This is a genomic window from Enterococcus sp. AZ009 (genome assembly GCF_050548785.1).
GTDB lineage: Bacteria > Bacillota > Bacilli > Lactobacillales > Enterococcaceae > Enterococcus_D > Enterococcus_D entomosocium.
The window spans coordinates 2,306,213-2,362,411 of sequence record NZ_CP172960.1; the positions used below are offsets into that span (position 1 = coordinate 2,306,213).

Below are 56,199 nucleotides of genomic sequence, written 5' to 3' on the forward strand. Positions count from 1 at the left end.
ACAACGGTGACCAATACACCAATCAAAACTTTTGTTCTTTTTCTCATCATATCCTCCTGCAAAAAAGAAGATCAGGAAAGGATGGCAGACGAAACTTGCTGGTCCATCATCTCCTGAATCTTTCTACGAATGTTTCCCAATTTTTATCGGTGTGCAAGTGCCAATAGTTCTCGTGCATGTTCGATCGTTAAATCGGTGATTTCTGCACCTGAGAGCATACGGGCGATCTCTGCCACCCGTTCTTCTTTAGATAGTTTACGGACGTGGGTTTCTGTCCGTCCTTCTTGAATTGCTTTTTCAATAAAATATTGATTATCCGCTACAGCAGCTACTTGCGGCAAGTGAGTGATACACAAAACTTGCGAATTGGCTGCGATCTTGGCGATTTTTTCAGCAATTGCTTGGGCTACTCGGCCACTGACCCCAGTATCAACTTCGTCAAAAACAATACTGGTGATTCCTTGTTTCCGAGAGAAAATTGATTTGAGGGCCAGTAAGATCCGTGAAAGTTCTCCCCCAGAAGCAACCCGCACCAACGGCTTCATGCCTTCACCAGGATTTGTGGTCAAATAAAATTCTACGGTGTCAAATCCGCTGCTACTCAATTGTTTTGAGCCAGGTGCAAACCGTACTTCAAATTGTGCGTGCTCCATATACAGCTCTTTTAACTCTTGAACGATTTCTTTTTCTAAACGATGAGCCAGTTCACGTCGTTTGACGTGCAAGGCTTCCGCCAGCTGCCAAACTGCTTCAGCTTTTTGGGCAAGCTCTTCTTCTAATTGCTCCAACTGACCTTCTGTATAGGCAGACTCGCTGATTTCTTTACTGATCTCATCATAGTAAGCAAGAATCACAGGAATCGACTCCCCGTATTTGCGCTTCAATTGACGAATCGTTTCCAGCCGCGAAATGACTTCTTCCAGTCGGCCTTCATCTAATTCAAGATTGTCGACTTGCCGCGAAATATCAGTAGCTGCATCTTGCAACAAGTAATACGCACTTTGGATCACTTCACTGATTTTTTCGTAAGCCGGATCAAGATGGGCGATTGACTGGATCTCGGATAAAGCTACACTGACCCCATCTAGGCTATTGACTTCTTCGGCAGATAAGGCACCATAGCTTTGCCCTAGAGCATCCACGATTTTTTGATAATTGGTCAGTTTTTCTCGTTCATCGATCAGCAGTTCTTCTTCATTTTCCATCAATTCTGCTTGGGCGATTTCTTCTTGTTGAAAACGCAACATGTCCATTCGCTGGACATATAGCTGTTCATTTTCTTGAATGGTCCTGACGTGTTTTTCTAAAGAGCGATAGCTTTGATAGGCTTGACGGTAATCCGCAAGCTCCGCTTTAAAGCTATCATCCCCAAACCCATCCATCAAGGTCAAATGTTTTTCTGGCTGCAGCAGCTCTTGATGCTCATTTTGTCCTTGGATATCGACCAAGAATAAACCGATTTGACGCAAAACCGACAAGGTAACGGTTCGACCATTGACACGACAAATATTTTTCCCCGATTGAGAGATATCTCGTTGTACGATCAAAACTTCTTCTTCATCAATACCTAAATCTGCGGTCAAGTCTTTGAACTCCTGCTGATTCGGCCATTCGAAGATCCCTTCTAAACGGCATTTCTCTGCTCCTTGACGCAAATAGTCGCTGGAACCTCTACCGCCTGCTAGCAAACCCATCGCATCGATAATAATTGATTTCCCGGCACCTGTCTCACCTGTCAGTGCCGTCATTCCCTCATGGAAAGATAAGTGCAAGTTGGAAATAATCGCAAAATTTTGGATCGACAATTCTAAAAGCATCCCTTGCCTCCTCTTCTAAACGTAACGTTGGAAATCCCTGAATAGGTTCTCGGTATCTGCTTCTGTTCTAGTGATCATCAAGACGTTGTCATCATCGTTTAACGTGCCAAATAATTCCTTGGCATAACGTTTATCGATTAAATTCGCCAAAGCCGAGGCATTGCCGGGCAGTGTGCGCAGGATCACAAATTTGTCCATTCGATCGACAGAAACAAAAGCCGTTTTTAGGATTTTATCTAGTTTACCACTCACGTCTTCCGTTGTCTCTTGCGGGATACTGTAGCGATAGCCACCTTTTTGGGAAGGAACTTTCACTAACTTCAATTCCTTGATATCTCTTGATATGGTTGCTTGTGTGACTGAGACGCCGCGATCTTTTAACAACTCGACAAAATCTTCTTGTTTCTGAATATCTTGTTCACTTAACAATCGTGTAATCAAGCGATGCCGTTCTTTTTTTCTCATCTCTTGTTCCTCCTGAATGAATTCCTACTAATTTTATCCTATTTTGCGCAAGAAAGAAAGAGAGCCGACAAGTAAAATGTCCACTCTCTTCCATTCTTTATTTTGGTTGATGAAAGGTCTCATGTGCTGATGCAACAACTTTCGGGATATCGATCCCTGCTGCGGTACCTTCTTGCAGGCTTTTCTTTAAATGTACGATAAACTCGATATTCCCTTCGCCACCAGTGATTGGTGAAAAACTTAGGTTTAAGACATCGAAGTTTGTTTTCTTAGCAAATGCTAGTACTTCCTCCAAAACTCGTTCATGGGTTTTGGGATCACGAACGATCCCATTTTTCCCGACTGCTTCTTTGCCCGCTTCAAATTGCGGTTTAATCAGCGCCATCACTTCGCCATCCGCTACCAAAATATCATATAGCGGGGGTAAAATCAGTTTAAGTGAAATAAAAGAAACATCGATCGTAGCGGCATCTGGAAGACCGTCTAAAAAATCAGTTGGTTTTGCATAACGGAAGTTGACCCGCTCCATTACGATCACTCGCTCATCTTGCCGCAGCTTCCAGGCTAACTGATTGTAACCGACATCCAATGCATAGCTTTTTTTGGCACCATTTTGCAATGCCGCATCAGTAAAACCACCGGTGGATGCGCCGATGTCTAACATGATTTTATCGGTTACGTCAAAATCAAAGACTTTGAGTGCTTTTTCTAACTTGAGACCACCACGAGAAACATAAGGCAGCTTTTTGCCTTTGATCTGCAGCAGCGTATCTGCGGCAATTTTTTCTCCCGGCTTATCTAGGCGCTCATTATTTTTTTCTTTGTACACCAATCCAGCCATCACTCCCCGTTTGGCTTGCTCTCGGGTCTCAAACAGGCCTTGCTGGACAGCTAAAACATCTACTCGTTCTTTCTTCATGCGTTCCCTCGAATCTCAAATCGTTCCACAAATGCCAATAAAACATCCGGCGTAAATTGACCGTATTGACTTAATTGCGCCAGAATTTCTTTGGCCTTGCCTAATTCTTCTGTCAAGGCTTGCTGCGCGCCTGCTAAGCCAAGTAAAGCAGGATAGGTACTTTTCGCCAATTCGTCATCTCGACGGACAACTTTGCCTAGCTCTTCGGTCGTACTAGTGGCATCCAGCAGATCGTCGCGAATTTGAAAGGCTAACCCAATATGCTGGGCAAAGCGATCCAATTCATGCAGAACTTCTTCCGTCTGGTCGGCTAAGACACCTCCAGCAATCACCGCAAAGCGGATCAATTCTCCAGTTTTCCGTTCATGAATGGACATCAGTTCCTCAAGACTAAGGGCTTGGTTTTCTCCTTGAATATCAGCTGCTTGGCCGGCGACCATGCCTTGTGTTCCCGCCGCTTTACTCAATTGCTGCAGCAGCAAGACTTTTTGATTGGCTTCGATCTCCGCCATAGCGACTAATTGAAATGCAGCCGTCAAAAGACCATCTCCAGCTAAAATCGCTAAAGCTTCACCAAAAACCTTATGGTTGGTAGGTTTGCCTCGACGCAGATCATCGTTGTCCATTGCTGGCAGATCATCATGGATCAGCGAATACGTATGCACCATTTCTAGGGCTGCCGCACACTGGTACACCGCGGTATTGACGGGTTTGTGAAAAGCGGCGACTGTTGCTGCCAATAAAAGCGGGCGAATACGTTTGCCGCCAGCTTGGATCGAATACTGCATGCTTTTAAACAATCGTTGATCAGAGGTGTGTTCTTTGACAAAGCGCTCCATGACTTCTTCAATCAATGGGGCGTGTTCTTTTGTGAATTCTGTTAAAGCACTCATTGGTTTTCCTCTTCAAAAGGCACTTCTTCGTTAGATTCTGTCATCATTTTTGTTAAGGACTTTTCTGCTTTACTCAAAGTGTCCTTGCATAGCTTACTCAAAACCATCCCTTTTTGAAAAGCATCTAGTGCCTCTTCTAAGGGAACATCCCCTTGTTCCAAACGGGTTACAATTTGTTCTAATTCTTGTAATGATTCTTCAAATGTTGGATTTGCCATGATTAACTCCTTCTGTACTAATAACTTCGACAAGCGCTTGGCCATCTTGGTAATGGATCGTCAGCTGATCTTCTGGCTCGATCGCATCAATCGATTTGATCACCTGCTCATTTTTCGTGGTATAGCTGTAGCCGCGTCCCATGATTTTTAGTGGGCTTAACAAATCAAGGGATTGGACTGCATTTGCAAATTGATTTTCTTTTGCCGCATAAATATCTTTCATGGCTTTCGTTAAGCGTTGAGAAAGATAGCTGACCTCTTGATTGCTGGCTTGTAATCGCGCTTTTGGTTGTTGTTGGACCAACCGTGAAATCAATTGCTGTGCCTGGCGATCCTTGTCATAAAGCAAGGTTTGCAAGCCTTGCTGCATCCGCTGCTGCAACTGATCGAGTTTGATCGACTGTGCCTCATACAAGCGCTCTGGTTGTCGAAAAACATACGATCCAATCACTCGCTGATAGCGTTCTTGTTTGTACTGGATCTGGTGCATAAATGCTTGCTCTAATCGGGCTTGTCTTTCTTCGATCCGCAAAATCTCCTCCGACAGCACTGGCACCGCTAATTCGGCAGCGGCGGTCGGAGTTGCCGCCCGTACATCCGCCACTAAATCGGCAATCGTCGTATCGGTTTCATGCCCCACTGAAGAAATAATGGGGGTTTTTGCATCAAAAATGGCTCTTGCCACTCGTTCTTCATTGAAAGGCCAGAGGTCCTCGATCGATCCACCCCCACGTCCGATGATCATAGTATCAAAGGTCCCATCGGCTTCGACTCGTTGGATATTTTTCACCACATCATCCGCAGCTTTATTGCCTTGTACCACGGTTGGATACAAAACGATTTGAGCAATGGGGTAACGCCGCTGTGTCGTCGTGATGATATCTCTGATCACCGCCCCACTAGGACTGGTCAAAACTGCGATGCGTTTCGGGTATTTCGGCAAGGACTGCTTCGGTGCAGAAAATAAACCTTCTGCTGCCAATTTCTGCTTTAATTGTTCATAGGCTTGATAAAGAGCGCCGACACCGTCTGGTTCCATATGATCGATCACCATCTGGTAATTTCCGCTTGCCTCATACAGAGTGATACGCCCAACCGCCATGACTTTCATGCCCTCTTCTGGTTGAAAGCGCAACTTGTCAAAAGCGCCTTTGAACATGACGGTCGAAATTTTTGCACCATCATCCTTCAAACTAAAGTATTGGTGATTGGGGCGACGACGAAAATTGGAGATCTCCCCCGTCAAATAAACCCGCTCTAGATACGGATCGACGTCAAACTTACGCTTGATATATTTTGTTAATGCGGTCACCGTTAAATATTCTTGCGCCATTTAGTTTTTCATTGTCTCCTTTGCTGCCTCGATCGTTTGGGCCATCAACATCGTGATCGTCATTGGTCCTACACCTCTAGGTACCGGGGTGATATAGCTAGCGATCGGTTCGACTTCATCAAATTTCACATCGCCGATCAACTTGCCATTGGCATCCCGATTCATTCCTACATCGATCACCACGGCCCCTTCTTTTACGAAGTCTTTTGTGACAAAATGACCGCGGCCGATCGCCACGACTAAAATGTCCGCTTGCTTCGCTAACTCAGGCAGATTTTTGGTTTTTGAATGAGCAATAGTCACGGTGGCATTTGCCCCTAAGAGCAAGTGCGCCATCGGTTTTCCGACAATGTTGCTGCGGCCGATAACTAAAGCATTTTTCCCTTCCAATTCGATCCCATATGCAGCAAACATTTTCATGATGCCATAAGGGGTACAAGGAATTCGGTCAGGTACACCGGCAAATAATTTTCCTAAATTGATTGGATGAAAACCGTCGACATCTTTTTCCGGTTTGATGGCTAACAGCACTTTTTCTTCATTGATATGTTTTGGCAAAGGAAGTTGAACCAAAATGCCGTGAAAGGCATCATCGTTATTGAACTGTTCGATTTCTGCTAATAATTCTGCCTCAGTAATGGATTCAGGATAGCGGGCAACACGGGAATTGATGCCGATTTTCGCCGCAGCTAGTTCTTTATTTTTCACATAAGTCTGGCTTGCTTTGTCTTCTCCAACAAGTAAAACAACTAATCCCGGTGTCACACCCTGCTCTTTTAGTGTTGCTGTCTCTGAAAGAAACGCCGCTTGCATTTTTTCAGCCAATTCTTTTCCATTGATCAATGTACCCATTCTGACAACTCCTCCAACCTGATTATACTGACTTATTTTGTAAAAAGAAACGCACCAATCGTTTGTCGATCTGCTTCTTCATGTTTTCTATCATAGCATTTTCTGAAAAGAAAAACACCGTCTAAGGCTCCCTTTTTTCGGAAAAAACGAGGTCAAACCGACAAAGTGTATGCAAAAAAACCGAACGATCAAGCAGGACCGTCAAAACAAGGCGGTTGCTCATAAATCGTTCGGTTTCTGCCTCGATCGAATAAAGGCTGTTTTCTTTTGTTCGATAGTGTTAAGGCTGAAAATTACTCACTTACTTGGTTGTTTTTTGTTTCTAGCTCTTGATTGACTGTCGATAAAATACCGTTGACAAACTTTCTTGACTGATCGTCACTAAAGGTTTTCGCTAATTCGATCGCTTCATTCAAAGCCACACGATTCGGCACATTATCCACATAGATCATTTCAAACAAAGCGATTCGTAAAATCGTCACGTCCATTTTTGATAAACGCTGGATTTTCCAACCGGCTTTTAGATGACTTTGAATGACTTCATCCAAGGCTTCTTTGTAATGACAGACACCTGCCACTAATTGATCTAAATAAACAGGGACAAAATGCTCTTGTTCTTCATCAATCAATTCATGGTGTTCCAACTCGATGGCATGCATGATGGCATCTTGTTTCGTTAAATCTTTGTTAAAGTCTAGTGGAAATAAAGCTTGTAACGCCATTTTCCGTATTTCATGCCGTGATAATTCTTTACTCATTTTCTTCCTCGTCGTTTCCAAATAATTCTTCGATGTCTGGTAAATCTACTTTTTCTGGCACGACTGCCACAACATGAACATTTACTTCAGCCAGTTGCACATCTGTCATAAATAAGACTTGCTGTTTGACCCGTTCTTGGATCTCCATTGCCACTTTAGGCACTGACATCCCATAAGTGATATAGCAGTAGATATCCACTTTGATCCCTGTTTCATCGATCGTTAAGTAGACTCCTTTGCCATGAGCTGCGCGGCCTAGTAATTCAGTGACACTGTTTGCCAGTGTTCCTCGCATCCCATAGACACCTTCCACTTTAGAAGCAGCGATCCCAATAATGATCTCGATCACTTCTGGCGCGATGACGATTTCGCCTAATTCAGGACTTGCATTTAATACAAGGTTTTTATCTTCATTCATACGTTTTTGCCTCCATTCTAAACAGCTGTACCGTATTGTTTGTAAAAAAATCGCTCGTTTTTTCCGTTTGAAGCAAGCCAGCGCTTGATTCAATCAATAACATCCATGGCACAGTGTTTCTTCTCGCTCTAAGTTTATCATTTTCTGCACTGAGAATCTATAATAACCCACTATTCTCAATGAATTTTCTGAAAAACAAGGTCGATGAATCAGAGAATGATCAATTCTTTCGGTGAATGTGTCAACACTTTATTACCAGTTTCAGTGATCAAAAGATCATCCTCGATACGAACGCCGCCAATTCCTGGAAGATAGATGCCTGGTTCATCTGTAATGACGTTTCCGACAACAAATGCTTTATCAGCACGGAAGGAGACATTTGGTCCTTCGTGGATTTCTAAACCAATCCCATGGCCTGTTGAATGACCAAAAGCATCCCCGTAGCCAAAGGAAGCTATGTGATCCCGGGCGATCGCATCTAGTTCAATTCCGGTCATTCCAGGTTTTGCTGCTGCCAAGACTTTTTCTTGTGCTTCTAGCACGATTTGATAGATTTCTTTCAATTTATCGCCAGGATCCCCCACAGCAAAAGTTCTGGTCATATCAGACACATAGCCTTGATAGTAACAGCCAAAGTCTAACGTGATCAGATCGCCTTGTTCAATCACTTTTTCACTGGCAACCCCATGGGGCATTGCTGAACGAAGACCACTGGCCACGATCGTTTCAAAAGATACGCTTGTGGCACCTAATGAACGCATAAAGAAATCTAACTGATTCGCCACTTCGATTTCGGTCATCCCTGGGCGGATCATTTTCAAAATATGTTCGAACCCTTGATCGGCGATATGGCAGGCTTGTTGGATCAATGCGATCTCTTCCTCATCTTTGACTTCCCGCAATGCCTCGATCATACCAGATACAGGAGCTAATGAGGATTCCTCAATCAAGTCTTCTAAGACGGAGTATTCAGCAAAGCTGACGAAACTTTCTTCAAATGCTAAGACATTGATTTCTTCCTTTTGGCAGATAGTTGCAACTTCTTCAAAAATCGGTCCACTATTTTTTACGATCTCAAATCCTTGGGCTTGGGCAGCTGCTTGCTCTGTATATCGGAAATCTGTTACAAAAAAAGCTTTGTCCAACGTAATGACTGCTAAACCAGTTGTACCAGTAAAGTTTGTCAAGTAACGCAAATTGTATGGGCTGGTGATCAAGAACCCATCAATCGAATCTTTTCTCATTGCTTCACGTAATTTTTCAACTCTTAACATGTATCGTTCCCTACTTTCTTGTTCTATACGATAGTATTATAACAAACTTCCAGAAAAAGCGGAAAGTAAGCGAAAAGTTTTCTAAAAAATCAAACAATACGAACCTAAAGAATGGTGTTTTAAAAAGACTCTAGTTGGCTCTCTCGTTGTTCTTTTCTAGATAACTTTAATCCACAAAAAAAGCAACCCAATCAACGGATTGCTTCTTTGATAATTATCTTTTACGTCCCAAAAAGAATGATACGACAGCCACGAAAATGACTGCCCCAATGATTGCTGGCACGATTGCCATTCCTGCCACTTGCGGTCCCCAAGTGCCGAATAAACCTTGTCCGATTGATGCGCCCACAAGTCCTGCCACGATATCAAAAATGCAACCGCGTTTTTCTCCTGCGATGGCGCCACCGATTGAACCGATGACCGCTCCCACGATCAATGTCCATAAAAAGTGCATAATAACCCCTCCTAAACTTTCTTATAAAAAGGGTAACATATTGAGAATCAATTGGAAAAACATATGCTCTCTTGTTATTTTCTACGGGTAATTGCCCGTTTCAAGATATCGAAAAAGCCAAGAGAATGGACCATATGATCTGGGTCAACGTATTCGCGAATTGCCCGCAGAACTTTTTTTGGTTCTTTTGATGAGAAGGTATATGTCCCATTCTTTTTGGTCCGAATCGCATACCGTGGGATCCAGCGTCCTTTGAACAAGACCGAAGCGATCACATAGTCGACATCTTCCCAAGGAATTTGAATAAACTTGCGTTTGTCACGATCATTATAAAACTCAAAGGCATTATCGCCGATCATTATTTTGCCGTATTCATTGATACCTAAAAAAGACGTAGCATCGATCGTCAAATCAACTTTTGTATTAAGGGATTGTACCATTTGCGCTTACTCCATTCTATATCGTCTTATCGTTACCTATTATACGTGTTTGCGGCATGTTTGGCGAATAAATAAAAAGATGCTTGGGTCTCCCCAAGCACCTATCATTGAAAAGATTATAACAATCCGATCAAGTGTCCACCGATACCGACTAAGAATAGACCGATAATAATGACGATTGGAGAAACTTTTTTCTTCAATAACCACATACATAACAAAGTAAGCAATAGTGCAGCTAAACCAGGAATCAATTGATCCAAGTTGTTTTGCAATGTTGTTACTTTTGTATCAGTCAATGCACGGCCTTCAGCTACTTGTTGGAAGGCTTGTTGCAAACCAGCTGAACCAGAAGGCAAGTTCGCCCAGTCGACATAAGCACCTTCATCAAGCGGTACGCTTGAGACAACTGGTGCAAAGGAAATCGATACCCAACGTTGAACAAGTGACCCTAATACGAACATCCCTAAAATAGAAGCACCTTTTGTTACATCTTGTAGCAAACCACCTGAAAGGTCATCTGTGATTTTAGAACCAGCACGGTAGCCGAATTCTTGTGTGTACCACATAAATGCCCAACGGATGATGTTCCAAGCAACGAAGAAGATGATTGGGCCTAAGATGTTTCCGCCTAAAGCAAGAGAAGCACCTAATGCACCTAACATCGGACGTACAGTAAACCAGAACACAGGGTCACCGACACCGGCTAAAGGACCCATCATCCCAACTTTTACCCCTTGGATCGCTACGTCATCGACAGGCGCGCCATTGGCACGTTCTTCTTCTAACGCTAAAGTTACACCTAAGATTGGTGATGCGATATATGGGTGAGTATTAAAGAATTCTAAGTGACGCTTCAAAGCAGCGGCACGGTCTTCTTTTGTTTTGTATAATTTTTTGATTGCTGGAATCATTGAGAATGCCCAACCACCATTTTGCATACGTTCATAGTTCCATGAACCTTGAATGAAGGTAGAGCGCCATGCTACGGCTAAACGATCTTTTTTATTTAATTGAATTTTTTCTGCCATTTTTTTCTCCTCCTTCGATTCTAATAGTCATTCAAGATATCGCCTAGAGGGTCGCCAGTGTTGCTGCCGCCGCCTCCATTTGATGATCCGCCCATTTTAGTTAGGTTCAAGTAGATCAATGCGATTGCTACTGCCAAGGCACCGATAGCGATCAATGTCAATTGAGAGATAGCTGCGATTACGAAACCGATAATAAAGAATGGCCATACTTCGCGAGTTGCCATCATGTTGATAACCATTGCGTAACCAACGGCAACAACCATACCACCACCGATAGCCATACCATCAGTTAACCATGCAGGCATTGATTCTAAGAAGTTTTGAACAGTTGCAGCAGGGATAGCCAACAATGCAGCTGCAGGAATCGCAATACGAACCCCTTGCATACATACAGCGATCACGTGCCACATTTCGATTTTACGAATGTTGCCTTCTTCAGCAGCAGCATCCATAAAGTGAACGATTGGCACAGCCAATGTACGAACGATCATTGTCAAGAACAACCCAGCAACAGCTAGAGGGATCGCAACGGCAATCGCTGTATCAACACCAGCAGTTCCTTGTCCACCTAAAACTAAAATAATTGCAGATGCGACAGACGCCAATGCAGCATCAGGTGCAACAGCGGCACCGATATTTGCCCATCCAAGTGCGATCATTTGTAATGATCCGCCCAAAATGATACATGCTTCCAAATTACCGGTCACTAAACCGATCAAAGTACACGCGATTAGCGGTTGATGGAATTGGAATTCATCCAAGATCCCTTCCATACCAGCTAAAAAGGCAACGAGTACTACTAATACCATAGATATAATAGTCATGATAGACCTCCTATTTAGTTGAATACGTTTCTATTTATTTGCCAATTCATTTTTGGCTTTGCGTAAGATTTCATCCATGTTGTCTCGAGAGTCATTTGGTACTTTACGCACATCGAATTTGATGCCGCGTTCTTTCAAATCTTCAAATGTATTCACATCATCTGTACCCATCGACAATACTTTACTTACAACAACTTTCCCAACAGAGTGAGCCATTGAACCAACGTTCACTTCAGTAATATCAACGCCACCTTCAACAGCACGTAATACATCTTGTGGGTTTTCAAATAATAGTAAAGCTTTCGTATTCCCGAAACGAGGGTCTTTAGAAACTTCAATCATTTTGTCCACTGGAATGACGTTCGCTTTTACTCCTGGAGGAGCTGCTTGTTCGATCAGTTTTTTACGCAAGTCATCTTTTGCCACCGCGTCAGAAACAACGATGATCCGAGATGGATTCACTGATTTTGTCCAAGCTGTAGCAACTTGACCATGCAACAAACGTGAATCGACACGAGCAAGTACGATTTTGATTTTGCCATCGCCTAGAACAGTTCCCGGAGGAAGTGATCCTTTAGGTTGATCGTCTTGCACTGCTTTTGGTGCTGAAGCTTCTTCTGGTTCAAGTTCTTCTGGTTTGACCTTGACCCCTTCTTTAGCTGTTTCAACGATATGCGCAGCAATTTCATGCGCTGTATTCATTGAAAAACGTGAAGCATAGGCTTCGATCACCATTGGTAAATTCATACCAGCAACGATTGCCCATTTGTCTTTGTGATCTTCAAACAAGCTGTTCGCTTGGTTGAAAGGAGTACCACCCCAAAGATCAACTAAGAATAATACTTCTTCTTGATCGTCAAATGTAGCAATTGCTTCTTGCATTTTTGCCTTGATGTCATCTGGACCTTCACTTGGCATCAATGTAACAGCTTTAACATTTTCTTGTTCGCCGAAGATCATTGAACCAGATTGCAAAATGCCGTTAGCAAATTCTCCATGACTTGCTAGGATAATTCCTACCATCTTTTTACCTCCTATATCAAAATTGAAAAATGTGACACGAATACGAAAGAAAAAACAACATCGAAAAACTAAGGGTGACTACCTTCTTTTTCCAAAATATCCTTCAAAAAGATTTTACGATCAGCTGGAACTTTGCGTATCTCCACTTCAATGCCTTGGTTTTGCAAGTAAAGCAATGAAGCAAGATCTTGATCATTGACTGACACGAAATTAGTGATCATTCGTTTTCCCATTGAAAAACTCATACCGCCGATATTGACGGAACGAATGTCAATGCCTCCTTTAACCAGAGTCACGACATCTTGAGGGTTGGTAAATAATAACATGACTTTTTGCGTATTAAATAATGTGTTATGCGCCACCTCAAGCATTTTCGCTACTGTCACCACATTGGATTTGATCCCTGGTGGAGCAGCTTCTTTCAAGAGAAACTTTCGTAATTGGTCATTTGCGACTTCATCACTGACCACGATGATTCGATTGATACCAGTCATTTTCGACCAAGCTGTGGCGACCTGACCATGAATCAACCGATCGTCGATTCGGGCAAGACGTATATCCATTCCCATTGTGCAAGCCTCCTACATCCATCGATCCGCTTTTCATATTGAGGATCTGTTCTTTTTTCAATCACCTCCTGTATCCACTTATATAGAAGCAAGAAGCGTGCCAAGTTTTTCCGATACACTATTCTTGAAAAAACCTTAAGAATCAGCATTCAGATAATACACTAAAAAAGATACACTAAAAAATACTGTATCTTTTTTAGTGTATCTGTATTATTTGTAAGAATTAAAAATACATTTCTTTTTCGTGATGGTTTTTGATCAGCTCTAGCAGATAGTACTCTTCAGTCTTAGGCACTTCGATATTCATCAAGCGTGAAAACGATTGGACATGCACATGCAATTGGCCATAAAGCGGATTCTCCTCCATCGCTGCTAAATCAATTTCAGAAACAGTCAATGGCTGCCGCAGTAAGATCCGCTCCAGCATACCTGCGCCATGCATCACAAAATTGATCTGAAAGCCTTGCTGCGCCCCTACCAAATCCAAATCGTGAATGATCTCTTCGCCAAATTTCCACAACGGCTCTACTACTTTTTTCGCATTGACATAGGTAAAGTTTTCCTCTAAATACCGGACACAGATTTCTTTCGCCTGCCGATCATCTAGCTGTACTTCATCTTCAAAACTCAAATCATTCTCTAATAGGATATCATCCAACAGTAGATCAACATCTTGATCAATAAAACGTTCTAATGAAATAAACGGTGCGTCGATATGGGGATCGATGATCCCTGTTGCGGCAATCAGACGGTAGCGCTGTTGAATCTGATCCAAGTCCGTCCTCAGATCCGCCACCGATAACGTCACCACTTCGACATTTTGGCTTTGACGTTTTGACAATGAGCTTTGGATCAATTCTTTGATGCGCTGCGCCGTTCCCTTTCCCGAAGCGCAGACCGCTAGAATCGCTTTAGGATGGTGGTTTTGTGTCACTGGTTCTTCCACAGTGACCGCTCCATACCCGCGGAACTTCCGTAATGAATCATAGAGCTGATCGAGGTCCGTGCCGATCACTGACGCTTTACGGACCGTCTCTAGGACGATGGAGGTGGTCACCATATCGACTGTTCGAACAGCCACACCCGTTTCTCGTTGGATTTCATTATTAAAGGTCGCTAAGGACCCCATATCGACTAAGAGGATCACCCCACTGCCATCATTGACTGCCCGTACACTATCCACGATTTTTTTCAACGCCACAGCCGGGGGCATATCTAACGGCATGTCCACCGCTGTCACTTGATCGACTTCCAGCAATTGTTTGACCACTTGTACCATGCTACTGGCTGTGCTGTTGCCGTGGGCTGCAACGACGACGCCGATTTTCCCAGAGGAATGAGAGGTTCTAAGAGAAACCAGAAGAACCGCTAAATAATAAGATTCGCTCTCAGGAATCGCCACTTGGAAACTATCACCAATAAAATCGCGGACTTCTTTGGCGACTTCAAACTCTTGAGGATAATCAGCTACCATCTGACGAATATTGTCATTGGTTTGTCGTTCTTCTCCCAAATGGATTTTTTTCAAAAACGAGCTGATGTGTAAGCTCATGGCATAGATGAAATTTTGCTGAAAATCATAATTTAAGCGTTGTCGAACCAGCTCATAGATTTGATTTGTTACACTGATCACTTTCTGATCGACAAATTCACTTAGTTTATTGACCGAGTTAAAGGAAAACCCGTGATCTTTATAAAAAGACTTTAAGTGAACATTGATATCTGTTGAGATAAAATGATTGATCGCTTCTTGATCTAACCCATCTGCTTTTAGCAGAGCAGCCTTGTCGCCGATAATATCGTAAAGATTATAAGGCAATTCATAGGAATCTGATTGAATATTGTTTAAGTTTTGATTCGGTTGAATGCTAATCTTCGGTTCAAGGATCTTAGAAAGCTCTGCCAGCTCATTGCGGCGATTCCCCAAAACGATCAATCCTGAACGAATCCCTTCTGGCAAATCGATCAAATCGATTTCAATCTCATCTTGTTGCATATGATTCAAAAAGCCCCGTGCACAGACTAGCTGGACATTGGATTTCAATTGACCGATATTCCCAAAACTGACACTGCCGATCAACGCTTTGACCACATCTTCTGTCAAGGAGATCGTCCGCTGAATACGGGTCGCCTCTTGCCCGACTAATACCCGAACGAGATCGACTTTTTCTGATGCGGGTCGTTTCTCAAAAAAGGGCAGTTGAATATTGATGGGAATGCGTCGGGTAAAGGTATCTAATAGCGTTGAGTTGGGGTCTTCGGTAGTAGCACCAACGATTCGGACATTCGCTTGATGATTTTTGCCCGTCTCTCCTAGACGACTAAAGGTACCATGATCCATAAAGTAAAAAATCATTTCTTGCCCTTCTGGCGGCAATCGATGGATCTCATCGAGAAACAACATACTCTCATCCGCTTGATCAATAATACCAATCTTCTCTTGATCGGCACCCGTAAATGCCCCCCGTACATAACCAAACAAATGGCTCATCAAAAGCTCTGGGTTATTTGCATAGTCCGCACAGTTAAAGACGATCAATTCTTTGTCATCGGCAATTACTTGATTGCTTTTGGCAAACTGGAACATCGCATGGGCAAAGTACGTTTTCCCAGAACCAGTAGGCCCTGTGATCAAGCAGTTTAGCCCTTTCGGCGGATACAAGATCGCTGCTTTCGCCTGCTCAACAGCGTTTTTCATACTTCCGTTGGCACCGATGATCGTCGCAAAAATATCTCGGTCAGAGGGTTTTCCTTGTACTCGTTGAGGGAAGGCTTTTTCTCTTTGCGGGCGACTTTCTTTGTAGCTTGGGACATACTTTTCCTTACTGCTGGGATCGACCCCTGCCGCCCAATAACGAACAGGCCGCGAGTCGCTTTTTTCGACGCGCCCTTCTTTGACAAGCTTATTTAAATCCTTACTGGCATTACTGCGCTGAATGGCTAAATGATCGGCAACTTCTGAAGTAGACAACCCCTTCTTTTCCCCTAAGCCGCTCATCGTATTTTCGACGATATATTGATAAATCCGTTCGATTCGCTTGCCCAACAGCTTCGCCTCCTTGTTTTTTCCACTTGAATACTTTACTCATTTTTCTATAAAAAAGCAACTTTTTTTCCACACAGAAAAAGCAAAATACTTTGTTCGAAAGAACAATAGAACGTCCTTTCACATGCTACTCTCAGCATAAAGCATTTTGCCAAAAAAAGATATTCAAAAGTCAGGATGTGTTAGGCTTTTTCATTGGGAATGAACGTTGGCACCTGATCAGGAAACCATTGCAGTTCTTTTTGCATCCAAATCACATCGTGCCATTGATTGAACTTATAGCCGACATGCGAAAAATCAGCAACTTTCCGATACCCAAGCTTCTCATGAAAAGCCTCACTTTGTTGATTGCCTCCTGTAATACACGCAGTCAGATTGACCACGTTTTGCGCTTTTAGTTTTTCTTCAAGCCCTTGATAAAGAGCGGTGCCGAGCCCTTTTGCTTTGGCATCCGGCGCTAAATAAACGGTTACTTCAACGGTCCAATCATACGCCGCCCGTTCTTTATAAGCTGACGCATAGGCATAACCGACAATTCCACTAGCCTCTTCTGCAACGAGATACGGGTAGCGTTTCAAGGTCTTGGCGATGCGTTCCGCGAATTCTTGAACCGATGGCACCTCCGTTTCAAAGGTAATCGGTGTATTTTCTACATAATAAGCATAGATTGCTGTCAAGGCTTGCGCATCTGCAATCGTGGCAGAACGTATCGTCATAGAACCCCTTCTTTCAGTAAATTTTTTTCCCAGTATACTCTTTCTGAATAAAAAAAACAATCCGCTTTTGACGGATCGTTTCCTAGTTATGAATGATTTAGCGGGCTTTTTCAACTCCGCAATACACGGTAAGATGTTGCGGCAGCACCGCTACTGTGATTGGCAATTCAGGTCCTGGATCACCATCGACATTCGTTTCGATCGTTGCCCCATCCGTCAAACGAATCGTTGCTTTATCAAAAGTTTGATAACCAAGAACATCATTTGATTCCGTAACTCCTTTGAGAAGCTCAGGCACGCTTTTGACAGTTTCCCAAAGATTCGTATCCTTTAAGTAGATCAGATGTAATTTGCCGTCATCGGTACTCGCTTTAGGCAAAAGAGATTCGAAACCGCCGATCGTATTGGATGAACCAACGATCATCGTACTGCTTTCCACAGCGATCGTCGTTTTTTCGCCATTATTTTCGGCGGTCACTTCAAACGGATGACTTTCATTTTTCCGCACTTCCCGTAGACCAGAAACAAAATAGGCCATTTTTCCCAGCTTGGTTTTTTCTTCAACTTCCACATTGTTGATCGCCGCTGGAATCATACCAATCGCCACTACATTGGTAAAATAGTCTTGATTAACCTGCCCAATATCGATTTTGCGGGTGTGATCCACTGCAAATGATTCGATGGCTTCCTTGGGATCTAGTGGAATCGCTAATGCTCTGGCTAAATCATTTACTGTGCCCAGCGGGAAGAAACCGAAATTTGGTCGTTTGTCATGAGGGGCTAAGCCATTGACCGCTTCATTGACGGTACCATCACCGCCCATTGCGAAGACACTGTCAAATTCTGCTGCTGCCTCAGAGGCAAAACGTGTAGCATCTCCTTCTTTTTCGGTATGTTTGACAACGACCTCTGAAAAAGCTTCCCGCAGCTTTTCTTCTGCCATCTCCTCAAATTCTTTCGCTTGTTCCCCACCAGAACTTGGATTGACGATCAATAATGCTTTCATAAAACAGCCTCCTTGTTTGGGTTCATTTTCTATGAATCCAGTATAACAAGTTTCACGAAACCTGTCTTAAACGACATCCGCCTATCCGCTGCAAAAAAACACAGCCTATGCTGACTGTGTTTTTTCGAGTACGCACCTCATTTTATTAAACCAATCGTTTACGCAAGCGCCCAGAAATAAAATCAATGATCGTGACCGTCACAACGATCCCTAATAAAATGATTCCTACACGGCTCCATGATCGCGCATTGATGGCAAAGATCATCGGCGTACCGATCCCACCTGCTCCTACGATCCCTAAGATCGAAGCTGAACGGACAGCCAGTTCAAAACGATACAAGGTAAAAGAAAGAAATTCTGGAATCAATTGTGGCAATGTCGCAAAGCCTAACACATCCCAACGATTTCCTCCCGCACTAACGACCGATTCTGAAGGACCGTGATCCATGTTCTCGATCGCTTCGCTATAGAGTTTCGCCAACATCCCAATGGAATGGACACTAACTGCCAAAACACCAGCAAAGGATCCGGGACCCACTGTTTTGATGAACATGATCGCTAAGACGATTTCTGGAAACGTTCGAATCGCCGTCAGCACGATTTTACCGAAACCTGATAGCCAGCGAGGGCTGTTTTTGCTGCGCGCCGCCCAAAAGGCAAAAGGAATACTTAATATTGAGGATAAAAACGTACCTACAAAGGCGATCGCAACGGTTTCGATCATCAAACTGATCAAATCTTCGCCATCACCGGTATAAACATAGCCCCAATCAGGATGGATCAGGCCATAAAAGATTGAGCCGACAATTTGACCGACATTTTCTTTAACGCCGGCAAAAGGTATACCAGCGAAAGCCCAAATATAAAGGAGGATAACGACTACTGCGATCAGCCAATTCCGTATTTTTTTCTTTTTCGGTTCTGCTGGCAACATCATAACAATCGCTCCCTTAATCTATTACTGATGGTATCAATCACCAAAACAACTGCAAAAATCACTAAGACGATAATCGACGTCTGGTCATATCGAAATTGGCTTAAAGATCGTTGTAAGAAAACACCGATTCCGCCTGCGCCGATATACCCAAGAATCGTCGATGCCCGCACATTGATCTCAAAGGCATAAAGCAAGTAACTAAGAAAATGGCTCATGACTTGCGGTACGACTGCATAGCGGATGATGTCAAACTTCGATCCTCCAGAAGCCGTGATTGCTTCGATCGGACCTTCATCAATCGTTTCAATCGATTCATAAAACAATTTGGTGATCATCCCAAAAGAAAACACAGAGATGGAGATCACCCCGGCAACGGGACCGATTCCGACAATGGCAACAAATAAAGCCGCCAGCATCAAATCAGGTACCGTCCGAATGATATTCAAAACAAAACGGAAACAACCGCTGATCCAATGATTCGTCATGATATTTCGTGCTGCTAAAAGTGAAAACGGAAAAGCCGCCAGTGCACCAAAGGTCGTGCCGATGATCGCCATTTGGATCGTTTGTAAAATCGGCTCTACAATGATTTTGGCATATGCCCAATCAGGATGAGCCATCTTTTGTAAAATGACATTCATTTGACTGCTATTGCTAAAGAACCGTGCCAAATCAACGCCTGAAATAGAGCCGCTAACGAACAATACCACTAAAAAAATGACGAGCCAAAGAACATTTTTCCATAGTCCGCTGCGTTTCGGCAACGTATTTGTCGTCATTGTCCTGCCCCTTCCTGCTCTTCTATGATCTCGCTGCCATAAATCTGTTTCAATCGCTGATCGGTCGCTTCACTGACAGGGCCATCAAAAACCAAGCCTCCGTCTCGCAACCCGATGATCCGCGTGCCGTACTCTCTTGCCAATTGGACAGAATGCAAATTGACTACGATGGTAATCCCCAGATCTTGATTGATCCGTTTTAAGTCATTCATGACTTTTTCAGTGGTTAAAGGATCTAAGGAAGCAACCGGTTCATCCGCTAAAATAATCTTCGGCTCTTGCGTCAAAGCACGGGCAATCGAAACCCGCTGCTGCTGACCGCCAGACAATTCATCGGCTCGAGTATAGACTTTTTCTGCTAAATTGACCCGCTGCAGCGATTGATAAGCCAGCTCTTTATCCGCTTGCGGGAACAAACCAAGCAACATTTTGATCGTTGGGTGATAAGCTACTCGCCCAGTTAAGACATTTCGCAAGACACTCGAACGTTTCACCAAATTAAAGCTTTGGAAAATCATGCCAATGTCTCGACGAATCAAGCGTAGCTCTCTTCCTTTTGCTTTTGTGATCGACTTGCTATCGATTAAAATCTCGCCACTCGTGATCTCGTGCAGTCGATTGATGGAGCGCAGCATCGTTGATTTTCCTGCTCCTGATAAACCCACTACGATGACAAATTCCCCTTTTTTGATATCGATGTTTAAGTCCTTCAAACCTAATACCCCATTTGGGTATTGCTTGGTCACATTCTGAAATGAAATAATCGTTTCGTTCTCTAGAGCCATGATTCTCCTACTTTCTTTCCATTAGGTAAAAATTGCTTTCCATTCGAAAAGGGTACCTCAACTACCGGTACCCTCCCGATCTATTCATCTATTAGTTATTGTCCGACTTGTTCCGCATACTCTCTTACGATGTCGAAATTGCTGTCTTGTGAAACAACGTATCCTTCATGAGAGTAAATATCAGAGATGATTTGTTTTCCTTCTTCATCTTTACCGATCGCGATAAAGGCATCTTGGATTTTTTTGTCCCACTCTTCACTCATGTCGCTGCGGACACTGATCGTATCGTTCGGGATCGGTTCGGTAAAGTACATTGGTTCTACCTCATCCATGATTTCTGGGTAATCATTTTTGACCGTGTTGCGGGCATCTTCAAAAACGAACGCTGCGTCAACGTCGCCATTCAAGACAGATAAGACCGCTTGGTCATGGCCTTTGACTTGAACAGTCGTCACATCCGTATTGATATCGATGCCTGCTTTTTTCATTTCTGCTACTGGCCAAACATAACCGGCAGAAGAAGTAACATCTTGCGTGGCAATCGTTTTGCCTTTTAAATCTTCCAACTCTTTGATATCGCTGCCGCTTTTTACGACGATCATTGAACGATAGCTATCAACCAATTCATCCGTTGATTCCCCACCAGGCTGTTTGATGCCATAACGCTGTGCTTGTAATAGCACCTTAACATTGCTTTGTTCATTTGCTAAAACATAGGCATTCGGCGGTAAAAAGCCGACATCTACTTGTTTCGAAGCCATTGCTTCGACGATTGTATTGTAGTCAGTGGAAACACTCACAGTGACTGGAATCCCCAATTCATCACTTAATAATTGCTCAAGTGGTTTTGCTTTTGCTTCTAATGTTTCTGCTGCTTGTGATGGAACAAATTGAACGGTCAACTTTTCTGGTACATATCCTGCTTCTTCAGCCGCCGAGTCAGTACTTGCTCCACCTGAGCCACATGCCGCCAGCGTAACTGCTGCCACCAAACCTAAACCAAACATTGCCGTTTTCTTCCAAACTTTCATCATTTTTTCTCCTTTTCATTAAAAAAATCGAACTCACGGAATTCCGAACTTTCCTTTTTGATTATAAAAAACCAACGAATCAAAAACAATCTTTTTCGAATTACGAACGTTTTCTTTTTTGATAATGTTCGTGTTTCGACCAAAATCATTCGTGAGCACATTCTCAATAATCAACGTTTTTCGAAAGTTTCTTTCCATTTATTCTACTTCCTCAGAGTATCAAATGAATATAAGGTTTGTGTTGTCAACGTGTAAAGATTTCGTTAATAGCAAAAGGAACTTTGTGAACAACAAAGCATGGATATACTCGTAATTCTTACCCTAAGTGCACAAAATTTCTTGAAAAATCTAGCCAGAAAATGACGGCACACTTTTTTGACCGGAAAAACACCAATAAAAAAAGCAGAGAATCCCCTTAAGAACCTCTGCTTTTGACCTCATTTTTTACTGTAGAAAGAGTCATTTACCCTTGATCCGTTGGCAGCTGCAACAAGAGTACATGCTCGTTATCAATCATTTCACCTGTCAAGACAAAGCCGTTTCGTTCGTAAAGCTTTGTTGCGATCTCGTTGCCATCTACAGCGGAGATCCTTAATTCTTGCGCTTGGATATGGGTTTTGAACCAATCTAACCCAGCAAGAAACGCCTGACTGCCTAACCCTTGATTTTGGAATTTTTCTGCGATCATAAACCGCTCGATCCACCACGAAGCTTTTGGATAATCCTCATCCGCTTCGTAAAAACTAAATAAGAGAAAGCCGACCATATCCTCACCATTGTAGAGGGCAAATGCCTGACGTGGTTCCTCATAGATCGCCTCTAACATTGAGTACCAATTGGGCGCAACAAAATCTTCTTGCTCCTTCGTTGTCTTCAAATTCATGCACGCACGATAGTTTTCCTTCGTGATTTCTTTTAATTGAATCATTGCTTCACTCCTTATCTAAGCTATTATAAATAACTATTTCGTTAAAACGGTTTCATTGGTGTATAAAAAAACACCCAGGTTACTTTTACGTAATCTGGATGTCATTTTCTTATGCTTCTTGCGCTACTGGATAAACAGATACTTGTTTTTTGTCGCGGCCTTTACGTTCGAAACGAACAACGCCGTCAACTTTTGCAAACAATGTATCATCTCCACCGATACCTACGTTTACCCCTGGGTAAATTTTAGTACCGCGTTGGCGATAAAGGATTGATCCGCCTGAAACGGTTTGACCGTCAGCACGTTTCGCACCTAAACGTTTTGATTGAGAGTCACGTCCGTTAGAAGTAGAACCCCCACCTTTTTTGTGAGCGAAGAATTGCAAATTCATTTTCATCAACATGAGATGCACCTCCTAGTTTTCTTTAGTAGTTTTGATTTGGATATAATCGTTGTACTCTTCTTGAACTGATTGCAAGCCGATCAACAAATTTTCTAAAAGAATTTGTGCGATATTCGACTGCTCTTGGGTCAAACGAGAAGGCAGCGTGACTAATAAGTACCCACCATTTTCGTTATCTGCTTCAACTTTTGGCGCAACGCCAGCCAAAGCATCGATCCCATTGACTGCACTGATCGCTAAAGCGGATGCTGCAGCACAGACGATGTCTTTGCCGTATTCTCCTGCTTGTGCGTGTCCAGCTAGTTCAAAAGAAACAATCCGACCAGAGTCATTTCGTTTGAATGTCCCTTTGATCATATTCGTTACCCTGCTTTTCGTAAGAATTAAGCGTTGATCGCGTCAATAACAACTTTTGTGTAAGGTTGACGGTGACCTTGTTTACGGTGTGAATGTTTTTTAGGTTTGTATTTGAAAGTTACGACTTTCTTTTGTTTGCCGTGTTTTTCAACAGTTCCTTCAACAGTTGCTCCTGCAACGATTGGGGCACCCACTTTTGTTGATTCGCCACCTACTAAGATAACTTCATCAAAAGTAACCTTTTGTCCAGCTTCAACGTCTAATTTTTCAACGTAGATTGCTTGACCCACTTCAACTTTTACTTGTTTCCCACCAGTTTTGATAATTGCGTACATGCTCTACAGCACCTCCTTATAATATACTTAGACTCGCCATCCCAAGTGACTTTCGTACTTACTACTTGTTCTGTGCGGTTGTAGCTGTGGAGTCCACAATTACAACAGATTAACTTTATCAAAATGTTTTCCTAAAGTCAATCACTAATTAAGGAAAAGACAGAATTCTTTTGCTACTAGTCATTTCCTTTTGTGCATTTTTTATTTTCTATTACTATAGAAGAAAGAGCACAAGCGAAACAGAATGAGAGGAGTTTTCATGCAATACCCCAAAGAATTAGCCACTGCCGTTCAACAGGCATCCCGCAGTTATCCGTTGGAAGGATTTGTTCCAGGTCAAGGACCGCTGCAGCCCAAATTGATGATCGTTGGTGAAGCCCCCGGTCGAACCGAAATCGAGAATTTTATTCCTTTTAGCGGACAAGCAGGAAAAGAATTGATGAAATCGTTGGCTTTAGCCGGTTTGACCCGTGAGGATGTCTACATCACCAGCGCTGTCCGCAGCCGTCCATATTCCGTCAAAGAACGAATCAACAAGCGCAGCGGTGCCCATGAGATCGTCCATCCCAATCGGACACCTACCAAAAAGGAAGTCTTGCTACACGCACCACTGCTTGACTACGAGTTGTCCATCGTGGATCCGCCCGTCATTGCAACTGTTGGCAATATCGGACTACAGCGATTATTAGGCAACGCCTATTATATCAAAGACCACCATGGCGAAGTGATCCGTTCCAAAATTCAAGAAAGCAATCCGACAAAGGATGGCTATCAATGGTCGGAAAAAGAATATCTGATCGTGCCGATGTATCATCCCGCTGCGATCTTTTATAATCGGACGTTGACTCCGCAAATCGAAGCTGATTGGCGAGGGTTAAGAAACATTCTTTCACAAATACCAGCCGACGAATAACGACCAGTCTCCTAGCCCTACTGCCAATACGCTGGAATCGTCTGCTCATAGGCGGTGATTTTCGCCTCTTCCTGCAAGGTGATACTGATCTCATCGAGACCGTGGATCAATTTGTGTTTCCAGGTAGCATCGATTGCAAAGAAATTCTCCTCCCCGGCAACGATCACACATTGCCTCGGCAAGTCGATGCTGATTTTTTCAGAAGCAGGCAGCGAGGCGATCCTTTGGCGAACAGTCAAAGGCAGCTCGATGGGCAGCAGCCCGTTTTTGGTGGCATTCATATAGAAAATATCACCGAAGCTGCCAGCAATCACGGCTTTAAAGCCGTAATCCAACAGCGCCCATGCCGCATGCTCTCGAGAAGAACCAGAACCAAAATTATCACCAGTGACGAGGACTTGAGCGTTCTGATATGCTGGATCATTCAAGATAAATGCTGGATTAGGCTTGCGTTGCGGCAAATAGCGCCAATCGTCAAATAAAAATTCGCCAAACCCCGTTTTTTCAACGCGCTTCAAATAATTTTTCGGTAGGATTTGATCGGTATCGATATTGTCATTCATCAAAGGCAGCGTCGTACCTTCAAATTGCGTAAAAGCTTCCATTAACCAACACCTCCAACCACTTCTCGTACATCGACAAAACGCCCATGAATCGCAGCTGCTGCCGCCATTGCTGGACTACAAAGGTGCGTCCGAGCGTTTTTCCCTTGCCGTCCAACAAAATTGCGGTTTGACGTGGAGGCACAGTGGACGCCTTCTGGTACTTTATCAGGATTCATTCCTAGGCACATGGAACAGCCAGGCTCCCGCCATTCAAAACCAGCCTCAATAAAGACTTTGTCTAAACCGATAGCTTCCGCTGCTTTACGAACAGGGCGTGAACCAGGAACGATAATGCCAGTGACCCCTTCTTTGATGGTCTGACCTTTCAAAATCGCCGCTGCTTCTTGCAGATCAGACAAACGACCATTGGTACACGATCCGATAAAGATGTATTCGATGGGGATATCGGCAGCCGTCTGTCCGGGGTGCAGTGCCATATATTCATAGGCCTGCTGATCATTGTGATCTCGCACTTCAGGAAACGTTTCGCTGACCGGTACTCCCATTTCTGGATTGGTGCCCCAAGTGATGTAAGGTTCTAAGGTTGCTGCGTCTAAGGTGATCAGGGCATCATAGTTGGCACCTTCATCGGTATAAAGGGTTTGCCAATCCGTCACCGCACTGGCAAACGCTTGTGGCGCAAAGCGTCGATCCTTCACATAAGCAAAGGTCGTTTCATCAGGTGCGATCAAGCACATTTTCGCCCCACCTTCGATCGACATATTGCAAATGGTCATGCGCTCTTCCATCGTCAGGTTGCGGATCGTTTCGCCAAAGAATTCTACGGCATAGCCACCACCAAAATCTGTGCCATGCGTCGCGATCAATGCCAAAATAATATCTTTGGCGTACACCCCCGGCTGCAGCTGACCGGTGATCTCAACTCCCATGCGTTTCGGTTTTGTCTGCCAAATCGTCTGTGTCGCAAAGACATGCTCCACTTCACTCGTACCGATCCCAAATGCGATCGCGCCGAAAGCACCATGTGTGGCAGTATGGGAATCACCGCAAACGATCGTTTTTCCTGGTTGGGTCAGGCCTACTTCTGGGCCAACCATATGGACAATTCCTTGGTTGGCAGAGCCATTGTCACACAATTCGATCCCAAAATCATGACAGTTTTTACGTAACGTATCCATTTGCTTTTTTGCAACCAGATCGGTGATGGTAAAAATATCTTTGGTAGGCACATTATGATCCATTGTTGCGAAGGTTTTTTCGGGACAGCGAACTGTCCGTCCCGCTTGCCGCAAGCCTTCGAAGGCTTGCGGCGTCGTCACTTCATGGATCATATGCAGATCGACATAAAGCAGCTGCGCCTGCCCTTCTTCTCCTGTGATCACATGCCGATCCCATAGTTTATCAAACAGCGTTTTCCCCATAATTGCTCACTCCTAACTGTGCAATGACCGCTTCTGTAAAGGCAGTTGTCGTTGCCGTCCCACCTAAATCACGCGTCAAGATCCCCGCATTCATTACCTCATAACACGCACTTTCGATGGTATCTGCCAGCTGTTCCTCTTGAAAGGACTCTCTTAGCATCATCACGACAGACAAAATCATGGAAACCGGATTGGCACAATTTTGCCTAGCAATATCCGGTGCCGAGCCATGGATCGGTTCATATAAAGAAACCCCTTCTGCACCATGGCTTGCGCTTGGTAGCACCCCTAATGACCCCGGCAAAACCGAGGCTTCATCACTTAAAATGTCGCCAAAGAGATTTTCGGTCACGATTACATCAAAGTCTTTGGGATTTTGGATGATTTTCATAGCGGCGGAATCAACATATTGATGAGTCAACTGACAATCCGGGAATTCCTGTGCCGTTTCTTCCGCTAATCGGCGCCAAAGCCGGCTAGTCGCCAACACATTTGCTTTATCGACAGAGAGAACACGCTTCTTCCGCGTACGGGCGATCTCAAAGGCTTTACGCAAAATCCGTCGAATCTCTGCTTGGTGATAATGATTGATGTCGTAGGCTTCTTCAGGTTTTTCTGCTTTTTCGCCAAAATAGATACCGCCAGTCAACTCACGAACGATGACAAAATCTGTCCCTCGAAGGATCGTTTCTTTGATGGGAGACAAAGCAATCACCGCATCAACTACTTTGATGGGTCGAATATTGGCGTATAGACCTAACGCTTGACGCAGATTCAAAAGTCCTTTCTCGGGTGTTGTCGGTGCGTTTTCCCAAGTTGGATCACCGATGGCTCCTAAAAGGACCGCATCTGCCTGCTGGCAAGCTTGTAGTGTTTCTTGCGGCAATGGCTCTCCAGTAAGTGCCAGCGCCGCTCCACCAAATGGCCGCTGGTCAAAATGAAAGTGCTGGAGATGGTCAGGACAAGCCGCTTTCAATACCGCAAGGGCACTGTCCATAATTTCTGGTCCGATGCCATCTCCTGCTAAAACCACGATCTTTTTCAAACAAGGACACCTCGATTCTTTAGAGCTGCGCTAGCCTGTACATATGCTTTGGCTGACGCCTGCAAGACATCAAAGTCTAAGCCGATCCCGCTGATTTTTTCATTGGTTTCCTGGCATTCAATGACCACGTGCACTTCCGCTTGCGCATCTTCCCCACTGGTCAAGGCAGTGATCTCATAATTCAACAACTTCGGCTGCTGCTGGAAAATCTGATCGATCGAGTTGTAGATAGCTTGGATACTGCCGGCACCGATGGCTGATGCCACTTGTTTTTCCTCGTCTTTGATGATAGAAACCACTGCTCCTTGATGGCCATTGGACACGTATTGTAGCTGAACGGCGTCCAACTCGCAGCCGCCTTCTTGGCTGCGGCCTTGATCGGCCACCAAAGCCAGCAAATCTTGTTCGGTCACTTGCTTCTTTTTATCTGCCAATTCTTTGAAGCGTTTAAACAATTCGTTGGTTTCTTCTTGGTCAAACTGGTAGCCCAGTTGCTGCATTTTATCGACAAACGCATGGCGGCCAGAAAGTTTGCCTAAAGGCAACGAGTTGGTTTCTACCCCCACCAACTGTGGGGTAATAATTTCGTAGGTCTCAGGATTTTTCAAGACGCCATCTTGATGAATCCCTGATTCATGGGCATAAGCATTGCCTCCGACGATCGCTTTGTTTTTCGGTACCGTGATTCCTGACAAACGTGCCACCAGATCGCTGGTTCGTTTTGTTTCGTTTAATTTGATGTTGGAGGTAGCCTGATAGAAATCATTGCGAATATGCAACGCCAAGGCCACTTCTTCTAATGCAGTATTGCCAGCTCGTTCGCCGATCCCGTTGATCGTTCCTTCCACCCGATCAGCACCATTTTCAATAGCCGCCAGCGCATTGGCTGTCGCCATTCCCAAGTCATCATGACAATGGGAAGAAAAAGTGATCTGCTGCTCGCTTTTGATATTGGCGATCAAATAGGCAAAAAGCGCTCCATATTCCGTAGGATTGGTAAACCCTACTGTATCGGGCACATTGATGATCGTCGCGCCGGCATCAATCGCTGTTTGAACCGCCTCAAGCAAGAAGGCTTTATCGGTGCGGGTGGCATCTTCTGGCGAGAATTGAACTTTTTCAAAGCGTTCACGCGCATAAGCCACATGTTCTTTGATGGAAGCGAGTACTTCTGCTTTCGTCATATTCAGCTTGTACTGGCGATGCACCTTACTCGTTGCTAGAAAGACATGGATCTGTGGATCGACGGCTTGATAAAGAGCTTCATAGGCACGATCAATGTCTTTTTTCTGACAACGGGCAAGTCCTGCAACGGTCATTTTCGTCACCGCCCCAGCAATCGCTTTGACTGCTTGAAAATCTCCTTCTGATGCAATCGGAAAACCTGCTTCGATCGTATCAATGCCCCATTTTTCTAATTGCAGCGCCAGTTGAACCTTCTCTTTCGTATTAAAGTTGACTCCCGGGGTCTGTTCACCGTCTCGCAATGTCGTATCAAAAAACTGGATTTTTCTCATCACTATTTCCTCCTTAGCAGTGGTAGGAGCACGCTTGGCGCGACCTCATTCAAACACAATTGAAAAAATGGTATAAAAAAAGCACTCCATAAAGGGTTTCCTTCATGCAATGCGAATAGGACTCTTCAAATGATGCCTTAAAAAAGGCGGGTCATAGAAAAAGAGTCCTTACGATAATAATAATAAAAATGCAGCTGTTTGTTTCAATCGTTTATCCATCGTCGTCACCTATCACTTTTTTTATCTTGTTATGAAGATACCAAACAGCAGGTTCCTCTGTCAACACTTTTCCCTGAATTTTCTGAATATTTCGATAAAAAGTTCGTTTTTGCCCTGTTGATGGGTTGCTTTTCTTCCTTGATGAAAATTTAAGCAGAACCTGACGAGATCTTCACAGGATTTTAACCAAACCTCCACATAACACCGTTATGATAGAAATATCCCAAAAATATTTTTCACCCCTTTATCCTGCCAGTCTTATGACTGGTTTTTTTGTTGTTCCAAAGACTCGAAAAGATTGAACTTAAGGTGAGTTATTCGTATAATAAGGGGCAGCGATAAATTAGGAGGATGAAGATGCGCAACGAAATGATGCATCGTCCAGTAGTCAAACCAGAACTAGTGGCGTTTATGCGTGAAAAACAAAAGCAATTACCCGGCGAACTTGGTGAAATCGAGCAAGCCGCTCATGAAAAAGAAGTGCCAATCATCCCACATGAAACAGTGGTCTTTTTGCAGTTTTTATTAGGACAGCTCCAGCCAAAAGAAATCCTTGAGATCGGCACAGCGATCGGTTTTTCTTCAAGCTTGATGGCGCAATGTGTGAAAGATGGTCATGTCACAACGATCGATCGCTTTGACGTCATGATCCGCAAAGCCAAAGAAACCTACGCTCGCTTAGGAAATGAAGAAAAAATCACGCTATTAGAAGGACAAGCGGCAGACGTCCTACCTACATTGAGTGGCCCTTATGATTTTATCTTCATGGACAGCGCCAAATCAAAATACATTGAATTTTTACCAGAATGTCTGCGTCTATTACGCAAAGGCGGTGTGCTGATGGTGGATGACGTATTTCAAGCTGGAACGATTCTACACCCCATCGAAGAAATCCCTCGTAACCAGCGAGCGATCCATCGCAAATTGAATCTTTTCTTGGATACCGTGATGAACCATCCTCAGCTGACCTCCACGCTTGTCCCTTTAGGAGATGGTGTGATTCTCATTACGAAAGAAGCAGATAGCGTAATTCTTGAGGAACCTGAGAAAGGTTGAGGGCAGCTGCGCTTCCTTTTTTCAAAGAAAAAATAAGAAAAGGGCGAAAAGCGATTGACATTGCTGCGCCCTTTTTCTATAATGTTATTTGTTGCTGATTGATTTCAACAGCTTAGGCGAAGTGAGCATTCGCTGAAAATTATTTGTTCCAGTAGCTCAGCCGGATAGAGCATTCGCCTTCTAAGCGAACGGTCGGGGGTTCGAATCCCTCCTGGAACGTTATATTATCGTGCATTGCACTAGCAGATCGTTAGGAATCTTGATTCCTAACGATTTTTTTTGATAAATTTTTAAAAACCACTTTTTTCAAACGTCACTTTTACCACAAATCAGCAGCACGGTGCTTTTCTTTTGCAAACAACCTATTAACTAATTATCTAAAACATCATTAATTATCACATATAGTTTTAACTGCTAAATAAATATGATATTATCCTCTCAAAGAGCGGCTTAATTACAAAGATCGTTTATGGTTTCCCATAATCCCGTAGCTTCACATTTTTAGATATTATACTTCTCGAACACAACTAACAAAATTTATTCCATAGGAGGAATTTTGATGGAAGAATGTCCTTTTTGCCGCATCGTCTCTGGAAAAATAAAAAGCCATGTAATCCATGAAGATGACAGTGTTTGCGCCTTCCTTGATCATGCCAAAGACGTGGATTATCATATGCTGGTTATTCCTAAAAAACATTACACCAGTATTTTAGATTGCGACCCCGTTCTTCTTGCTCACCTCATTCAAACGGTTCAAAAAATAGCAGATCATTGTGTCACTCGCTTAGGATTTGATGGGATTAATTTGCTAAGCGCAGCAAATCAAGCAGCGGGTCAATCAGTCCCTCACTTTCATCTTCATTTGATTCCGAGAAAAAAATGTGACGGTATCAATGCGTGGCCCACATTCAATGGAGCAGCGCTCTCTTTAGAGGAAGCAGCGGCATTTTTGACCTCTGAAACAGATAGTAAGGGAGATTAAACAAAACTCAGTAGACTAAATCTTGCTTAAAAGCGCTTCTTAAAATACTTGATAATACTTGACTTGTTCTGCTAGCTGATCAGCTGGTAGAGCACCATCCAGTACATAGTCGGCTGTTTCAGCAATGATCTGTTCGTGTAAAACAAATAGCTCTCTTGCATAGGAAAGATAAGTATCTGCCCAAGTCAAAATCGCTTCTTTTGATTCGTTCGTATAATCCCGTTTAATCTGACGAGCAAAAGCAATATCTAGTGGTGTTTTCAAATAAATCACCGTATCGATCAACTGACGCAAATCTTGGTGCTCATATCCGAAGGGAAAGTCCACAAAAATGATTGGTTGAATGCTCATCGCTCTCTTCAAATCTTTCAGTAGCAGACTGATGTCATATTGATTGATCGCTGCGCGGGGATCTTGTAAAAAATAATCAAAAGATGGTGCTGAGGGCAATGCATCGATACTATAATCATCAAAGGAGATCACTATTCCATCTGCCAATCTACTCAATTCACGAACCAATGTCGTTTTGCCCGACGCTGTAACGCCACTCACTACAACTACTTTCCCTCTCTTCATAAAGTCCCTCCTCTGTCGTACCTTCAGTATAACACGCTTACCCAATCCGTTTTCATATCCTCCTCCTGCAAAAATTATGCTATGCTTAACAAGAACAAAGAAAGCAGGTGTCCTATGGAGATAACGGTACATATCGCAAGTGGGTTTAGTAAAAATCAAACGGGTGGCAACAAGGCTGGAGTCGTCTTGTTGGAACAGCCTCTTACGCCACAACAAAAGTTAGCCGTCGCAAAAGAGTTAGGCTTTTCAGAAACAGCTTTTTTATCGAAATCCCCGCAGGCCGATTTCCGATTTGACTATTTTACGCCAAAAGAAGAAGTTGACTTATGCGGACATGCAACAATTGCCTCCTTTGCACTATTATCGTATCTAAACAAACTTTCCAAGCAACAGTATCGCATCGACACCAACGCCGGACGTTTGTCGATCACCATCAAAGACGGTGTCATTTTCATGGAACAGAACAAACCACTGTTTTCAGATGTACTTTCACTAGAACAATTAACTGACTGTTTTGATACCAATGCTATCAATGATCAAATTCCTATTCAAATCGTTTCTACTGGATTAAAGGATATCCTTATTCCAATCAAAACAACGGCCCAGTTGCAGCAAGTTGCACCTAATTTTGAGGAAATAAAAAAAGTAAGTGCGCTTCAACAAGTAGTTGGCATGCACTTATATGCAATGGAAAAAGAACGAATCGTTTGTCGTAACTTTGCTCCATTGTTTGACATCAATGAAGAATCTGCCACAGGCACTTCCAATGCCGCCTTGGCTTGCTTCTTGTATCAAAAGTGTGCCCTCGAAAAAGAAGTGTATCGCTTTGAACAAGGCAGCAATTTAGGTGAACCTTCTGAAATCTTTGTCAAACTCGTTACGACTTCGCGAAAGGAAATCCAACATGTTTACGTTGGGGGCAGAGGGCATTTTTGCGAGACAGTAACCATCGACACCGATACACTGGCATAATCACGACAATTTGGGGCTGATCTTCAATCAGCCTTTTTTCTTTTCCTCTTCACACATCACGTTCTTTTTTCCATAGCAGCCCATCAGTACCTCGAATACTAGTTTTCTCATAAAAAAAGAACCCAATTCGGGTTCTTTCCTTCACATTGTTTTCTATGGCTTACCAACGAGTTCTGCTAACAGCTCACTGACTTTAGGCAGTGGCTCGTTTTGTAGCGCTGCTACGATTTTTGAACCGATCACTACCCCCTCACACACACTGGCAAAGCGCTGCACATCTGCGTGGGTCGAGACCCCGAAACCAGCTAATACTGGAATCGGACTTTTTTCCGAAATGGCTTGCAAATGCTGATCCAGCTGTTCGTTGTATTGGCGATCTTCTCCAGTGACACCGTTCACTGTCACAGCATAAACGAATCCTTCCGCGTCTTCGATCAGCGTCTGAATTCTGTCTGGAGGACTGGTCAAAGAGACCAGTGTGATCAGCGCGAGATCCGCCGCATCAAAAGTAGGGGTTACTAGTGATCGATGTTCAAAAGGTAAATCTGGAATAATCAACCCTTTCACATTTGTCGCTTTTAACTCATTTGCTAACTGTTCAATCCCATAATGAAAGAATGAATTGGCATACCCCATCAATACCAGTGGAACCTCGGAATGGATGGTTTGCAGCAAAGCAATGATCTTTTTTAAAGTGGTCCCATTGGCTAATGCCTGCATTCCAGCTGCTTGGATGACCGCTCCATCTGCGACTGGGTCTGAAAAGGGCACGCCGATTTCAATGGCCGCTGCGCCATGTGTCGTCAACAGTTCGATTTCTGCTGGCAGGCGTTCCAGTCCGTTGGCACCCGCCATAATATAAGGAACAAATAGTGGCTTGCCTTGTTTTTGGCGCTCCTTTAGTTTCATCGTCAATGTTTTGCTGGTCATTTCGCTGCTCCTTTCCGGTCTTTGATTTGTTGAACATCTTTGTCCCCTCGCCCAGACAAGCAGATCACTAAGCGTTCTTCGGGTGTCATGATTGGGGCTAGCTTTAGGGCATAGGCAACGGCATGAGCACTTTCCAAAGCAGGAATAATGCCTTCGATTTGAGACAAGAGATAAAAGGCGTCAACGGCTTCTTCATCAGTGACAGCGAAATACTCCGCTCGCTCAATCTCCTTCAAGTAAGAATGCTCGGGACCGACCCCTGGATAATCCAAACCAGCTGAAATCGAATAAGGTTCGATCACTTGCCCATCATCGTCTTGCAGCAGATGCATTTTGGTACCATGTAAAATACCGATACTGCCTTTCGTCAAGGTCGCCGCATGCTCAGTAGTATCCACACCTTTCCCAGCTGCTTCAACGCCAATCAAACGAACGGTCTGATCATCGATAAAAGGGTAAAACATTCCCATCGCATTGCTGCCGCCGCCAACACAAGCAACGACTGTCGTCGGTAGTCGTCCTTCTTTTTCTAATAGTTGCCGTCGTGTCTCACTGCCAATCACACTTTGAAAATCTCGAACGATCTCTGGAAAAGGATGCGGACCGAGTACGGAACCCATCACGTAATGGGTGTCCTCGACGGTTGCGACCCAGTAACGCAGCGCTTCATTGACAGCATCTTTCAATGTCTGATTGCCTGAAGTGACTGAAACCACTTTTGCTCCCAACAATTCCATTCGAAAGACGTTTAGTGCTTGCCGCTGAACATCTACCGCACCCATAAAAATCGTGCATTCCATACCGAACAACGCGGCCGCAGTCGCTGTGGCGACGCCATGCTGTCCAGCACCTGTCTCCGCTACCACTTTCTTTTTCCCCATCCGCTTTGCTAATAACACTTGCCCTAGCGCATTATTGATTTTATGGGCGCCCGTATGATTCAAATCTTCTCGCTTCAGATAAATTTTGGCACCGCCTAAGTGTTGTGACAAGCGCTGTGCATGATAAAGGGGGGTCTCTCTTCCTACATACTCTTGCAAATATTCCTGTAATTCTACTTGAAAACTTGCGTCCGCTTGTGCTTCACGATAGACAGTTTCCAATTGCTTGACTGCATACATCAATGTCTCTGGCACAAACTGCCCGCCAAAAGAACCATAAAAACCTGCTTCTGTGGGGTATTGGGTCATTTTATCTTCTCCTTTACTAAGTAAATAAATTGTTCGATTTTCCGACTGTCTTTCTTCCCCTGGGTTTCAACGCCTGAAGAAACATCGACAGCATAAGGCCTAAAAAGTTGGATCGCCTCTTCTACATTTTCCGCGTGCAAACCGCCAGCAATAAAAAATCGCTCAGACAACGGTAACGGTTTTCTCGCCGCTTTTTGCCAATCAAAGGATTGGCCGTTGCCGCCAGCATAAGGGTGATCTCTTACTGGAGCGTCCAATAACCCAAAATCTGCATCGCAGCTTAGGAAATCTTGTTCTAAAGTCTCTGCTTCTCCATCAAAGGCTTGGATCACTGCGATCTTTTGATGCGCAAAAATGCCTGTCTGGATGGCTGTTTGCAAAGATGGCAGAACCTTTCCATGGAGCTGAATCGCTGTCAGCTGGGCGGCTTGAATTGCCGCTTGCACTTCTTCAAAACTTGGAGAAACGAAAACCCCGACTTTCCCTACATTTTGGGGTACTTGCTCCGTTATCTTGCGGACTTGTGTCGGATCGATTCTCCGACGGCTTTCGGCAAAAACAAAGCCAAGGTAATCTGCTCCTGCACTGATGGCAGTTTCGACATGCAGCCGTTCGGTGAGTCCACAAATTTTCACTTTGGTCATCGGCGGCTCACCTGCAAATCTGCAGCTGTTTCAGCAATTCGATTGCTTCTCATCAACGTTTCTCCAACGAGGACTCCATGATAAAACGGTGCAAGCTGCAGCACATCGGAGGCAGTTCGAATACCAGATTCACTGATGTAAACCGCCTCTGACGGCTGAGGTGCTAAAGCAACACTGACATCCAAGGAAACGTCAAAGGTTTTTAGGTCACGATTGTTGACGCCGATGATTTTGGCCCCTAAGGCTTGGGCTTGTTGAAATTCAGCCGCATTATGAGTCTCAACGAGTACTTCCAACCCTAGTGCTATTGCCTCTTGATGAAGTATGGCTAAGCGTTCTGGTTTTAAAGCGGCCACGATCAATAAAACAATACTGGCACCCGCATTCTTGGCGCGAATCAATTGTTTTCTGTCGATAATAAAGTCTTTGCATAGTATAGGCACCGAAACGGCATTACTGACTGCTTCAAGATCTGCCAGCGAGCCTTTAAAAAACTGCTGGTCGGTCAAAACGGAAATCCCGCTGACACCCGCGGCTTCATAAGCTTGCGCTTGTGTGACTGGGTCGATTCCTTGGTTGATGTCTCCTTTTGAGGGTGAAGTACGCTTGATTTCAGCAATGAGGTGCATTTTTTGTGGTCGGTCCTTGACTTGCTGATAAAATGATGGACGCTTGGTTACGACCTTTTCGATTTCTTGTGGCATCGCGGCAACTTCTTCAACTTTTTTCTGGATGATCGTTTCTAAAAAATCCATGATTCTCCTCCTTACAGCTTTCGTAGTTAATGGCTATTTGACTGACGAATCAGCATCTGCAGTTTGTCGTAGGCCGCGCCCGAAGCGATACACGCTCGTGCCATCGCAAAGCCTTCCGCTAGGGTGGCGGCTTTGCCGTTGGTATAAAAGCCTAACCCTGCATTTAAGACCACTGTCTCTAGATAAACGGAAGGGTGATTTTTCAAAACTGCTGTTAAGATCGCGGCGTTTTGAGCCGCATCTCCGCCGACGATCGCCTCGATCGGTGCTGGCGTAAAGCCATACGCTTGCGGATCCAAAGAAAAATTCCTCACCTTTCCTTCGTGATAAAAACTGATCGCCGTTTCACCTGCCAAATTGGCTTCATCCATCCCATTACATCCATGGATCACCATTGCTCGTTGCCGACCAAGACTGCCTAACGCCTGAGCGGTGTCTACCAAGCTCTCGCCAGCGTAAGTACCGATCAGTTGCGTAGTCAACGGAACAGGATTGATTAAAGGGCCTAATAGATTAAAAATCGTTGGTGTCGCTAATTCTTGCCGTATTTTCATCACTGCTTTCATGCCCGGATGCAACGACGGGGCGAAGAGAAAAGCGATGCCGACTGTCGCTAATAGATCGGCGATTTTTTCTGGTGATGCTTGAATTGCCACCCCCAAGCATGCTAAGACATCGGCACTGCCTGAACGACTAGAGATACTGCGATTGCCGTGTTTTGCCATCGTGATTCCCCCAGCTGCTAAAACGAAGGCAGCCGTAGTGGAGACATTAAAACTATTGGCGTGGTCGCCACCAGTGCCGCAATTGTCCATGGTGTCTCCTCCTTCATAAGGAATGGTCACGGCATGCTCTAACATAATTTCTGCTAAAGCAGTCAATTCGGCAGCTGTGATGCCGTTGATCTTCATCGCAACTAATGCTGCGCCCAATTGACTTTCTGAAAACACCCCGCTTAAAATTCCTTGAGCAAAGTGACGCATCTCCTGATAACTTAAATGACGGCCATTAAATAATTGCTGAGTGATTTGTTGCGGCGGCTGCTTTTTTAGTGCTTGCATTAAAGATTCCTCCTTTTTTCATCTTGTGTTTTTTCTGTATTATCCGAGACGAGTTTAAGAAACTGTTCTATGAAAAATGCCCCCTCGTTTGTTCCCATTGATTCTGGATGGAATTGGAGTCCTACGATTGGTTTTTCGCGATGCTGAATCGCCATGATGATCCCTTCTGTTTCAGCCAACACCTCAAATTCCGCTGAAAGTGTCGCTGGCTCAATGACAAGCGAGTGATAGCGCATGACAGTCATGTCTCCTAGGTAGGTTTCGAATACGCCTTTTTTCTGATACGTAAGGGTCGATTGCTTGCCGTGCATAATAGCTGGTGCTTGGACCACTTTGGCACCAAACGCTTCACCAATGGCTTGATGACCTAAGCAGATGCCTAAAAGCGGCTTGCTATCATGGTATGTTTTGATCAAAGAAATCATGAATCCTGCCTCTTCGGGACGGCCTGGTCCCGGGGAAAAAATGATGGCATCTGCTTCTTTAGCAACAATAAAAAGCTCTGGATCGTCATTTCGCAAGACGATCGTATCCGCTGGACATTGCTGGACTAAGTTATACGTAAAGGAATCATAATTATCGACTAGTAAAATCATTGGCTGACACCTCCAATAGTGCTTTGGCTTTGTGTAATGTCTCTTGGTATTCAGATGAGGGATCAGAATCATAAACGATCCCCGCCCCTGCTTGGACATAAGCGATCTCGTCTTTCAATACCAATGTCCGAATCCCGATGGCAAAATCCGCTTGATCATTTCGTGAAAAATAACCAACTGCACCAGCATAGACACCTCTTCGAACAGCTTCCCACTGATAGATGCGAGTCATGGCACGAATCTTTGGTGCCCCGCTGACCGTGCCTGCTGGCAGGGTTGCTTTCAAGGCATCCATTGCCGTCACACCTGCTCTGCGCTTGGCAGCCACTACCGAAACGATATGCATGACATAGCGGTATTTCTCGATCACCATGTATAAAGGAACATGAACCGTGCCATGTTCAGCGATTCGTCCCAAATCATTGCGCCCCAGATCGATCAGCATTTGGTGCTCTGCACGTTCTTTTTCATCTGCTAATAATTCCGCCGCCAAAGCTTCGTCTTCTGCTTTGGTTGCCCCTCGTTTGCGGGTACCAGCGATTGGATTTGTGGTGATCGTTGTTCCTTGAACCCGAATCAAGCTTTCAGGTGAACTGCCGATCACTTTGAATCCGTGATCGAAATCAAGATAATAGAGGTAGGCAGACGGATTCGTCACTCGCAGTTTTCGGTAATAGTCAAAAGGATCTTGTGTAAATGCTGCTTGCAGACGTTGGGAAGGAACCACTTGAAACATATCCCCTGCCGTAATTCGGGCTTTTGCCTCACGAACGATCGTTTCATAGGCATGTTGGGTAACATTACTTGTAAAATGCAGCTTTTCATTCGATAACCCACGGGTCTCAGCTGCGACCGGTGTCCTTAATTGCTGCTGCACCGCTTGGAGTACCTGCTCCATCTCGGTGGTCCCCCTTTGGCTGTAGCAATTTTCAAGGATGATCGTCAAGGTTTCCTTTTGATGGTCCAGAACGAGAAAAGTTTCAAAAAGCCAAAAGGCCATATCAGGCACCTGCAATTCATCTGCGGGCAGTTGTCCAATATCTTCATAGCAAGCTGCGATATCATAGCCCGCATACCCGATCGCCCCACTTTGCAGCGGTAGATTCGGTAAAGCGCTAATTTCCTTTTTGACTACATACCCTTCCATTTCTTTTAAAGGATCCTGACACGGGTACTTGTTGACCGTTTTTTCCAAAAGATCCTCTACTTGAAAAACACCATCCTTAAAGGTCAGTTTCTGAACAGGATCAAAAGTGAGGATCGAATAGCGTCCCGTATCTTCTTCTCTGGGAATACTTTCCAGTAAACATTTATGCGCCCCTTGAATCCGTAAAAACACTGAGACAGGTGTCAAACAATCGCTGTTGATTCGTTCCATTCGATACATAAGCTGCTCCTTTCTTTGTAAACAAAAAGCCCTCAAGCAAACATCATAAAAACGTCTGCTTGAGGGCGAATGACCGCGGTACCACCTCAATTGAAAGTTGCCTAAAAAAACAACTTCTTCTCTATCAACCGTCTAACAACGGTCTTCCTCTATAACGGGAGTTCCCGCATTTTCCTACTGCCAAAAAAGGGTTCAAAAAATGATCGGCTAAGGCCATTTCCTTGATTTTTTGGTATCGGACTCTCATCACCGCCGACTTTCTGTAACCAAAAAAGACTCAAGTACTTCTCTTAGTTTGATTTTACGTTTATTTTTTTTATTGGTTGAAGGGCAAGAAAAACAAAAAAGCCCTCATGCAAACAAACTCGTCTGCATGAGGGCGATTACTCACGGTGCCACCTCAATTGGTTCTCTAGATCGTCTATCAACGATCGTTCTCTGTAACGGGAGATCCCGAAAAAAGCCTACTGATTTCAGCCTTTCGACACAAAAGTCCATTTCTGAAGCGTCAATCTGCTGATTTACACCACCATCAGCTCTCTGCAAGACGAACGTCCTCATACTTCTCTTTTGTTTGGTCTTTACTAGTTATTGGTAGCTATATTACGTGGCTTTTACTGTTCTGTCAACAGAAAAAAGCAAATTTTCTTTTTTTGTCTCCTTTTGACAATACAAGAAAACAACCTGCAATGGGTTGCCTTAAACAAAATAAAAAGACATTCTTTAGGATAAAAATCTCCTTCACTTCTTTCAGCGTACTTAATTATAGCTGCTACTCCATTTAAATAATATTCGTTTTTTTATAACCCTTACGTGAAGATCAAAGAGTGAAAACTTTGCTATAATTTTGACAAAAAATCGACATTTTCCCAAAATTTTCATAACATCATGAAAAAACAGAATTGTTATTTGAAATATTCTTCTATATGATTGAACCGAATGTAAGAAAGGGTGATTAAATGCACATAGACAAATTATATTTTTCCACCTTTATTTATAAAATGAGTTGCTTAGAATTTACTTACTCTCTCATTCAATCCAATGAGAAAAAAGTCGAATTATCCGAGGAAGAACAAGCAGAAATTGAATGGATCATCAATTCTGCGCTCCATCGAAAACTCTACGCCTCTCGCAAAAAGAGTCTTTTTTCCTCAAAAATAAAATTGTCGAAAGAAAGTTATTCTATGTATTTGCGTATGAAGAAATACGAACACATGATAGACCTCTAACCGTTAAAACACATAAAACAAACGCATTCCTTTAGACAGTTACTCAGAAGGTTGCCGATCCCATCTTTTTTAATAAAAAAAACATCATCCAGTGAATTGGAAATAGCAAAACTTGCCTTTTTCGTATAAAATCAAAAAGAACACGAAAGAGTTGTCTTTCATCAAAACAGTCAATGTGACTATTTTGACCTTCAAGACTCGGAAAGGAAGTTTTTGTCATGGATGGGATGATGAAAAAAATCATTACGGAGAAGGATTTATTACGTCAGATCCTTCTCTTGGAACAACTGGCGAATCACAAAATGATCACTGCCAAGCAACTAGCAAAATTGATCGATACGACGGAACGAACGGTTTTTTCTGATATAACCTATATTCGTCAACAATTACCCGAAGGTTGGCAGATTGAAGCCGCCAGTAATGGCTTTGCTTTGACCCATGATGGGCCATTGTTGATGAGTCAGCTATGGGAAACGTTTTTCCCTCAATCAATCGGTGTTTCTTTAATGAAAGCATTGCTTTTTTCCAGCGAACTTAGCACGCAAGAAATTCTTGGCCAAGCGGGAACTTCCTATGAAACTTTGCGGCGGCATATTACAAAATTAAATAAAAGTTTGACGGATTTTTCCTTACGGATTCGCATCACAAATCGCGTGATCCGCTTTGAAGGAAGTGAGATCAATATTCGGGTCTTTTTCCATCGACTTTTACTGCCTTATACCCATAACAATTACTTTTTTGAGGAATATACAATTCATGAGTCCCACTATCAACATTTTTTACAGCGTCTGGGCAAAGATAAACTCCAAATCGACGTAGAACAAATCTTCGGTACTTGCTGGTTTTTTATCAATACAATCCGTATCAAGGCCAATTGCCGCATGGATTCCTTCGAATTTAATGGGGATGATCCCCTCTACGGTCTTTTCCAACAGCCATTAAGTTATCTCTACCAAAAAGAAGGCGTATATTTAGAATGCAGCGAACACTTCTTTAGCTTCTACTGTTTTTTAGAAAGCTGGAACTACAATAACGATTGGTCCCAAACGATTCAAGCGACTCTTGAAACGTATCAAACCATTCACGATAAAACGACCCATTTTGTCGAACAATTAGCCCGCTCGTTGCAGCTACCTCTCGCTAGCGGGACGCAGCTGATTGAGAATCTGTTGCTGCTCTTGATCAAAACGCAAGAGTCTGCCAAACTCTCAGAATGGTTTGGGTTAGAATTTCACGAGATCCAGCGCTTGAATCAGCCCTATTCGCTACCGATAGAAGCAACGATCCATGACTTTTTAGAAGAACAGACAAACAGTCAAAGGGAAACGAGTTTTCCTTTATGGTCAACCACCACCTTGTTGATCCAACAGGCTATTTTACAAATCAACCCTATCCGGGCAAAGGGATACTTTATCTTTCAAGGGGAGCCAGCATGGAAAGCTTACCTTATGCAAGAATTGAATGACTTTCTCGGAGCACGTATTCTACTATCGACGATCGAACCAGGTCAACTAGAAGGGCTATCGGCAACCGACGTTGATTTTGTTTTGTCAAACTTCCCATTAGATGATGCCCCTGTCCCAGTCTTTTATTTATCGATGGTACCGACCAAAAATGAGCTCAATCAAGTGACTGAGCTCATTCAAACCTATTATTTAAGTTATCACTAGAATCATCAAGCTGCCTTTATTGTTTCACTGGGGCAGCTTTTTGACGTCCTTGCAGCTTGTTTGTAATAAATTTCTCACCTTCGACGACTGTGAAAAGAAGTGCCCCGTTGGCTGCAATACTCAACTGCTGCATCAGCGTCAAAGAACCAATCCCTAAAAGCTGGTGTCCGATAGGTGTTAGGAAAATCGCTGCCTGCAATACAATCAGTAGTGCCAGGGAGACTAAGAGTGCTTTATTGGCAAAGAGTTGGCGATTCAACGCCGGCTTTACCAGCTCACGACAGTTCAGTAAGTAGACTGCTTGAGCAAAGACGATACTTTGCAGTAGCATGCTTTGTTGAAGGACCGTTCCTTCAAACTGAATCGCTAAGACGTAGGAAGGAATCATGATTAACAGCGAGACATAGAAGATGCGGAACAGACTGTACCAAGATAAGATACCTTCTTTGATTGGCCGTGGTGGTCGATTCATGACATCCGCACTTGCCTTCTCAAAACCGAGTGCGTAAGAAAGCGTGATGGTTGTCACCATATTTACCCATAAAATTTGTACAGGTGTCAGTGGCAGTGGTCGGTTCAACAAGAGTGCCGCAATAACGATCAATCCTTGTGCAACAGCCGTTGGTAAGAAGAAGTTGATGGTTTTCTTCAAATTATCGTAGATCCGTCGACCCACTCGGACGGCATTGGCGATCGTATGAAAATTATCGTCTGCCAAAACCATATCGGCTGCTTGCTTGGTTACTTCACTGCCTTTGATCCCCATAGCGATCCCAATGTCGGCTTTTTTCAGCGCTGGTGCATCGTTTACACCATCGCCGGTCATTCCGACAATCTCTTCATTCGCCTGCAAAGCACTAACGATCCGTAATTTATGCTCTGGGGTCGTTCGAGCAAAGATATCTGTCTTTTGGACTGCTTGCTGCAACTCCTCCTCAGACAGCAGATCGATTTCCAGCCCTTCCAACACGTGATTCGTGTGCTTCAATCCAATTTGCTTGCCGATAGCTTGAGCGGTCTTGCCATGATCTCCTGTGATCATTTTGACTTGGATGCCCGCTTGCAAGCACTCTTTTACCGCTTTGATGGCACTGTCTTTCGGAGGATCAATGATGCCAGCGATCCCAACAAAGGTTAAATTGATGAGTGCTTCGTGGGACAAGGACTCCTGTGCCGACAGCGTCAGATGCGCAAAGCCGATCAGTCGCTGCCCTTTCGCTGCTAATTTTGCACTTTCATCTAACCACCATTGCTTTTGATCTGAAGTCAGTTGGCTTTTCTCAAGCAACACTTCGGGCGCACCCTTGACAAACACTACCGAGTCATTCGGCTCTTCTTGATTTTGATGGCGTGTTGCCATGTACTTGTAAGAGGAACTAAAAGGAATTTTATCGACTGTTTTACGCAATGGTTGCTGCGCTAATTCTGCGTATTGTAACAAGGCTTTTTCGGTTGGGTTTCCAACGAGTTCAGCCGCCTTTTGTCCTTCGTCTTGCTTCAAATCTTGACAATTTGCCATGATATCAAGCACCGTTGCTTTATCCACGTTTGACTCAACTAAGACATCGACGACCGTCATTTCATTTTTGGTCAAGGTTCCTGTTTTGTCTGAACAAATCACCGTCATGGCACCTAGTGTCTCCACTGATGGCATCGTTTTGATGATTGCTTGCTCCTCAGACATTTCCTTGACACCCATCGATAAAATCATGGTCAGCACGGCTGGCAAGCCCTCAGGAATCATTGCTACAACTAATGCGATACCTGATGAGAACAAGAGATCAAGATCAAAGCCGTAGCGGAAGGTAGTAAAGAAGATCAAGAAAATCACTAATCCGATAATGCCTTTAAAGATTTGGTGATTCAATTGCTTCATTTTTTTGATCAACGGGGTTTCTTGCGCTTTCACAGACTGAATTGCTTGATTGATCTGGCCGATTTGTGTATCGTCTCCTGTTTCAACGACGATCCCGCTGGCAGTTCCGCTTTCTACATGGGTACCAGAAAACGCCATGTTCCGCTGGTCACCAATCGTACTTTCTTGAGTAATGGGTTCAGTCATTTTTTGAACTGGCTCAGATTCGCCGGTTAAGATAGACTCTTCAATCACAAGATCATGGGTTTCGATCAAGCGCATATCTGCTGGTACGACATCTCCTGGTCCTAAAACGACTAAATCTCCGTTTACTAAGGAAGAAACAGCAATTTTCTTCTTGCGGCCATGAACATAAATTGTTGCTTCTTGCCCCATGAATTGCTTCAACCCATCCAGTGACTCTTGGGCTTTACGCTCTTGCCAGTAGCCGACTAATCCATTGATGACGACGACCGCCATAATAATGCCGCTTTCGATATAATCACCCGAAACCCCTTTTAAAACGGCTGCGACGATTAAGACCAACATCAGTAAGTCTGTAAAATGCTTGCCGACTTTCTTCCATGTAGGGATCTGCGCAGCCTCAGTAATTTTATTTTCACCTTGCTTTGCTAAACGCTGGTTGCGTTCTTCGGAGGAAAGGCCCTGCCGTGTTGTTTGCAACGTATGTAATAGTTCTTCTGTTGTGTTTTTGTACCAATTCATATTTTTTTCCTCCTTGTTTATTTATTTGATCTGAACATAGTATAAGACATTAAAACCATAAAATTCTGGCGATAATTTCAGTGGAGCCTGAAAAAAATGAGTGTTTTTATTAAAGGGGAAGGGCGGCTTCGTCCCGTGGTTTCACAAAACCAACAGAAAACGTTTGTTGATTGTTTTTGCAGGTGTAATCAAGTAAACTAAGACACACCCAATCAATTGCTATCTGTCCCCATCATCCAAAGGTAAGATAGAAGAAAGGAGCCAAATTAATGGCAATCTATACCGATACAAAAATCGCGCAAGGACCTTTTCTTTTCATTTCTGGTCAAACGCCGTCACAAGACGGGGCCACACCTGAGGACCCGCAAGAGCAAACAGCCATCGTTTTGAAGAAAATCGAAGAGCATTTATCAGCCAATCAACTGTCTTGGTCATCAGTGGTCAAAATGACCGTCTTTTTAACGGATGCTGCTTACTTAGCTGCTGTCCGTACGGCATTCACAACCATTTTGGCAGAAAACAAACCGGCCATGAGTCTCGTCATCGTTGCCGGCTTGGTTGCCCCTGAATTTAAAGTGGAGATTGAAGCACAAGCCACCTTGGCTTAAAAAGGCGCAACACCAAAAAACTTCGTACTGGCGATTGCCTTCCCTACGAAGTTTTTTGGTGTTTGCTTCTTATTTGGTTGGAAAATCAGTGACTTCTGAAGGAGCTGATCCGGTCTTTTTTTGCCACTGCTCCACAAAGCCGGCGATGGCTTGAGCAATCTGTTGAGCATTAATCAAGGTTCGCTTTTTTTCCATCGCTTCTGCCAAGGAAACTGGTCCTTGTTGGATACTGAAGACTGTTGGAAGCAATTGCGACAGTTCACCGAGACGTTCGGTTCGGGAGCCACAGATTGCAACAATTGGGAGTTGGCGTTTTTGAGCGATCAAAGCGACACCATAGGGTACTTTCCCCCTAGCTGTTTGGCCATCGATACGACCTTCACCGGTGATCAATAAGTCTGCTCCTTTGATTTTTTCCTCAAATCCAATCAAGGAAGCAATCGTCGAAAATCCCGGAACCAACTGACCACCTGCCAAATAAACCGCACCACCAAGGCCCCCAGCTGCACCAGCACCAGGGACTTCCAAATCGATCCCCGTGGTCCGCTTGATGTGTTCAGCCAAACGCTTTGCTTGTTGATCCAACTGCTGGATCGTTTCTTTGGTTGCCCCTTTCTGTGAACCAAAAACTGACGCAAATCCTTGTTCACCTGAATAAGGATTTGTTACATCGGCTAAAGCAAACAGGTCAATTTGTGCAAGCAGAGGGTTCAACTGGCTGAGCTCCAGAGATTCTGCCTGTAGCAAAGGATTGTTTTCCATTCGCACGTTTCTTTGAATGGTTGCTCCTAACGCAAGTAAAAAGCCTACGCCCCCATCAGAAGTGCCGCTACCGCCAAGGGTCAGGTAAATTTTTTTCACTCCTTGTCTGCAAGCTGCTAAGACCATTTGGCCTAAACCAAAAGAAGAGCTATTGCGGGTGGTCTCGTCACTAGGTTCCACGAGTTGCAATCCGATCACTTCCGCAGATTCAATCAAAGCGATTTTTTCTTCATTGATTTTTGTGACCAACATACGGGCTTGCAACTTACCACCTAATGGGTCGGTCACTGGAACCGTTTCGTAATTGCCTCCAAACGCAGCAAAAACTGCTGCCATCGAGCCTTCTCCCCCATCAGCGATGGGAATACTACATTTTTCCCACTGGTCTGAAAACCCGCTTAAGACCGCTTGATTTAATTCTGCGGAAGTGGCGCTTCCTTTGAAGGAATCAATCACTGCTACAATTTTCATCATTCTGCCTCTCCTTCTAGATCATCTCTTTGCCAGAGATGGGGGCACCTACGTTAATAATCAACCTATGGTTAATCAAATCAACCAAAAGTTAACTAGTAATCCATTGTAAGTTATCCCTTCTCCTCTTATGATAGAAGTATATCAAACAAACCTATCGGAGGTGTACTATGGACTTACCAATTGGCGAGGAAATCGCCCGGAGAAGAAAACACAGAGGCGTTACGCAGCAAGAATTAGCAGCATTTATGAACGTGTCAAAAGCATCCGTTTCAAAATGGGAAACGGGACAGACGTATCCAGATATCACTTCACTGCCCTTATTAGCGGCGTATTTTGATTGCAGCGTCGATGAATTGTTGATTTTAGATTCGCAGCTATCACCTAAAGAGATCCAGCGAATCTACCAATTACTAAAAGACGCCTTCCAAACAAAAACACCAACGGAAGTTCTCGCTCTTGCTCAAAGTTTTACCAAACGCTATTACTCTTGTTATCCATTCTTATTACAAATGGGGTCCTTTTACTTGAATCATTGGGATCTGTTGCCGGATGTCCCCGTAGAAGGCGTCCCGAAAGGGCAAACTTACGAAGACGCTTTGATGGAAGCAAAGAAAAATACCTATTTGAAGGAAGCAGAAACCCTGTACCAACGGATCATGGACCAAGGAGACAGTGAGCTGGCACAACAAGCGAAACAGATCGATGCTTATTGTCTTCTGATGAGAAACAAGCCAGAAGAAGTCTTGGCGATCCTTGGCACGAAAACTCTCTCTTTTTTACCTAGCGAACCGTTGATTGCCGCAGCATTTCAGCAAAAAAATCAGTTGCAACAAGCTGAGATCGTTACGCAAAGTGCGATTTACCAGTACTTAATTATTTTTATGAGTTTGCTAACGAATTATTTAGCAATGCTCACACAAGACGAGGAGCAACTGGAAAAAACCTATGCACGTGGACTGGCACTCAGCGAGAGCTTCCAACTGGCCGAATTGCATCCCCTCTCTTTACTGAATTTTCTAGCCGCTGGGATGGTTTCGTTTGCTGCTTTAGGAAAAGAAAGCTTATTGTTACAAGCATTAACGCTGTATGTCAAAACATTAGAAGCTACTCCAGAGGAAATCGTTTTGAAAGGAGATGATTATTTCAACAGCATCGATGAGTGGATCAGTGAATTAGAATTAGGGAGTCAGATCCCGCGTAACTCAGGTAGTGTCAAAAAACAATTTCTTGCAATAGCACAGCTGACACCCTTGTTTGAACCGTATCAAGAAAAACCCCCATTTAAAGAGTTGTTTCAGCGCTTGAGCAATCTGGCTGAACAAGTATCTAATTCGCAAAGGAGTGACTCACATGAATAGTTTTTCACTAAACGTACCAGAAAATATATCTGATTATTTGCCCATACTGATCCCTCTGATTCTTTTGCAATTGATCTTGATCGTTTTGGCAGTTCGAGATATTTTAAAACAAGAACAATTTAAGTTTGGCTCTCGTATTCTTTGGCTCTTCATCGCCTGTTTTGTTAGCCTGATCGGTCCTATCCTTTATTTTGCTTTTGGAAAAGGGGATCAACAATGAAGATGATCGAGATCAATCACTTATCCAAACGTTTTGGGCACAAACAAGTGCTACAAGACCTATCCTTTTCGGTCCCCAAAGGGAGTGTCGTGGGATTTGTAGGGGAAAACGGCGCCGGCAAAACAACCACCATGAAAGCGATTTTAGGGTTACTCCCTATTGATGAAGGCGAAATCACTGTCTGTGGCGAACCAGTACAATTTGGCTCAACCAAGACCAATCGCTGGATCGGCTATTTGCCAGATGTGCCGCAGTTTTACTCTTTTATGACAGCTGTAGAATATTTGACTTTCTGCGGAAAAATTCAGCCAAATAAAGAATCTTTTCAGCCTCAGCGAGTGATGGAAGTCTTAGAGTTGGTAGGCCTGGAAGCTTCGAAACAAAAAATCGCTGGCTTTTCTCGCGGCATGAAGCAACGTCTAGGGTTAGCCCAAGCTCTGATCAACCGCCCCGCCATCTTGATTTGTGATGAACCAACATCCGCACTAGACCCTCTAGGACGCAAAGCATTTCTTGATGTATTGGAAAAAATCAAAGAAGAAACGACAGTGCTTTTTTCCTCTCATATTCTCGCAGATGTCGAACAGTTGTCAGATTATATTGCGATTTTGCACAAAGGTCAGATCCGTGCGTTCGAAACGATGGATTCCTTGAAAAACCGTTATCGAAAAACCGTCTTTGGGATTGTCTTTACCGACGAAGGTGACCATTTAAAATTTGCCAAAGTGTTAGCAATCCACGGTATTTCGGCGAAAAGAAAGAACAATCAATTACTGATCGATGAACAAACTGGAACCAATATCGGTTCACAGCTGCTACAATTGCTGAACGAACAACACATTGTCCCAGAATCCTTTCAAAGAATCGAACCATCGTTAGAGTCGATTTATTTGGAGGTGATCAAATGAATGCGTTTCTTGTTTTCTTAAAGAAAGAGTTTCTCGGCGGTCTTCGCAGCAAAAAACTACTGATTTGCTTGATCCTGTTTGCCCTGATTGGTATGCTTTCTCCCTTTACTGCCAAAATCATGCCAGATCTGATGGCCAGTATGATGCCGGAATCGATTGAAATCACGATTGCTGATCCGACATCGATCGATGCGTGGCTTCAGTTTTACAGCAACATCGGCACGATTGGCCTGCTAGTATTTGTGATTCTTTTTACCGATACGCTCTCAGCCGAAATAAATCAGGGTACCTTTATTCAGCTGATCACCAGAGGCTTACCAAAAACCACGATCGTCATAGCAAAAGCTTGCTATTTAATGATTCTTTGGTCTTTGAGTTACCTCCTAAGTGCCAGTGTCAGTGCTTTTTATACGATGATTTATTTCGATGATTCCAGCGCTGCTCAAGTCCCTAGCGCTTTGGTCAGCTATTGGCTTTTCGGTTTACTAGCAATCAGCATCCTGCTGCTAGGTTCCAGCTTTGCTAAAAGTATCTATCAAGGTTTGTTGTTTATTGGTGTCTGTTATCTGATGGGCATGTTAGGCAACCTATGGAGTCAAGTAACAAACTGGAATCCATATTCCCTTTCCAGCCAATTTCCTAACTACTTAACCGACCAAATCAAACTAGGGGAACTGCTGCCAGCACTGTTGTTAACTTGCTTTTTGATCATCGCTTGTTTGACTGGTTCCATAGCTGTTCTAAGAAAAAGAAAATATTAAAAAACATCGGTGCAGATTTTTTGCACCGATGTTTTGCTTCTGAAATGTTACTCTATTTTGCTGTTCCTTGGACTTTCACAGATTTCTTGGCCTGCATTTTTTGTTCGATTCTCATGAAGAGCCGCATGAAGAAGGCAATCAAGTAGATTGAAAAGGCAGAAATAAGTGCTTCTTGCCAAGAAAAGATCAGAAGGTTCAATAAGATGATGATCAAATTGGTCAAGAAAACCCCACTAGATCTGCGAATGCCATAGTATTTTTCCAAAATTAGTGGCGGAATCGTCACACCGCCATTAGACGCACCAATTTTGTAGAGCGAAAAGATGCCGAAGCTAAAGAAGAAACTACCTAAAATCAATGAGATGGAATAAAAGCGCAGCAGCATAATTTCTGGTAAAAGTGCTAGAAGAACGGGAAATGCCAAACTACCGATAACCGTATTGACAAAGACCTCTCGTTTCAAAAGTAAAAACGCAAGGGCCAGCATCAATAAATTTATACCCCAGACAACGATATGGCGATTGATCGACCAGCCAGTTTCGATGAGGTAGCCAATCGACCCGACGCCGGCAGAAGCAATGCTGTGAGGTAAAAGGAAGAAGTTTAATGCGATGCAGATCCATAGCACCCCAAGCAATAAAGCAAGATTTTTTTTGATAAGTGTTTCCATCAACGTTCTCCTTTCGATCTGGCAAATATTTTTATGTATAAAAGCTTCTGTCTATTCTATCAAAAAAATCGTAAAAGAAAGAACCAATTTTTTCATGAAAACATGAAAAAATTGATTCTGACCTTCAAGAAAGTATTCTGCTATTTTTTCATTCCTTTAAGATTGCTGTTAAGCTGCACAGCAATCACAAGCGGAAAGGATTTCTTCTACAACAGATTCCCGCCATGCTCTTCTATTCGCCATACGTTTCTTCTCTGACGGCAAATGAACAAAGTAAACCGACAATTCTGATCCTTTAATCAATTGATAGGACATCAAGCGATTTTTTTGCTGCAAAAGCAGCTGATGCTTTTTCGGGGAAAGGGAAAGATCAGTTGCGGACACCAATTGCTTTAATGCCTCTGAATGACAAAGGTTTCTTTCTGGTGCGACACTGATCAATTGGCTGACCTCTGCTAATTTCATCGCCTCGATCACCCGCAGCGTTGCCCGCGGATCATGGATATCCGTCAAAAAAACCGACTGGCAACCTTGCAATGCCCGAACGAGTCGTCCTAAATCGAGAAAGTCACCATCAATGATCGTCTCACGCGCAGCATCAATCTGTTGCAAACGCTCCGTTGCCTGGCGGGCATAGAGTACTAGGGAGAAATTGGTTCTTTCTAAAAGTGTTTGGCGTGTCAGCTGCCCAATCGTTCCAGCAGCACCTAAAATCGCAAGTCGTTTCATAAGCTTCCTTTCTATTGGATTCCATTGAGCAGAACGTTTCAATTTCCATAGTAGCGAATTCAGTCATTAAGACTTAGTGACCAAATTGGCTTTTCGTTGACGCAATCGTTCTTCTGTCGGCAGAACATGCTCGTCGTAATGTTCTAGTTTGTATTCTAAACGTTCAACAGCTTCCGTCATATCTGAGATTTTCTCCCTGAGTACCGCAATTTGTTTTGCTAAGAGCTGCTTGCGCTCAGGAACCGTCCCTCGCCCTTCTTCAAATAAAGCCAGGTAATGACTCAACCCATCAATCGATAGTCCAGCATTACGCATTTGCCTAGTAAAGGTGATCCATTTTAAGTCGTCATCATCAAATTCACGAACACCGTTTTTATTGCGTTTGACCGGCGGAATCAGCCCAATTTTTTCATAGTAACGGATGGTATCAGCTGAGACACCGCTCAGTTCACTGACTTTTTTGATATTCATGGCTTCACTTCCTTGTTTTGCATTTTTTCCTAGATCGTTTTGTATGCTACGAGCCAGAAGCCCTTTTGTTACTCGTTATTCCGCTCCTACCACTGCATGAGGCAAGTAAGGCTCTTCCAAATAAGCAATCTCTTCGGCAGTCAGCTTTAGATCAAGGGCAGGTAAAGCATCCAATAAGTGGCTTTCTTTTGTTGCGCCAATAATTGGTGCGACCACTTGTTCTTTTTGCAATAACCAAGCCAAGGCGATTTGCGACCGTTTGCTTTGGTGATTGTCAGCGATCTTTGCGACTCGTGCCACGATCTCCCGGTCTTGTTCCATCGTTTTGTCGTACTTTTGATTGGCGGTTTTATCCGTTAAGTACCGTTTGGTCTCTGCACCCCAATCTCTTGTTAAACGTCCAGCAGCCAAAGGACTATATGGCGTCACGGCAATTTTTTGATCGGCACACAAGGGCATCATTTCTCGCTCTTCTTCTCGATAAAGCAAGTTTAAGTGATTTTGCATCGAAACAAATTTGGTCCAGCCATTTTTCTCTGCAACTGCTTGTGCTTTGGCAAATTGCCAAGCGTACATCGCGGATGCACCAATATAGCGCACTTTTCCAGAAACCACCAAATCATGTAAGGCCTTCATGGTTTCTTCAATTGGCGTGTGGTAATCCCAACGATGGATGATATACAAATCAATGTAGTCCATTTGTAGGCGTTTTAAGCTTTGTTCGACTTGATAAAAGATCGCTTTTCGAGACAGCCCTCCACTGTTTGGCCGTTGCTTCATTTTTGAATACAGTTTTGTGGCAACCACGATCTCATCCCGCGGAGCAAAATCATTCAATGCTCGACCGACGATTTCTTCGCTCGCTCCATAAGAATAGACATTTGCCGTATCAAAAAAGTTGATGCCTAGATCCAAGGCTTTTTTGATGACTTCGCGACTATCTGCTTCTTCTAACACCCACTCATGAAAGCCACTATTGGGATCGCCAAATCCCATTGTCCCTAAACATAATGGTGACACATCAAGTCCCGTATTGCCAAATTTTACATAGTTCATTTGCTCGTCCTCCTGTTTTTTAAGTTACACTAAGCATACAGGTTGAAGTGCACTCTAAGTCAAGCGAATCAGCAAACTTTTTTTCATTTTACTCGCAAATGACTCATAATGACATGCTTTTTGTCGTGCGTTTCATTTCGAATCAGCTTTTGGTACACTAAAGATAAGTATCGATACGCTATCTAGCTGAGAAAAAGGAGCGGAAGATTTTGACTTGTATTTTTTGTACTGCCTCAAAACATGCGATCATTGAAAACGAACGCTTTTATGCGATCTTTGATAAGTTTCCCGTCACCCCTGGACACCTGCTATTGATCCCCAAAGAACATCGAAGGGATTATTTTGCCCTCACCCAAGAGGAATTACAAGACTTGCAGGCTTTGTTGCAGGAAGGCAAAGCCTATTTGTTGGAAACCTATCGACCAGACGGCTTCAACATCGGCTTCAATTGCGGGGAGGCTGCCGGACAGACGGTCTTTCATTGCCATTGTCATTTGATCCCACGCTACCAAGGCGACGTGGAGGAACCAAAAGGCGGCGTTCGAGGCGTGATTCCTGACAAGCAAGCCTACTAAATACAAACAAGCCGTTTCTTCCAGCAAAGGGAAACGGCTTGTTTGTGTTTGTTAAAAATGAGGACGCTTAGGAATTGATCGCTGAATGGTTCATCAACCGATTGATATGAACGCCTAGATAGACGATTTCATTGACAGGGATCTTCGTTTGATATTCTTTATCGATATAGGCTTTGACTTTTGTCGCGATCTCCATAGCATTTGGATAAAGAGCCCACATTTGACGGTATAGTCCTTCGTCTTCTTCTTGCAGCAGACCATCCAAAAAGAACCGGTCAACGAAGAAACGCACGTGGGTGATAAAGCGATTATAATGGATCGAATTGGTGTTGACGTCTTGCTGGATCGAGTAGCGTACCATATTGACGATCAACCCGATCAATTTGGCTTTTTTCAACCCATCTTGATTTTCCTCGGTGTTCGACTGGGCATTGATCAAATGAAACGCGATATTGGAGGCTTCTTCTTCCGGCAGATCAATTTGATACTTCTCTTTCAACAAGCGTAGTGCCTGTTCGGCGGCTCGAAATTCCTCCGTATAGTAATTCTTGATTTCCCAATAGAGTCGATTCGTCACACTCAAGCCTTTTTGCTGACGTTCCACAGCAAAGTGCAAGTGATCCGATAAGGTAAGGTAAATCGTTGAATTTAGCGGATAGGGCAGCATTTTTTGCGCCAGCTGAACGATTTCTTTGGTCATTTCAAAATAGTACAACGGAATCTCATCCACCAAATCGGCAAACTGACCCGATTTTTTTTCATCGATTGGCAGAAAAACTTGATCGATCTGGGTATCGGCTATGCTGTCGCCGACTTTCTTTCCATAGCCGATCCCCTTCCCAAGTGCAATCATTTCCTGGCCTTCCTTATCAACAAGTACGACACTTGAATTTAAGACTTTCTTGATGTAAATCATGCACTCTCGCTCCTCACTGTTTATTCTGCCAAACTTGCGCCATTGGTAGCGATCACTTCTTTGTACCAATCGAAGGAATCTTTTTTCAAACGGTCATAACTGCCGTTTCCTTCATCATCGGCATCCACATAAATGAAGCCGTAGCGTTTCGTCACTTGTGACGTCCCCGCACTGACCAGATCGATCGGTGCCCATGAAGTATAACCAATCAAATCGACTCCTTCATCGATGGCTTCCTTCATTTGTTTGAAGTGTGCCTTGAAATAATCGACCCGATACGGATCATGCACTTGACCGTCTTCAAGGACATCCACGGCACCCATACCATTTTCAACGATCATCAATGGCACTTGATACCGATCATACAATGAAAGCAAGGAGATTTTCAAGCCTTTAGGATCGATCTGCCAGCCCCATTCAGTTGACGGCAGCTTGGGATTTTTTACCCCTAAAACCGTATTGCCCGGTGTCCGTTCCGCATGTGGGTCGCCTGATTCAGCCATAGACATATAATAACTGAAAGAAAGAAAATCAACGGTGTGATCTTTTAAGATTTGGCGGTCTTCTGGTGCCATTTCAATCTTGATGCCCCGTTTTTCGAGATCTTTTTCAATCATTCGCGGATAAGCACCTTTGACTTGAACGTCCGCATAAAAATCATTTTCCAAGTTTTTCTTTAAAGTTAATTCAACATCCAATGGGTCACAAGTCAATGGATACGTCATCAACTTCGTGATCATACAGCCGACTTTGTTGTCGGGATTTATTTCATGGGCGATTTTTGTCACTAATGAGCTGGCCACAAATTGGTGATGGAGGGCTTGATATACGTCTTGCTCTTCCTTACCAGCTTCTGATTGCTCAGGAATGAGACCTGCTGTTGTAAAGGGATGACGATGGATACTGTCGATTTCGTTAAAGGTCAGCCAATACTCCACATACTCCCCAAATTCTTCAAAGCAGACGGTCGCAAAACGGACAAAGTCATCGATCACTTTACGTTCCACCCAGCCATTGTACTTCAAGCTCAGCGCTAACGGCATCTCATAGTGAGACAACGTTACGATCGGTTTGATTCCCAAACGCTGCATTTCTTGGAAGACATTGCGGTAAAAAGCGATCCCTTCTGGATTGGGTGTCGTTTCTTCCCCAGTTGGGAACAATCGGGTCCATGCAATCGATAAACGCAATACTTTAAAACCTATCTCCGCAAATAAAGCCAAATCTTCTGGATAGCGATGATAGAAGTCGATCCCTCGGCGTTTTGGATAGATGGTATCCGTTGAATCCGCCATTGCTTCTTTGACGGCTTCAACAGTCACACTCATATGTGCTGCAAAGTTTTTCACGTCGACATGAGGTTTGTAAGTAGCCACATCCGCTACCGACAAGCCTTTGCCGCCAAGATTCCATCCCCCTTCTACTTGATTTGCGGCGATAGCGCCACCCCATAAGAAGTCCTTTGGAAAAGTTGTTTCAGTCATTTTTTCAATCCCCTTTTACATTGTTTTGGTTGCATTGCTCATTGGTTTAGACGATCGGTGCAATCGATAGAACGCCTTGTTCGTTGCGCTCATCGGTTGATTCGATCGGTTTGACCGTAAAGTTTTCTTGATTGGTGACAACACAGATCACGATTGGATCAAACCCAGCTGCTTTGATGGCATCTAGATCAAATTGAATCAGGGGTTGCCCTTGTTTCACTTGATCCCCCGCTTTCACGTAAGGGGTAAAGTGTTTGCCTTCTAATTGAACGGTATCCAAGCCGATATG

At 43.8% G+C, this 56,199-nt stretch carries 60 protein-coding genes, 1 tRNA gene and 3 other annotated features (2 of these 64 only partly in view); of the genes, 12 read left to right on the plus strand and 49 right to left on the minus strand.

The genetic code is table 11. The annotated features are described in order from the left end of the window. The 28 genes from IGJ74_RS11085 to rplU form a co-directional block, all read right to left on the minus strand. On the minus strand, window positions 1-47 hold the start of the coding sequence (locus IGJ74_RS11085; protein ID WP_218192959.1) for an alpha/beta hydrolase. The gene continues 685 nt to the left of window position 1, outside the view; 47 of the gene's 732 nt are visible here — the first part of the coding sequence; its start codon is at window positions 45-47; the stop codon falls past the left edge of the window. A 96-nt stretch (window positions 48-143) separates the two neighbouring features. Then, window positions 144-1,817, minus strand: a complete 1,674-nt coding sequence (recN, locus tag IGJ74_RS11090; protein ID WP_005235363.1) for a DNA repair protein RecN — start codon at window positions 1,815-1,817, stop codon at window positions 144-146. A gap of 15 nt (window positions 1,818-1,832) precedes the next feature. After that, window positions 1,833-2,282 carry an arginine repressor gene (gene argR, locus IGJ74_RS11095; RefSeq protein WP_005235362.1) on the minus strand — a complete coding sequence of 150 codons (450 nt, stop codon included), beginning with the start codon at window positions 2,280-2,282 and terminating at the stop codon, window positions 1,833-1,835. A 97-nt stretch (window positions 2,283-2,379) separates the two neighbouring features. Next, the gene (locus tag IGJ74_RS11100; RefSeq protein WP_016620449.1) at window positions 2,380-3,201 is read right to left on the minus strand and encodes a TlyA family RNA methyltransferase; all 822 of its coding nucleotides are present in this window, start codon (window positions 3,199-3,201) and stop codon (window positions 2,380-2,382) included. Then, on the minus strand, window positions 3,198-4,094 hold the full coding sequence (locus IGJ74_RS11105; protein ID WP_005235358.1) for a polyprenyl synthetase family protein: 897 nt from the start codon (window positions 4,092-4,094) through the stop codon (window positions 3,198-3,200). Before IGJ74_RS11105 ends, IGJ74_RS11100 begins: the two co-directional genes overlap by 4 nt. Then, window positions 4,091-4,312 (minus strand): exodeoxyribonuclease VII small subunit, encoded by a 222-nt coding sequence (locus IGJ74_RS11110; RefSeq protein ID WP_061054262.1) that lies wholly within the window; start codon window positions 4,310-4,312, stop codon window positions 4,091-4,093. The genes IGJ74_RS11105 and IGJ74_RS11110 overlap by 4 nt, the downstream gene beginning before the upstream one ends. After that, window positions 4,293-5,645: an exodeoxyribonuclease VII large subunit gene (xseA, locus tag IGJ74_RS11115; RefSeq protein WP_061054263.1), complete on the minus strand. Its 1,353-nt coding sequence runs from the start codon at window positions 5,643-5,645 to the stop codon at window positions 4,293-4,295. Before xseA ends, IGJ74_RS11110 begins: the two co-directional genes overlap by 20 nt. Continuing rightward, window positions 5,646-6,497, minus strand: a complete 852-nt coding sequence (locus tag IGJ74_RS11120; protein WP_005235351.1) for a bifunctional methylenetetrahydrofolate dehydrogenase/methenyltetrahydrofolate cyclohydrolase — start codon at window positions 6,495-6,497, stop codon at window positions 5,646-5,648. It lies immediately after the preceding gene. Between the two features lie 293 nt (window positions 6,498-6,790). Further along, window positions 6,791-7,255 carry a transcription antitermination factor NusB gene (gene nusB, locus IGJ74_RS11125; RefSeq protein WP_016612245.1) on the minus strand — a complete coding sequence of 155 codons (465 nt, stop codon included), beginning with the start codon at window positions 7,253-7,255 and terminating at the stop codon, window positions 6,791-6,793. Beyond that, entirely contained in the window at window positions 7,248-7,673 is a 426-nt protein-coding gene (locus IGJ74_RS11130; protein ID WP_005225770.1) for an Asp23/Gls24 family envelope stress response protein, read from the minus strand. Before IGJ74_RS11130 ends, nusB begins: the two co-directional genes overlap by 8 nt. A gap of 209 nt (window positions 7,674-7,882) precedes the next feature. Continuing rightward, entirely contained in the window at window positions 7,883-8,947 is a 1,065-nt protein-coding gene (locus IGJ74_RS11135) for a M24 family metallopeptidase (protein WP_005235349.1), read from the minus strand. A gap of 214 nt (window positions 8,948-9,161) precedes the next feature. Next, window positions 9,162-9,401 (minus strand): GlsB/YeaQ/YmgE family stress response membrane protein, encoded by a 240-nt coding sequence (locus IGJ74_RS11140; RefSeq protein WP_005225767.1) that lies wholly within the window; start codon window positions 9,399-9,401, stop codon window positions 9,162-9,164. A 74-nt stretch (window positions 9,402-9,475) separates the two neighbouring features. Further along, on the minus strand, window positions 9,476-9,841 hold the full coding sequence (locus IGJ74_RS11145; protein ID WP_005235348.1) for a DUF956 family protein: 366 nt from the start codon (window positions 9,839-9,841) through the stop codon (window positions 9,476-9,478). Window positions 9,842-9,957: 116 nt separating this feature from the next. Further along, complete coding sequence (locus IGJ74_RS11150) at window positions 9,958-10,869, minus strand: PTS system mannose/fructose/sorbose family transporter subunit IID (protein WP_005235347.1); 912 nt, start codon at window positions 10,867-10,869, stop codon at window positions 9,958-9,960. A 20-nt stretch (window positions 10,870-10,889) separates the two neighbouring features. After that, window positions 10,890-11,693, minus strand: a complete 804-nt coding sequence (locus IGJ74_RS11155; RefSeq protein WP_008378492.1) for a PTS mannose/fructose/sorbose transporter subunit IIC — start codon at window positions 11,691-11,693, stop codon at window positions 10,890-10,892. A 30-nt stretch (window positions 11,694-11,723) separates the two neighbouring features. Beyond that, complete coding sequence (locus IGJ74_RS11160) at window positions 11,724-12,716, minus strand: mannose/fructose/sorbose PTS transporter subunit IIA (protein ID WP_008378493.1); 993 nt, start codon at window positions 12,714-12,716, stop codon at window positions 11,724-11,726. Between the two features lie 68 nt (window positions 12,717-12,784). Then, window positions 12,785-13,279 (minus strand): PTS system mannose/fructose/N-acetylgalactosamine-transporter subunit IIB, encoded by a 495-nt coding sequence (locus tag IGJ74_RS11165; RefSeq protein WP_026008065.1) that lies wholly within the window; start codon window positions 13,277-13,279, stop codon window positions 12,785-12,787. 229 nt (window positions 13,280-13,508) lie between these two features. Next, the gene (locus IGJ74_RS11170; protein ID WP_016612246.1) at window positions 13,509-16,283 is read right to left on the minus strand and encodes a sigma-54-dependent transcriptional regulator; all 2,775 of its coding nucleotides are present in this window, start codon (window positions 16,281-16,283) and stop codon (window positions 13,509-13,511) included. Between the two features lie 230 nt (window positions 16,284-16,513). After that, the gene (locus tag IGJ74_RS11175; RefSeq protein WP_034872572.1) at window positions 16,514-17,047 is read right to left on the minus strand and encodes a GNAT family N-acetyltransferase; all 534 of its coding nucleotides are present in this window, start codon (window positions 17,045-17,047) and stop codon (window positions 16,514-16,516) included. 97 nt (window positions 17,048-17,144) lie between these two features. Then, on the minus strand, window positions 17,145-18,053 hold the full coding sequence (locus tag IGJ74_RS11180; RefSeq protein WP_008378502.1) for a diacylglycerol/lipid kinase family protein: 909 nt from the start codon (window positions 18,051-18,053) through the stop codon (window positions 17,145-17,147). Between the two features lie 145 nt (window positions 18,054-18,198). After that, window positions 18,199-18,990 (minus strand): phosphonate ABC transporter, permease protein PhnE, encoded by a 792-nt coding sequence (gene phnE, locus IGJ74_RS11185; protein WP_016612248.1) that lies wholly within the window; start codon window positions 18,988-18,990, stop codon window positions 18,199-18,201. Beyond that, window positions 18,987-19,769, minus strand: a complete 783-nt coding sequence (gene phnE / locus IGJ74_RS11190; protein ID WP_005235330.1) for a phosphonate ABC transporter, permease protein PhnE — start codon at window positions 19,767-19,769, stop codon at window positions 18,987-18,989. Before phnE (IGJ74_RS11190) ends, phnE (IGJ74_RS11185) begins: the two co-directional genes overlap by 4 nt. Continuing rightward, window positions 19,766-20,554 carry a phosphonate ABC transporter ATP-binding protein gene (gene phnC, locus IGJ74_RS11195; protein WP_005235328.1) on the minus strand — a complete coding sequence of 263 codons (789 nt, stop codon included), beginning with the start codon at window positions 20,552-20,554 and terminating at the stop codon, window positions 19,766-19,768. The genes phnE (IGJ74_RS11190) and phnC overlap by 4 nt, the downstream gene beginning before the upstream one ends. Window positions 20,555-20,649: 95 nt before the next feature. Next, window positions 20,650-21,585: a phosphate/phosphite/phosphonate ABC transporter substrate-binding protein gene (phnD, locus tag IGJ74_RS11200; RefSeq protein ID WP_005235326.1), complete on the minus strand. Its 936-nt coding sequence runs from the start codon at window positions 21,583-21,585 to the stop codon at window positions 20,650-20,652. A gap of 463 nt (window positions 21,586-22,048) precedes the next feature. After that, window positions 22,049-22,513, minus strand: coding sequence for a GNAT family N-acetyltransferase (locus tag IGJ74_RS11205; protein ID WP_005235322.1), 465 nt, complete (start codon window positions 22,511-22,513; stop codon window positions 22,049-22,051). A gap of 109 nt (window positions 22,514-22,622) precedes the next feature. Continuing rightward, window positions 22,623-22,916 (minus strand): 50S ribosomal protein L27, encoded by a 294-nt coding sequence (gene rpmA / locus IGJ74_RS11210; RefSeq protein WP_003126181.1) that lies wholly within the window; start codon window positions 22,914-22,916, stop codon window positions 22,623-22,625. 12 nt (window positions 22,917-22,928) lie between these two features. Continuing rightward, a complete protein-coding gene (locus tag IGJ74_RS11215) occupies window positions 22,929-23,273 on the minus strand; it encodes a ribosomal-processing cysteine protease Prp (protein ID WP_005225752.1) in 345 nt (114 codons plus the stop codon). Between the two features lie 26 nt (window positions 23,274-23,299). After that, window positions 23,300-23,608, minus strand: a complete 309-nt coding sequence (gene rplU / locus IGJ74_RS11220; RefSeq protein WP_005225751.1) for a 50S ribosomal protein L21 — start codon at window positions 23,606-23,608, stop codon at window positions 23,300-23,302. A 19-nt stretch (window positions 23,609-23,627) separates the two neighbouring features. Next, window positions 23,628-23,698: a sequence feature (ribosomal protein L21 leader region), on the minus strand. Window positions 23,699-23,867: 169 nt separating this feature from the next. Here rplU and IGJ74_RS11225 point away from each other — a divergent pair. Further along, the gene (locus IGJ74_RS11225; protein ID WP_034872574.1) at window positions 23,868-24,521 is read left to right on the plus strand and encodes a uracil-DNA glycosylase; all 654 of its coding nucleotides are present in this window, start codon (window positions 23,868-23,870) and stop codon (window positions 24,519-24,521) included. 17 nt (window positions 24,522-24,538) lie between these two features. On the opposite strand, the gene leuD is transcribed toward IGJ74_RS11225, so the two are convergent. From leuD to IGJ74_RS11245, 4 genes are read right to left on the minus strand one after another with little or no spacing between them, the layout of a single operon-like run. Beyond that, window positions 24,539-25,126 carry a 3-isopropylmalate dehydratase small subunit gene (gene leuD / locus IGJ74_RS11230; protein ID WP_218192958.1) on the minus strand — a complete coding sequence of 196 codons (588 nt, stop codon included), beginning with the start codon at window positions 25,124-25,126 and terminating at the stop codon, window positions 24,539-24,541. Then, the gene (gene leuC / locus IGJ74_RS11235) at window positions 25,126-26,508 is read right to left on the minus strand and encodes a 3-isopropylmalate dehydratase large subunit (RefSeq protein ID WP_218192957.1); all 1,383 of its coding nucleotides are present in this window, start codon (window positions 26,506-26,508) and stop codon (window positions 25,126-25,128) included. Before leuC ends, leuD begins: the two co-directional genes overlap by 1 nt. Continuing rightward, on the minus strand, window positions 26,489-27,553 hold the full coding sequence (gene leuB / locus IGJ74_RS11240; RefSeq protein ID WP_218192956.1) for a 3-isopropylmalate dehydrogenase: 1,065 nt from the start codon (window positions 27,551-27,553) through the stop codon (window positions 26,489-26,491). Before leuB ends, leuC begins: the two co-directional genes overlap by 20 nt. Further along, on the minus strand, window positions 27,550-29,070 hold the full coding sequence (locus tag IGJ74_RS11245) for a 2-isopropylmalate synthase (protein WP_016612263.1): 1,521 nt from the start codon (window positions 29,068-29,070) through the stop codon (window positions 27,550-27,552). The genes leuB and IGJ74_RS11245 overlap by 4 nt, the downstream gene beginning before the upstream one ends. 576 nt (window positions 29,071-29,646) lie before the next feature. Here IGJ74_RS11245 and IGJ74_RS11250 point away from each other — a divergent pair. The 3 genes from IGJ74_RS11250 to IGJ74_RS11260 all read left to right on the plus strand — a co-directional run bounded on the left by IGJ74_RS11250 (window position 29,647) and on the right by IGJ74_RS11260 (window position 31,327). Beyond that, entirely contained in the window at window positions 29,647-30,345 is a 699-nt protein-coding gene (locus IGJ74_RS11250) for an O-methyltransferase (RefSeq protein WP_034872576.1), read from the plus strand. Window positions 30,346-30,490: 145 nt separating this feature from the next. Then, window positions 30,491-30,564, plus strand: a tRNA-Arg gene (locus IGJ74_RS11255). A 340-nt stretch (window positions 30,565-30,904) separates the two neighbouring features. Further along, window positions 30,905-31,327, plus strand: a complete 423-nt coding sequence (locus IGJ74_RS11260; protein ID WP_005235304.1) for an HIT family protein — start codon at window positions 30,905-30,907, stop codon at window positions 31,325-31,327. Between the two features lie 39 nt (window positions 31,328-31,366). Here IGJ74_RS11260 and IGJ74_RS11265 read toward each other — a convergent pair whose 3' ends face one another. Beyond that, a complete protein-coding gene (locus tag IGJ74_RS11265) occupies window positions 31,367-31,903 on the minus strand; it encodes an AAA family ATPase (RefSeq protein WP_016620458.1) in 537 nt (178 codons plus the stop codon). Between the two features lie 114 nt (window positions 31,904-32,017). Here IGJ74_RS11265 and IGJ74_RS11270 point away from each other — a divergent pair, with 114 nt between their 5' ends. Then, the gene (locus IGJ74_RS11270) at window positions 32,018-32,875 is read left to right on the plus strand and encodes a PhzF family phenazine biosynthesis protein (protein ID WP_034872250.1); all 858 of its coding nucleotides are present in this window, start codon (window positions 32,018-32,020) and stop codon (window positions 32,873-32,875) included. A 153-nt stretch (window positions 32,876-33,028) separates the two neighbouring features. Here IGJ74_RS11270 and trpA read toward each other — a convergent pair whose 3' ends face one another. Genes trpA through trpE form a run of 7 tightly spaced genes read right to left on the minus strand, consistent with a single transcriptional unit; the run spans window position 33,029 to window position 39,438 of the window. After that, the gene (trpA, locus tag IGJ74_RS11275; RefSeq protein WP_005235298.1) at window positions 33,029-33,805 is read right to left on the minus strand and encodes a tryptophan synthase subunit alpha; all 777 of its coding nucleotides are present in this window, start codon (window positions 33,803-33,805) and stop codon (window positions 33,029-33,031) included. Next, window positions 33,802-34,995 carry a tryptophan synthase subunit beta gene (gene trpB, locus IGJ74_RS11280; RefSeq protein ID WP_016613400.1) on the minus strand — a complete coding sequence of 398 codons (1,194 nt, stop codon included), beginning with the start codon at window positions 34,993-34,995 and terminating at the stop codon, window positions 33,802-33,804. The genes trpA and trpB overlap by 4 nt, the downstream gene beginning before the upstream one ends. After that, entirely contained in the window at window positions 34,992-35,639 is a 648-nt protein-coding gene (locus tag IGJ74_RS11285) for a phosphoribosylanthranilate isomerase (protein ID WP_008378521.1), read from the minus strand. Before IGJ74_RS11285 ends, trpB begins: the two co-directional genes overlap by 4 nt. Continuing rightward, window positions 35,636-36,394, minus strand: a complete 759-nt coding sequence (gene trpC, locus IGJ74_RS11290) for an indole-3-glycerol phosphate synthase TrpC (RefSeq protein ID WP_016613402.1) — start codon at window positions 36,392-36,394, stop codon at window positions 35,636-35,638. The genes IGJ74_RS11285 and trpC overlap by 4 nt, the downstream gene beginning before the upstream one ends. Before the next feature lie 26 nt (window positions 36,395-36,420). After that, entirely contained in the window at window positions 36,421-37,455 is a 1,035-nt protein-coding gene (gene trpD / locus IGJ74_RS11295) for an anthranilate phosphoribosyltransferase (RefSeq protein WP_194188724.1), read from the minus strand. Then, complete coding sequence (locus IGJ74_RS11300; protein WP_087663971.1) at window positions 37,455-38,051, minus strand: aminodeoxychorismate/anthranilate synthase component II; 597 nt, start codon at window positions 38,049-38,051, stop codon at window positions 37,455-37,457. Before IGJ74_RS11300 ends, trpD begins: the two co-directional genes overlap by 1 nt. Beyond that, a complete protein-coding gene (gene trpE / locus IGJ74_RS11305) occupies window positions 38,032-39,438 on the minus strand; it encodes an anthranilate synthase component I (protein ID WP_218192955.1) in 1,407 nt (468 codons plus the stop codon). The genes IGJ74_RS11300 and trpE overlap by 20 nt, the downstream gene beginning before the upstream one ends. Before the next feature lie 58 nt (window positions 39,439-39,496). Beyond that, window positions 39,497-39,743: a binding site (T-box leader), on the minus strand. A 67-nt stretch (window positions 39,744-39,810) separates the two neighbouring features. Beyond that, window positions 39,811-40,023: a binding site (T-box leader), on the minus strand. Between the two features lie 862 nt (window positions 40,024-40,885). On the opposite strand from trpE, the gene IGJ74_RS11310 reads away from it, so the two are divergent. Further along, window positions 40,886-42,337 carry a helix-turn-helix domain-containing protein gene (locus IGJ74_RS11310; protein WP_218192954.1) on the plus strand — a complete coding sequence of 484 codons (1,452 nt, stop codon included), beginning with the start codon at window positions 40,886-40,888 and terminating at the stop codon, window positions 42,335-42,337. Between the two features lie 16 nt (window positions 42,338-42,353). Here IGJ74_RS11310 and IGJ74_RS11315 read toward each other — a convergent pair whose 3' ends face one another. Further along, entirely contained in the window at window positions 42,354-44,918 is a 2,565-nt protein-coding gene (locus IGJ74_RS11315) for an HAD-IC family P-type ATPase (protein WP_086299354.1), read from the minus strand. Window positions 44,919-45,187: 269 nt separating this feature from the next. On the opposite strand from IGJ74_RS11315, the gene IGJ74_RS11320 reads away from it, so the two are divergent. Then, window positions 45,188-45,526, plus strand: a complete 339-nt coding sequence (locus tag IGJ74_RS11320) for a RidA family protein (RefSeq protein ID WP_016613408.1) — start codon at window positions 45,188-45,190, stop codon at window positions 45,524-45,526. A 69-nt stretch (window positions 45,527-45,595) separates the two neighbouring features. On the opposite strand, the gene IGJ74_RS11325 is transcribed toward IGJ74_RS11320, so the two are convergent. Beyond that, on the minus strand, window positions 45,596-46,762 hold the full coding sequence (locus IGJ74_RS11325) for a glycerate kinase family protein (protein WP_194188310.1): 1,167 nt from the start codon (window positions 46,760-46,762) through the stop codon (window positions 45,596-45,598). 167 nt (window positions 46,763-46,929) lie between these two features. Here IGJ74_RS11325 and IGJ74_RS11330 point away from each other — a divergent pair, with 167 nt between their 5' ends. From IGJ74_RS11330 to IGJ74_RS11345, 4 genes are read left to right on the plus strand one after another with little or no spacing between them, the layout of a single operon-like run. Next, entirely contained in the window at window positions 46,930-48,120 is a 1,191-nt protein-coding gene (locus IGJ74_RS11330) for a helix-turn-helix domain-containing protein (protein ID WP_061054280.1), read from the plus strand. Beyond that, entirely contained in the window at window positions 48,113-48,340 is a 228-nt protein-coding gene (locus IGJ74_RS11335; protein WP_005235274.1) for a PLD nuclease N-terminal domain-containing protein, read from the plus strand. The genes IGJ74_RS11330 and IGJ74_RS11335 overlap by 8 nt, the downstream gene beginning before the upstream one ends. Then, window positions 48,337-49,248 carry an ABC transporter ATP-binding protein gene (locus tag IGJ74_RS11340; protein WP_008378547.1) on the plus strand — a complete coding sequence of 304 codons (912 nt, stop codon included), beginning with the start codon at window positions 48,337-48,339 and terminating at the stop codon, window positions 49,246-49,248. Before IGJ74_RS11335 ends, IGJ74_RS11340 begins: the two co-directional genes overlap by 4 nt. Further along, a complete protein-coding gene (locus tag IGJ74_RS11345; protein ID WP_086332476.1) occupies window positions 49,245-50,009 on the plus strand; it encodes an ABC transporter permease in 765 nt (254 codons plus the stop codon). The genes IGJ74_RS11340 and IGJ74_RS11345 overlap by 4 nt, the downstream gene beginning before the upstream one ends. A gap of 52 nt (window positions 50,010-50,061) precedes the next feature. Here IGJ74_RS11345 and IGJ74_RS11350 read toward each other — a convergent pair whose 3' ends face one another. The 4 genes from IGJ74_RS11350 to IGJ74_RS11365 form a co-directional block, all read right to left on the minus strand. Further along, the gene (locus IGJ74_RS11350; RefSeq protein ID WP_008378566.1) at window positions 50,062-50,679 is read right to left on the minus strand and encodes a YitT family protein; all 618 of its coding nucleotides are present in this window, start codon (window positions 50,677-50,679) and stop codon (window positions 50,062-50,064) included. A gap of 168 nt (window positions 50,680-50,847) precedes the next feature. Next, entirely contained in the window at window positions 50,848-51,408 is a 561-nt protein-coding gene (locus tag IGJ74_RS11355; protein ID WP_086332477.1) for an NAD(P)H-binding protein, read from the minus strand. A 66-nt stretch (window positions 51,409-51,474) separates the two neighbouring features. Continuing rightward, complete coding sequence (locus IGJ74_RS11360; RefSeq protein ID WP_008378568.1) at window positions 51,475-51,879, minus strand: MerR family transcriptional regulator; 405 nt, start codon at window positions 51,877-51,879, stop codon at window positions 51,475-51,477. Between the two features lie 75 nt (window positions 51,880-51,954). Next, complete coding sequence (locus tag IGJ74_RS11365) at window positions 51,955-52,935, minus strand: aldo/keto reductase (protein ID WP_005235260.1); 981 nt, start codon at window positions 52,933-52,935, stop codon at window positions 51,955-51,957. A 173-nt stretch (window positions 52,936-53,108) separates the two neighbouring features. On the opposite strand from IGJ74_RS11365, the gene IGJ74_RS11370 reads away from it, so the two are divergent. Next, complete coding sequence (locus tag IGJ74_RS11370; protein WP_254905026.1) at window positions 53,109-53,510, plus strand: HIT family protein; 402 nt, start codon at window positions 53,109-53,111, stop codon at window positions 53,508-53,510. A gap of 67 nt (window positions 53,511-53,577) precedes the next feature. Here the strand turns inward: IGJ74_RS11370 and IGJ74_RS11375 are convergent, their stop codons facing one another. The 3 genes in view from IGJ74_RS11375 to IGJ74_RS11385 are tightly spaced (at most 46 nt apart) and all read right to left on the minus strand, a layout consistent with a single transcriptional unit that may run on beyond the window. Further along, the gene (locus IGJ74_RS11375; protein WP_005235258.1) at window positions 53,578-54,426 is read right to left on the minus strand and encodes a PRD domain-containing protein; all 849 of its coding nucleotides are present in this window, start codon (window positions 54,424-54,426) and stop codon (window positions 53,578-53,580) included. A gap of 20 nt (window positions 54,427-54,446) precedes the next feature. Next, window positions 54,447-55,910 carry a glycoside hydrolase family 1 protein gene (locus IGJ74_RS11380; RefSeq protein ID WP_005235257.1) on the minus strand — a complete coding sequence of 488 codons (1,464 nt, stop codon included), beginning with the start codon at window positions 55,908-55,910 and terminating at the stop codon, window positions 54,447-54,449. Between the two features lie 46 nt (window positions 55,911-55,956). Beyond that, a protein-coding gene (locus tag IGJ74_RS11385; RefSeq protein WP_218192953.1) for a beta-glucoside-specific PTS transporter subunit IIABC crosses the window boundary here: on the minus strand, window positions 55,957-56,199 show its 3' portion. Its footprint extends 1,590 nt past the window's final position; 243 of the gene's 1,833 nt are visible here — the last part of the coding sequence; its start codon lies beyond the right edge, outside the window; it ends in the stop codon at window positions 55,957-55,959.

Excerpts from the sequence above, each read along its gene's own strand:
- recN (WP_005235363.1), bottom strand. The coding sequence starts at position 1,817 with ATGCTTTTAGAATTGTCGATCCAAAATTTTGCGATTATTTCCAACTTG.
- argR (WP_005235362.1), bottom strand. The coding sequence starts at position 2,282 with ATGAGAAAAAAAGAACGGCATCGCTTGATTACACGATTGTTAAGTGAA.
- IGJ74_RS11100 (WP_016620449.1), bottom strand. The coding sequence starts at position 3,201 with ATGAAGAAAGAACGAGTAGATGTTTTAGCTGTCCAGCAAGGCCTGTTT.
- IGJ74_RS11105 (WP_005235358.1), bottom strand. The coding sequence starts at position 4,094 with ATGAGTGCTTTAACAGAATTCACAAAAGAACACGCCCCATTGATTGAA.
- IGJ74_RS11110 (WP_061054262.1), bottom strand. The coding sequence starts at position 4,312 with ATGGCAAATCCAACATTTGAAGAATCATTACAAGAATTAGAACAAATT.
- xseA (WP_061054263.1), bottom strand. The coding sequence starts at position 5,645 with ATGGCGCAAGAATATTTAACGGTGACCGCATTAACAAAATATATCAAG.
- IGJ74_RS11120 (WP_005235351.1), bottom strand. The coding sequence starts at position 6,497 with ATGGGTACATTGATCAATGGAAAAGAATTGGCTGAAAAAATGCAAGCG.
- nusB (WP_016612245.1), bottom strand. The coding sequence starts at position 7,255 with ATGAGTAAAGAATTATCACGGCATGAAATACGGAAAATGGCGTTACAA.
- IGJ74_RS11130 (WP_005225770.1), bottom strand. The coding sequence starts at position 7,673 with ATGAATGAAGATAAAAACCTTGTATTAAATGCAAGTCCTGAATTAGGC.
- IGJ74_RS11135 (WP_005235349.1), bottom strand. The coding sequence starts at position 8,947 with ATGTTAAGAGTTGAAAAATTACGTGAAGCAATGAGAAAAGATTCGATT.
- IGJ74_RS11140 (WP_005225767.1), bottom strand. The coding sequence starts at position 9,401 with ATGCACTTTTTATGGACATTGATCGTGGGAGCGGTCATCGGTTCAATC.
- IGJ74_RS11145 (WP_005235348.1), bottom strand. The coding sequence starts at position 9,841 with ATGGTACAATCCCTTAATACAAAAGTTGATTTGACGATCGATGCTACG.
- IGJ74_RS11150 (WP_005235347.1), bottom strand. The coding sequence starts at position 10,869 with ATGGCAGAAAAAATTCAATTAAATAAAAAAGATCGTTTAGCCGTAGCA.
- IGJ74_RS11155 (WP_008378492.1), bottom strand. The coding sequence starts at position 11,693 with ATGACTATTATATCTATGGTATTAGTAGTACTCGTTGCCTTTTTAGCT.
- IGJ74_RS11160 (WP_008378493.1), bottom strand. The coding sequence starts at position 12,716 with ATGGTAGGAATTATCCTAGCAAGTCATGGAGAATTTGCTAACGGCATT.
- IGJ74_RS11165 (WP_026008065.1), bottom strand. The coding sequence starts at position 13,279 with ATGGATATACGTCTTGCCCGAATCGACGATCGGTTGATTCATGGTCAG.
- IGJ74_RS11170 (WP_016612246.1), bottom strand. The coding sequence starts at position 16,283 with ATGAGCGGCTTAGGGGAAAAGAAGGGGTTGTCTACTTCAGAAGTTGCC.
- IGJ74_RS11175 (WP_034872572.1), bottom strand. The coding sequence starts at position 17,047 with ATGACGATACGTTCTGCCACGATTGCAGATGCGCAAGCCTTGACAGCA.
- IGJ74_RS11180 (WP_008378502.1), bottom strand. The coding sequence starts at position 18,053 with ATGAAAGCATTATTGATCGTCAATCCAAGTTCTGGTGGGGAACAAGCG.
- phnE (WP_016612248.1), bottom strand. The coding sequence starts at position 18,990 with ATGATGTTGCCAGCAGAACCGAAAAAGAAAAAAATACGGAATTGGCTG.
- phnE (WP_005235330.1), bottom strand. The coding sequence starts at position 19,769 with ATGACGACAAATACGTTGCCGAAACGCAGCGGACTATGGAAAAATGTT.
- phnC (WP_005235328.1), bottom strand. The coding sequence starts at position 20,554 with ATGGCTCTAGAGAACGAAACGATTATTTCATTTCAGAATGTGACCAAG.
- phnD (WP_005235326.1), bottom strand. The coding sequence starts at position 21,585 with ATGAAAGTTTGGAAGAAAACGGCAATGTTTGGTTTAGGTTTGGTGGCA.
- IGJ74_RS11205 (WP_005235322.1), bottom strand. The coding sequence starts at position 22,513 with ATGATTCAATTAAAAGAAATCACGAAGGAAAACTATCGTGCGTGCATG.
- rpmA (WP_003126181.1), bottom strand. The coding sequence starts at position 22,916 with ATGTTGATGAAAATGAATTTGCAATTCTTCGCTCACAAAAAAGGTGGG.
- IGJ74_RS11215 (WP_005225752.1), bottom strand. The coding sequence starts at position 23,273 with ATGATCAAAGGGACATTCAAACGAAATGACTCTGGTCGGATTGTTTCT.
- rplU (WP_005225751.1), bottom strand. The coding sequence starts at position 23,608 with ATGTACGCAATTATCAAAACTGGTGGGAAACAAGTAAAAGTTGAAGTG.
- IGJ74_RS11225 (WP_034872574.1), top strand. The coding sequence starts at position 23,868 with ATGCAATACCCCAAAGAATTAGCCACTGCCGTTCAACAGGCATCCCGC.
- leuD (WP_218192958.1), bottom strand. The coding sequence starts at position 25,126 with ATGGAAGCTTTTACGCAATTTGAAGGTACGACGCTGCCTTTGATGAAT.
- leuC (WP_218192957.1), bottom strand. The coding sequence starts at position 26,508 with ATGGGGAAAACGCTGTTTGATAAACTATGGGATCGGCATGTGATCACA.
- IGJ74_RS11245 (WP_016612263.1), bottom strand. The coding sequence starts at position 29,070 with ATGAGAAAAATCCAGTTTTTTGATACGACATTGCGAGACGGTGAACAG.
- IGJ74_RS11250 (WP_034872576.1), top strand. The coding sequence starts at position 29,647 with ATGCGCAACGAAATGATGCATCGTCCAGTAGTCAAACCAGAACTAGTG.
- IGJ74_RS11260 (WP_005235304.1), top strand. The coding sequence starts at position 30,905 with ATGGAAGAATGTCCTTTTTGCCGCATCGTCTCTGGAAAAATAAAAAGC.
- IGJ74_RS11265 (WP_016620458.1), bottom strand. The coding sequence starts at position 31,903 with ATGAAGAGAGGGAAAGTAGTTGTAGTGAGTGGCGTTACAGCGTCGGGC.
- IGJ74_RS11270 (WP_034872250.1), top strand. The coding sequence starts at position 32,018 with ATGGAGATAACGGTACATATCGCAAGTGGGTTTAGTAAAAATCAAACG.
- trpA (WP_005235298.1), bottom strand. The coding sequence starts at position 33,805 with ATGACCAGCAAAACATTGACGATGAAACTAAAGGAGCGCCAAAAACAA.
- trpB (WP_016613400.1), bottom strand. The coding sequence starts at position 34,995 with ATGACCCAATACCCCACAGAAGCAGGTTTTTATGGTTCTTTTGGCGGG.
- IGJ74_RS11285 (WP_008378521.1), bottom strand. The coding sequence starts at position 35,639 with ATGACCAAAGTGAAAATTTGTGGACTCACCGAACGGCTGCATGTCGAA.
- trpC (WP_016613402.1), bottom strand. The coding sequence starts at position 36,394 with ATGGATTTTTTAGAAACGATCATCCAGAAAAAAGTTGAAGAAGTTGCC.
- trpD (WP_194188724.1), bottom strand. The coding sequence starts at position 37,455 with ATGCAAGCACTAAAAAAGCAGCCGCCGCAACAAATCACTCAGCAATTA.
- IGJ74_RS11300 (WP_087663971.1), bottom strand. The coding sequence starts at position 38,051 with ATGATTTTACTAGTCGATAATTATGATTCCTTTACGTATAACTTAGTC.
- trpE (WP_218192955.1), bottom strand. The coding sequence starts at position 39,438 with ATGTATCGAATGGAACGAATCAACAGCGATTGTTTGACACCTGTCTCA.
- IGJ74_RS11310 (WP_218192954.1), top strand. The coding sequence starts at position 40,886 with ATGGATGGGATGATGAAAAAAATCATTACGGAGAAGGATTTATTACGT.
- IGJ74_RS11315 (WP_086299354.1), bottom strand. The coding sequence starts at position 44,918 with ATGAATTGGTACAAAAACACAACAGAAGAACTATTACATACGTTGCAA.
- IGJ74_RS11320 (WP_016613408.1), top strand. The coding sequence starts at position 45,188 with ATGGCAATCTATACCGATACAAAAATCGCGCAAGGACCTTTTCTTTTC.
- IGJ74_RS11325 (WP_194188310.1), bottom strand. The coding sequence starts at position 46,762 with ATGATGAAAATTGTAGCAGTGATTGATTCCTTCAAAGGAAGCGCCACT.
- IGJ74_RS11330 (WP_061054280.1), top strand. The coding sequence starts at position 46,930 with ATGGACTTACCAATTGGCGAGGAAATCGCCCGGAGAAGAAAACACAGA.
- IGJ74_RS11335 (WP_005235274.1), top strand. The coding sequence starts at position 48,113 with ATGAATAGTTTTTCACTAAACGTACCAGAAAATATATCTGATTATTTG.
- IGJ74_RS11340 (WP_008378547.1), top strand. The coding sequence starts at position 48,337 with ATGAAGATGATCGAGATCAATCACTTATCCAAACGTTTTGGGCACAAA.
- IGJ74_RS11345 (WP_086332476.1), top strand. The coding sequence starts at position 49,245 with ATGAATGCGTTTCTTGTTTTCTTAAAGAAAGAGTTTCTCGGCGGTCTT.
- IGJ74_RS11350 (WP_008378566.1), bottom strand. The coding sequence starts at position 50,679 with ATGGAAACACTTATCAAAAAAAATCTTGCTTTATTGCTTGGGGTGCTA.
- IGJ74_RS11355 (WP_086332477.1), bottom strand. The coding sequence starts at position 51,408 with ATGAAACGACTTGCGATTTTAGGTGCTGCTGGAACGATTGGGCAGCTG.
- IGJ74_RS11360 (WP_008378568.1), bottom strand. The coding sequence starts at position 51,879 with ATGAATATCAAAAAAGTCAGTGAACTGAGCGGTGTCTCAGCTGATACC.
- IGJ74_RS11365 (WP_005235260.1), bottom strand. The coding sequence starts at position 52,935 with ATGAACTATGTAAAATTTGGCAATACGGGACTTGATGTGTCACCATTA.
- IGJ74_RS11375 (WP_005235258.1), bottom strand. The coding sequence starts at position 54,426 with ATGATTTACATCAAGAAAGTCTTAAATTCAAGTGTCGTACTTGTTGAT.
- IGJ74_RS11380 (WP_005235257.1), bottom strand. The coding sequence starts at position 55,910 with ATGACTGAAACAACTTTTCCAAAGGACTTCTTATGGGGTGGCGCTATC.